At 39.5% G+C, this 57,671-nt stretch carries 50 protein-coding genes (1 of these 50 running past the window's edge); 28 read left to right on the top strand and 22 right to left on the bottom strand.

Features of this window, described 5'->3' with window-relative positions:
• On the top strand, nt 1-1,231 hold the end of the coding sequence (locus tag KME09_23800; protein ID MBW4536960.1) for an amino acid adenylation domain-containing protein. It extends 3,098 nt beyond the left edge of the window; 1,231 of the gene's 4,329 nt are visible here — the last part of the coding sequence; the start codon falls outside the window, past its left edge; it ends in the stop codon at nt 1,229-1,231.
• Between the two features lie 252 nt (nt 1,232-1,483).
• A complete protein-coding gene (locus tag KME09_23795) occupies nt 1,484-1,933 on the top strand; it encodes a hypothetical protein (protein MBW4536959.1) in 450 nt (149 codons plus the stop codon).
• A gap of 107 nt (nt 1,934-2,040) precedes the next feature.
• Here KME09_23795 and KME09_23790 read toward each other — a convergent pair whose 3' ends face one another.
• The 3 genes from KME09_23790 to KME09_23780 form a co-directional block, all read right to left on the bottom strand.
• The gene (locus KME09_23790) at nt 2,041-2,745 is read right to left on the bottom strand and encodes a Crp/Fnr family transcriptional regulator (protein ID MBW4536958.1); all 705 of its coding nucleotides are present in this window, start codon (nt 2,743-2,745) and stop codon (nt 2,041-2,043) included.
• 64 nt (nt 2,746-2,809) lie between these two features.
• Entirely contained in the window at nt 2,810-4,213 is a 1,404-nt protein-coding gene (locus KME09_23785; GenBank protein ID MBW4536957.1) for a cyclic nucleotide-binding domain-containing protein, read from the bottom strand.
• Between the two features lie 66 nt (nt 4,214-4,279).
• On the bottom strand, nt 4,280-5,692 hold the full coding sequence (locus KME09_23780; GenBank protein ID MBW4536956.1) for a UDP-N-acetylmuramoyl-L-alanine--D-glutamate ligase: 1,413 nt from the start codon (nt 5,690-5,692) through the stop codon (nt 4,280-4,282).
• Nucleotides 5,693-5,838: 146 nt separating this feature from the next.
• Here KME09_23780 and KME09_23775 point away from each other — a divergent pair, with 146 nt between their 5' ends.
• From KME09_23775 to KME09_23745, 7 genes are all read left to right on the top strand, one after another.
• Entirely contained in the window at nt 5,839-6,294 is a 456-nt protein-coding gene (locus KME09_23775) for a DUF1499 domain-containing protein (GenBank protein ID MBW4536955.1), read from the top strand.
• 209 nt (nt 6,295-6,503) lie between these two features.
• Nucleotides 6,504-6,983: a DUF4112 domain-containing protein gene (locus KME09_23770; GenBank protein MBW4536954.1), complete on the top strand. Its 480-nt coding sequence runs from the start codon at nt 6,504-6,506 to the stop codon at nt 6,981-6,983.
• Nucleotides 6,984-7,050: 67 nt separating this feature from the next.
• Nucleotides 7,051-7,968 carry an FTR1 family protein gene (locus KME09_23765; protein ID MBW4536953.1) on the top strand — a complete coding sequence of 306 codons (918 nt, stop codon included), beginning with the start codon at nt 7,051-7,053 and terminating at the stop codon, nt 7,966-7,968.
• A 334-nt stretch (nt 7,969-8,302) separates the two neighbouring features.
• On the top strand, nt 8,303-9,052 hold the full coding sequence (locus KME09_23760) for a DUF429 domain-containing protein (GenBank protein MBW4536952.1): 750 nt from the start codon (nt 8,303-8,305) through the stop codon (nt 9,050-9,052).
• A 196-nt stretch (nt 9,053-9,248) separates the two neighbouring features.
• Nucleotides 9,249-10,322 carry a magnesium chelatase ATPase subunit I gene (gene bchI, locus KME09_23755; GenBank protein ID MBW4536951.1) on the top strand — a complete coding sequence of 358 codons (1,074 nt, stop codon included), beginning with the start codon at nt 9,249-9,251 and terminating at the stop codon, nt 10,320-10,322.
• 30 nt (nt 10,323-10,352) lie between these two features.
• A complete protein-coding gene (locus tag KME09_23750; protein MBW4536950.1) occupies nt 10,353-11,174 on the top strand; it encodes an ABC transporter ATP-binding protein in 822 nt (273 codons plus the stop codon).
• Nucleotides 11,175-11,235: 61 nt separating this feature from the next.
• On the top strand, nt 11,236-12,411 hold the full coding sequence (locus KME09_23745; GenBank protein ID MBW4536949.1) for an MCE family protein: 1,176 nt from the start codon (nt 11,236-11,238) through the stop codon (nt 12,409-12,411).
• A 359-nt stretch (nt 12,412-12,770) separates the two neighbouring features.
• On the opposite strand, the gene KME09_23740 is transcribed toward KME09_23745, so the two are convergent.
• The gene (locus tag KME09_23740) at nt 12,771-14,507 is read right to left on the bottom strand and encodes a diflavin flavoprotein (protein MBW4536948.1); all 1,737 of its coding nucleotides are present in this window, start codon (nt 14,505-14,507) and stop codon (nt 12,771-12,773) included.
• Between the two features lie 246 nt (nt 14,508-14,753).
• Here KME09_23740 and gyrB point away from each other — a divergent pair, with 246 nt between their 5' ends.
• The 3 genes from gyrB (at nt 14,754) to rpmB (ending at nt 19,662) form a co-directional block, all read left to right on the top strand.
• Entirely contained in the window at nt 14,754-17,993 is a 3,240-nt protein-coding gene (gene gyrB / locus KME09_23735; protein MBW4536947.1) for a DNA topoisomerase (ATP-hydrolyzing) subunit B, read from the top strand.
• Nucleotides 17,994-18,316: 323 nt separating this feature from the next.
• Complete coding sequence (locus KME09_23730; protein MBW4536946.1) at nt 18,317-19,033, top strand: Crp/Fnr family transcriptional regulator; 717 nt, start codon at nt 18,317-18,319, stop codon at nt 19,031-19,033.
• 392 nt (nt 19,034-19,425) lie between these two features.
• On the top strand, nt 19,426-19,662 hold the full coding sequence (gene rpmB, locus KME09_23725; GenBank protein MBW4536945.1) for a 50S ribosomal protein L28: 237 nt from the start codon (nt 19,426-19,428) through the stop codon (nt 19,660-19,662).
• A gap of 212 nt (nt 19,663-19,874) precedes the next feature.
• On the opposite strand, the gene KME09_23720 is transcribed toward rpmB, so the two are convergent.
• The 6 genes from KME09_23720 to KME09_23695 form a co-directional block, all read right to left on the bottom strand.
• Nucleotides 19,875-20,543, bottom strand: coding sequence for a phosphoribosylglycinamide formyltransferase (locus KME09_23720; protein MBW4536944.1), 669 nt, complete (start codon nt 20,541-20,543; stop codon nt 19,875-19,877).
• A gap of 221 nt (nt 20,544-20,764) precedes the next feature.
• On the bottom strand, nt 20,765-20,938 hold the full coding sequence (locus tag KME09_23715) for a hypothetical protein (protein ID MBW4536943.1): 174 nt from the start codon (nt 20,936-20,938) through the stop codon (nt 20,765-20,767).
• A gap of 71 nt (nt 20,939-21,009) precedes the next feature.
• Nucleotides 21,010-21,426, bottom strand: a complete 417-nt coding sequence (gene queF / locus KME09_23710; GenBank protein MBW4536942.1) for a preQ(1) synthase — start codon at nt 21,424-21,426, stop codon at nt 21,010-21,012.
• Nucleotides 21,427-21,588: 162 nt separating this feature from the next.
• Nucleotides 21,589-22,365 carry a photosystem II S4 domain protein gene (locus tag KME09_23705; GenBank protein ID MBW4536941.1) on the bottom strand — a complete coding sequence of 259 codons (777 nt, stop codon included), beginning with the start codon at nt 22,363-22,365 and terminating at the stop codon, nt 21,589-21,591.
• A gap of 151 nt (nt 22,366-22,516) precedes the next feature.
• Nucleotides 22,517-22,741, bottom strand: a complete 225-nt coding sequence (locus KME09_23700) for a FeoC-like transcriptional regulator (protein MBW4536940.1) — start codon at nt 22,739-22,741, stop codon at nt 22,517-22,519.
• 192 nt (nt 22,742-22,933) lie between these two features.
• Nucleotides 22,934-23,365 (bottom strand): bacitracin resistance protein BacA, encoded by a 432-nt coding sequence (locus KME09_23695; protein MBW4536939.1) that lies wholly within the window; start codon nt 23,363-23,365, stop codon nt 22,934-22,936.
• A 256-nt stretch (nt 23,366-23,621) separates the two neighbouring features.
• On the opposite strand from KME09_23695, the gene KME09_23690 reads away from it, so the two are divergent.
• Entirely contained in the window at nt 23,622-24,029 is a 408-nt protein-coding gene (locus tag KME09_23690) for a hypothetical protein (GenBank protein ID MBW4536938.1), read from the top strand.
• A gap of 62 nt (nt 24,030-24,091) precedes the next feature.
• On the opposite strand, the gene KME09_23685 is transcribed toward KME09_23690, so the two are convergent.
• The 3 genes from KME09_23685 to KME09_23675 form a co-directional block, all read right to left on the bottom strand.
• Nucleotides 24,092-24,364, bottom strand: a complete 273-nt coding sequence (locus tag KME09_23685; GenBank protein ID MBW4536937.1) for a DUF433 domain-containing protein — start codon at nt 24,362-24,364, stop codon at nt 24,092-24,094.
• 169 nt (nt 24,365-24,533) lie between these two features.
• Nucleotides 24,534-24,764 carry a hypothetical protein gene (locus KME09_23680; protein MBW4536936.1) on the bottom strand — a complete coding sequence of 77 codons (231 nt, stop codon included), beginning with the start codon at nt 24,762-24,764 and terminating at the stop codon, nt 24,534-24,536.
• A 100-nt stretch (nt 24,765-24,864) separates the two neighbouring features.
• Nucleotides 24,865-26,364 carry a site-2 protease family protein gene (locus KME09_23675; GenBank protein MBW4536935.1) on the bottom strand — a complete coding sequence of 500 codons (1,500 nt, stop codon included), beginning with the start codon at nt 26,362-26,364 and terminating at the stop codon, nt 24,865-24,867.
• A 126-nt stretch (nt 26,365-26,490) separates the two neighbouring features.
• Here KME09_23675 and KME09_23670 point away from each other — a divergent pair, with 126 nt between their 5' ends.
• Complete coding sequence (locus KME09_23670; GenBank protein MBW4536934.1) at nt 26,491-27,186, top strand: MBL fold metallo-hydrolase; 696 nt, start codon at nt 26,491-26,493, stop codon at nt 27,184-27,186.
• 72 nt (nt 27,187-27,258) lie between these two features.
• On the opposite strand, the gene KME09_23665 is transcribed toward KME09_23670, so the two are convergent.
• From KME09_23665 to KME09_23650, 4 genes are all read right to left on the bottom strand, one after another.
• The gene (locus tag KME09_23665) at nt 27,259-28,596 is read right to left on the bottom strand and encodes a hypothetical protein (GenBank protein MBW4536933.1); all 1,338 of its coding nucleotides are present in this window, start codon (nt 28,594-28,596) and stop codon (nt 27,259-27,261) included.
• 41 nt (nt 28,597-28,637) lie between these two features.
• Nucleotides 28,638-28,880 carry a hypothetical protein gene (locus KME09_23660; GenBank protein MBW4536932.1) on the bottom strand — a complete coding sequence of 81 codons (243 nt, stop codon included), beginning with the start codon at nt 28,878-28,880 and terminating at the stop codon, nt 28,638-28,640.
• Nucleotides 28,881-28,949: 69 nt separating this feature from the next.
• Nucleotides 28,950-30,041, bottom strand: a complete 1,092-nt coding sequence (gene aroB / locus KME09_23655) for a 3-dehydroquinate synthase (protein ID MBW4536931.1) — start codon at nt 30,039-30,041, stop codon at nt 28,950-28,952.
• Between the two features lie 581 nt (nt 30,042-30,622).
• Nucleotides 30,623-32,965: a HAMP domain-containing protein gene (locus KME09_23650; GenBank protein MBW4536930.1), complete on the bottom strand. Its 2,343-nt coding sequence runs from the start codon at nt 32,963-32,965 to the stop codon at nt 30,623-30,625.
• Nucleotides 32,966-33,726: 761 nt separating this feature from the next.
• Here KME09_23650 and KME09_23645 point away from each other — a divergent pair.
• From KME09_23645 to KME09_23590, 12 genes are all read left to right on the top strand, one after another.
• Nucleotides 33,727-35,376: a hypothetical protein gene (locus tag KME09_23645; protein ID MBW4536929.1), complete on the top strand. Its 1,650-nt coding sequence runs from the start codon at nt 33,727-33,729 to the stop codon at nt 35,374-35,376.
• A 158-nt stretch (nt 35,377-35,534) separates the two neighbouring features.
• On the top strand, nt 35,535-36,953 hold the full coding sequence (locus KME09_23640) for an ABC transporter substrate-binding protein (GenBank protein MBW4536928.1): 1,419 nt from the start codon (nt 35,535-35,537) through the stop codon (nt 36,951-36,953).
• Between the two features lie 104 nt (nt 36,954-37,057).
• Complete coding sequence (locus tag KME09_23635) at nt 37,058-38,473, top strand: ABC transporter substrate-binding protein (protein ID MBW4536927.1); 1,416 nt, start codon at nt 37,058-37,060, stop codon at nt 38,471-38,473.
• A 388-nt stretch (nt 38,474-38,861) separates the two neighbouring features.
• Nucleotides 38,862-39,638, top strand: coding sequence for a hypothetical protein (locus KME09_23630; protein MBW4536926.1), 777 nt, complete (start codon nt 38,862-38,864; stop codon nt 39,636-39,638).
• A gap of 198 nt (nt 39,639-39,836) precedes the next feature.
• Nucleotides 39,837-40,571 (top strand): peptidylprolyl isomerase, encoded by a 735-nt coding sequence (locus KME09_23625; protein MBW4536925.1) that lies wholly within the window; start codon nt 39,837-39,839, stop codon nt 40,569-40,571.
• 26 nt (nt 40,572-40,597) lie between these two features.
• Complete coding sequence (locus tag KME09_23620; GenBank protein MBW4536924.1) at nt 40,598-42,100, top strand: response regulator; 1,503 nt, start codon at nt 40,598-40,600, stop codon at nt 42,098-42,100.
• Nucleotides 42,101-42,232: 132 nt separating this feature from the next.
• Complete coding sequence (locus KME09_23615; GenBank protein MBW4536923.1) at nt 42,233-42,547, top strand: type II toxin-antitoxin system Phd/YefM family antitoxin; 315 nt, start codon at nt 42,233-42,235, stop codon at nt 42,545-42,547.
• The gene (locus KME09_23610; GenBank protein ID MBW4536922.1) at nt 42,540-43,007 is read left to right on the top strand and encodes a hypothetical protein; all 468 of its coding nucleotides are present in this window, start codon (nt 42,540-42,542) and stop codon (nt 43,005-43,007) included. Before KME09_23615 ends, KME09_23610 begins: the two co-directional genes overlap by 8 nt.
• A gap of 124 nt (nt 43,008-43,131) precedes the next feature.
• Nucleotides 43,132-43,587: a hypothetical protein gene (locus tag KME09_23605; protein ID MBW4536921.1), complete on the top strand. Its 456-nt coding sequence runs from the start codon at nt 43,132-43,134 to the stop codon at nt 43,585-43,587.
• Nucleotides 43,588-43,816: 229 nt separating this feature from the next.
• Nucleotides 43,817-45,430, top strand: coding sequence for an ISL3 family transposase (locus KME09_23600; protein MBW4536920.1), 1,614 nt, complete (start codon nt 43,817-43,819; stop codon nt 45,428-45,430).
• Nucleotides 45,431-45,796: 366 nt separating this feature from the next.
• Complete coding sequence (locus tag KME09_23595; protein ID MBW4536919.1) at nt 45,797-46,171, top strand: response regulator; 375 nt, start codon at nt 45,797-45,799, stop codon at nt 46,169-46,171.
• Nucleotides 46,172-46,417: 246 nt separating this feature from the next.
• Nucleotides 46,418-48,196 (top strand): iron uptake porin, encoded by a 1,779-nt coding sequence (locus KME09_23590; protein MBW4536918.1) that lies wholly within the window; start codon nt 46,418-46,420, stop codon nt 48,194-48,196.
• 33 nt (nt 48,197-48,229) lie between these two features.
• On the opposite strand, the gene KME09_23585 is transcribed toward KME09_23590, so the two are convergent.
• Together KME09_23585 and pstS are read right to left on the bottom strand one after the other, a co-directional pair.
• Nucleotides 48,230-50,548 (bottom strand): response regulator, encoded by a 2,319-nt coding sequence (locus KME09_23585; protein MBW4536917.1) that lies wholly within the window; start codon nt 50,546-50,548, stop codon nt 48,230-48,232.
• Between the two features lie 442 nt (nt 50,549-50,990).
• Nucleotides 50,991-52,073: a phosphate ABC transporter substrate-binding protein PstS gene (gene pstS / locus KME09_23580; protein MBW4536916.1), complete on the bottom strand. Its 1,083-nt coding sequence runs from the start codon at nt 52,071-52,073 to the stop codon at nt 50,991-50,993.
• Between the two features lie 286 nt (nt 52,074-52,359).
• Between pstS and KME09_23575 the strand changes: the two genes are divergently transcribed.
• Entirely contained in the window at nt 52,360-52,608 is a 249-nt protein-coding gene (locus KME09_23575) for a hypothetical protein (GenBank protein MBW4536915.1), read from the top strand.
• A gap of 167 nt (nt 52,609-52,775) precedes the next feature.
• Here KME09_23575 and KME09_23570 read toward each other — a convergent pair whose 3' ends face one another.
• Nucleotides 52,776-54,095, bottom strand: coding sequence for an FHA domain-containing protein (locus tag KME09_23570; protein ID MBW4536914.1), 1,320 nt, complete (start codon nt 54,093-54,095; stop codon nt 52,776-52,778).
• A gap of 59 nt (nt 54,096-54,154) precedes the next feature.
• Nucleotides 54,155-56,086: an excinuclease ABC subunit UvrC gene (gene uvrC / locus KME09_23565; protein MBW4536913.1), complete on the bottom strand. Its 1,932-nt coding sequence runs from the start codon at nt 56,084-56,086 to the stop codon at nt 54,155-54,157.
• 134 nt (nt 56,087-56,220) lie between these two features.
• Here uvrC and KME09_23560 point away from each other — a divergent pair, with 134 nt between their 5' ends.
• On the top strand, nt 56,221-56,874 hold the full coding sequence (locus KME09_23560; GenBank protein MBW4536912.1) for a PD-(D/E)XK nuclease family protein: 654 nt from the start codon (nt 56,221-56,223) through the stop codon (nt 56,872-56,874).
• Nucleotides 56,875-57,282: 408 nt separating this feature from the next.
• On the opposite strand, the gene KME09_23555 is transcribed toward KME09_23560, so the two are convergent.
• The gene (locus tag KME09_23555) at nt 57,283-57,537 is read right to left on the bottom strand and encodes a hypothetical protein (protein MBW4536911.1); all 255 of its coding nucleotides are present in this window, start codon (nt 57,535-57,537) and stop codon (nt 57,283-57,285) included.
• Nucleotides 57,538-57,671: the final 134 nt, after the last annotated feature.

The raw sequence follows: 57,671 nt of genomic DNA, 5'->3' as shown, positions 1-57,671 counted from the left end.
TGACTATGCAGTTCCTACGGCATTTGTTTTTTTAGATGCCTTACCTTTAACTCCCAATGGTAAAGTAAACCGTCAAGCGCTACTCAAACTACCAATAAATCAGCCAGAAACAGAAAACGATTTTCTCCCACCCCAAGATCGATTGGAATGGCAGTTAAGTCAGATTTGGTCGCGAATTTTAAATGTTAAACCAATTGGTAGAGATGATAACTTTTTCGAGCTGGGGGGTAATTCTTTATTAGCATTACGCTTATTCGAGCAAATTCAAAGCACTTTTGGTAAAAATTTACCGTTAGCAACTCTTTTTCAAGCACCGACGATTGCTCAATTAGCACACTTGATGCTAGAGCGAGGATGGTCAGCTTCTTGGTCTTCTTTGGTTAGTATTCAACCCCACGGCAATCAGTCTCCTTTATTTTGTATCCATGCTGTTGGGGGAAATGTTTTGGGTTACCAAACGTTAGCAGCAGCGTTAGGAACAGAACGACCCATTTATGGTTTACAGGCAAGAGGTTTAGACGGTAAACAAACACCATTAACTTCAATTGAAGAAATGGCTAGTAGTTATCTGGAAGAAATTAAACTAATTCAACCACAAGGCCCGTATTTTCTGGCAGGATACTCTTTTGGGGGTTTTGTAGCTTTTGAAATGGCACAGCAACTGTCACGACAAGGACAAACCGTAGCTGTTCTGGCGTTATTTGATTGTTTTGGGCCTAACGGTTGCGATAAATCGACATTTCCACAACGCTTATCAATTCACCTTAATAATTTGAGCGAATTATCATTTAAAGAAAAATTGACCTATTTTACAGATCGATTTGAATATATTTTACAATCTAAAATACCTTGGTCTTGGCAACAGAAATATTTGAAACTAACCAATTTGCTCAGTTCGCCAGAGCAAAAGCTGATTTCACAGATTCAAAATATTAACTTTCAAGCAAATCAACGATATACACCAACTGTTTACGAGGGAAAATTAACTCTTTTCCGCGCTCGGGTTAGACAGGCTTATGGTTATTTTGATCCTTATGGCGGTTGGCAAGGATTCGCATTGGGAGGAATTGATGTTGATGAAGTTCCTGGCAGTCATACAAGCTTGTTACTTAAGTCAGAAAACTCTCAGATACTGGCAGAAAAACTGAAACCTATTCTGGCAAATTTTACAGAGCAACCTCAGTGCGATGAGTCAGCTAAAATTAGACAAGTTAAATTGAGACAGAATTAGCGCACAGGCAATAGGAAGTAAGAAATAGGAAGTAGGAAATAGGAAATTTTGTAATATTTAAGTAGTTGTGTTTAAATATCCTAACCTTTTTGCGTAGGGTTCTAATTGCCGAAATAATGTGTTGCTCTAGCTTGTTTAGCACATTTGGCTCTTGTTCTTGTATTTACTCTGACAGTGTGACAGAGGAAAGAGACCTAAAATGAAGAATAACTTTAAATCTTAGATTTAGTAAATTAAATAGTAGTATTTTATATGCTGACATATTCAGACGAATCTCTCAACGCTAAACCAATTGCTGCTGAAGAATTAAAAAAGCAAGAGCGGATGCGTGATGTTACCTTGCTGTTGCAGCAGATTGTCGAACGAGAAGAAGTAGCTTTAAAACTGATCATCGATAGTCTAATTGATGTGGGTTCAATTAACTATGCCAACAAAAAGTTGCACAACCCACCACTAAATAAGATTATGAAAGTACTGGTAGGTTATATCAAACCTGTTGCGCGTCTGGCTGCTTTATTTTGGCTCAAGCGCAATCTACCAAATTTACTTACTGCCTGGCTAGAAGCTAAAGTATCATTTGAACCCATTCCTATTAACGAAAAAGAAGCCTTAACAGGAGATCTTGAGACAGTACCCTCAACTGAAGCTCAAGCTCCAGATGAATCAGTAAATACTCTGCCTAATATGAGCAATTTGAGTTAATTATTACAAGCTAATTTTTGTTTAAACCACATCCACTCACCTCAAACCTAAAGTAGAAAAACTATGTGTTTCAACCTAGACGGGGTTTGGATCGATCGCTTTAAGCTTTAAATAATGCCAGTTGCCGCTGCTAATTGTTTCCAATCTTGAATAATAATTGTTCCGCCTCTTTTATAAATCACTGTTCCCTTCAGTTTTTTAAACAACCGCACGCATTCTTCATAGGTGATGCCAATACTGCGAGCGATTTGATAGTAAGGCAGTTTAATATTTAAACGATCGCCTTGGGCTACAGAATAAGTTCCATCGCGATCGCCATAATATTGAAGCAATCTAACTAAACGCACTATTGCTCGTTCGGAAATTAGTCCGTGTACGGTATTGTGAAGTTGTTGTAGACGTTGGTTAAATACTTCTAGTATTCGCAAGCTAATTTCTGGCGACTGAGAAATTACCTGTAATAAAGTTTCGCGGTCAATAGTTAATATTTGCGACTCTACTTGACAAATTACGGTTGCAGGGGAAATTCCGTTACCAAAAATGGCTGGCGCAGCAAAAAGTTCACCTGGCGGAATCAGGCGCACGATTGTTTCTTTACCGTTAGCGGCAGTTTTTTTTATTTCTAGTCTTCCTGTAATTAAACCATGCAGTTGTTGGGGGATGCGATCGCCTTCGTGCATTATTATTTCATCTTGCTGATATTCTTTAACGTAACTGCACCGAACGAGATTTTTTAATTGGGCGATCGCTAAATCTTGAAAAATTGAAAGCTGTTGTAATTGAGCTAGCGACGAGTAACCTTTAACTAACATTTATGGGAATAGCAGTTTTAGCTTATCTTTCAGTTTATAGTTCTTATCCTTTTTTTCGCTCCTATTAAAAATTACAGATATTAACTGGTAAACAGATTGCAAAACAAGTTCTGCCTGGTTCGGATTCCAGGGTAATTGAGCCACGATGACGATTTTCCACGATCCGTCGAACGTTATCTAAGCCTAAGCCTGAGCCTTCACCAACAGGTTTAGTCGTAAAGAAAGGTTCAAAGATACGAGACTGAATTGCAATGGGAATGCCCGTTCCTGAATCAATTATTTTGACCATGATGCGATCGCCTTTTCCCTTGGTGATAATTTCTAGGTTGCCCTTTGCTGTCATTGCTTGAATACTGTTATCAATGAGATTAGTCCAAACCTGATTTAATTCGCTGCCAAAAGCCAATATTTTTGGTAGACTGCGAGCGTAACTGCGTTTGATATTTACTCCCTGTTTAAGTTTGTGGGATAAAAGTTGCAGTGTATCTTCAATCCCCTGATGAACATCTACCTGCTGTTTAGCACCTCGATCTAAATAAGAATAAGATTTCATCGACTGTACTAGTGCGGAAACTCGTTCTGCTCCACGTAAGCCAGACTGAATCATGCTCATAACTTCAAAAGATAAAGCCAGCCACCGCAAACCCATATCCTTTAATTCGGTAGGATCATCGCGCCAATATTCTACCAGTGGCTCTAGTAACTGTGGCTCAATATTTCCTGCTGCTAATGGTGTAGCCAACTTCCAGGCTTCTGCTACTCCATAATTTTCTAACCAATCTTGCAATGCATCCTCGCGATCCATCATTGCCAAAGGATCACAGTCATGGTGAGCCATAAAATTGTAACCTTCATCTCTAAGCTTGAGCCATTGGCTAATATGCTTTTCGTCCACATTGCGCTGTCCATAGATGAGGTTCATTCGCTGTAACTCTAAGATCGCTGGGGCAAGATCCTTGAGCGATCGCACTACCGCAGCAGCAGGGTTATTAAGTTCATGCGCTAAACCTGCTGCCAAAGTTCCCAAAGCTGCCATTTTTTCGCGATTTTGGATAAATGACTGTAAACCTTGTACTCTTTGCTGAATTGTTCTAAAAACGGTTCTTTCAAAGTTACGACATTGATGAACGAGCTGCAAAAAATCTTCAGGCGTAATTTCATGAACTTGGCAGTCAGTCAAGGCTCTAAGAGTTACGGGAACTAGATCCCCTGTCATGATTGGGACTTCCCCAAAAAAAGCGGGTGCATCATGATGTCCAATGGGCATTTCCACCCCTTCACTGAAGCGAGTAATACCGATGCTGCCAGAGGTGAGAATCAAAAAGCCTTTATGGGTATCACCTTCCTTGACGAGAGTATCACCCTTAGCCAATTCCAACTGAGTAGCGCGATCGCAAACCCAGTCTAGGCGATCGCGTTCTAACTTTTGAAATAATTCTAGTTTTAGCAGTTCTTGAACACACAGCATGGTTTTTAGGTAGCAGGTAGTAGGTAGTAGATCATTTAGAATTGCAATATAACTAAATAGATTTGGTTACGGCTGATTTGAGGGCAATTCTCGACATAGCTGCCTAAAGTGTTCGCCCCGCGCTTCAAAACTCAAATACTGATCGAAACTGGCACAGGCGGGAGAAAGTAAGACAACTTTTGCCCGATACTGCTGCGCTAAGGAAATACTTTGATTTACGGCATTTTCCATGGTGTTAACAATTTGATAGTTATGATAATCGCGATCGCGTAATTTTTCGGCAAAAAGGTGCGCAGCTTCCCCAATCAATAAGACAAAGGCAGCATTAGCCTTAATACTATTAATCCAGGCAAGATCATCCCCTGTTTTATCCTGTCCTCCCGCAATCAAAATCACAGGTGCTTCGACGGAGTTTAAACCCACTTCCGCAGCATCATAATTAGTCGCTTTACTGTCGTTGATTAATTTAATGCCTTGATAAGTGCAGATATATTCCAGACGGTGTTCGACTCCAGGAAAAGAAGTTATCGTACTTGCGATCGCCTGTTTGTCTATTCCCGCTAATTTGGCTGCGGCGATCGCTAGCAAAAGATTTTGCAGATTATGCTCCCCTGGCATTTTAAACAACGCTACAGGGGCAATAAGTTCGTCAAAAGCAACAATCCAACCGTCTTCAATATATACGGCGACATGGCGATTATCTCTAAAACTATTTTTGCCTTTAATGCTTGTCCAGATTACGTCTGAACCAAATTCCACAGCAACAGTCTGTAAAAAGCGATCGTCTCCATTAATAATCTTGTGCCGACAGCGACGTATTAAAGAAGCTTTAATTTGATAGTAATTATCTAAAGAATAGTGGCGATTGAGATGATCGGGAGTAAGAGTTGTAAAAATACCAATTTGCGGTGCCAACTCTAACGAAGATTCAATCTGATAACTGCTCAATTCAGCAATAATCCAGTCAAAACTATGATCTGGGGCAGCAAAATTTTTAGCCAAATTTTTAATTGCTAATTCACAGGCAGCATTACCGATATTGCCACAGGCGGGAGCATTCAAACCTGCACTCTGAAAAATCGCAGCGATTAAAGCTGTGGTGGTAGTTTTACCATTAGTACCTGTAATACCCACCCAAGGAATCTGATTGAGGTAACGCCAAGCTAGTTCAATCTCCCCAATAGTTTCAATCTGCTGTTCCCTGGCGCTCTTCAGCGCTTGAATATCCCAAGGAACTCCTGGACTAACGACAATCAAATCAGGAGTATCTTCTGCTAAAATTTTACTGTCAAGCCTTACTGTGACTCCTTCTTGCTCCAACTCCATCTGAGATGCCTGCAACTGTTTGGCATTAGATCTTAATGCTACCTGTGCTGGTGTTGCCGAATCCACAATTGATACCTGCCAGCCATTTTTATTGAGTAATCTGGCAGCAGCAATTCCCGATCTTCCTAATCCAATAATTTCGCCAGTGGGCATAGAGTCTGTAAAGTAATAATTCCCATAGAATGTTAGCTTATTTTTTCACTCTAGAAAAAAAACAGCCCGATCTACCCGATCTAAAAGTCAAAATCAATTTATAGTAAAAGAGTATTTTGTCAAAAATTAAAATAAAGTAAAACATTGTGCCTCGTTTAATTTCAATTATTGTCGGTATTCTTATTGCTCTATCCAGCAGTCTCATCTTTTCTGCTCCTGCCTTTGCAGCGATTGGTTTAGATAATGGTCATTTGTCTGCTTGTCCTAGTTCACCTAACTGCGTTGTTAGTCAAGATGGCGATCTAGACCATATAATTGAGCCTATTGCTTATCAAGGCGATCGCACTACGGCAAAAGAAACTCTCTTGAAAGTACTGTCTGTTGTTCCTCGTACCAAAGTGATCGAAAATACTGATAACTATATTCACGCTGAGTCTACCAGTCGTATTTTTAAGTTTGTCGATGATGCTGAATTTTATTTTCCTGAAGATCAAAACATCATTCAGGTTAGATCTGCTGCGCGGGTAGGTGAATCAGACTTGGGCGTTAATCGCCGACGGATTGAGCAAATTCGCCTGGCAATGGAAGATTTGGGTAATTAATGATTACTAATTACTGATTACTGATTACTGATTACTGAATTACGGGGATTAATTTTTGGCATTGGTAAATAGAGGTAGGATTTTTAATTTGGCTGCAAGCTAGTTAAATCAAAAGAGCTAAAAGCTAATAGCTAATAGCTGAAAGCTGCGAACCGAGACACTTTGTAAATCATACATTCAATTACCAACGCCTAATTTTTTTGTAGCCGATGAAAACAGAACTTTCTCCCAAACAGATTAGTAAACTTACAAGGTTGCGTCGTGTTAGTAGAATCTTGGATAATGCGATCGCCATTCCTGGCACTAAGATCAGTTTTGGGTTAGATCCCATTTTAGGTTTAATTCCTGGAGGTGGTGATACCATCACAGGTGGCATTGCTGCCTATATTGTGGTTGAAGCTGCCAGAATGGGCGTTCCTCGCGAGATTTTGGGAAAAATGGTCGGCAATATTTTGATTGATTCTTTTGCTGGTACTGTCCCTGTGGTGGGGGATTTATTCGATTTAGGTTGGAAAGCTAACGTTAAAAATCTGGAATTATTAGAAAAGCATCTCGATCTGACAAAATCGAGTAAAAGCGATCGCTTATTTATTTTTGGCTTAATTCTTGTGCTTGCCTTAATCGTCGTGGGATTCGCCGTAATTACTTTTTTCACCGTCACTTGGTTTTGGCATCTGATAACTAACTAATTTAATTAATGTTCAGCAAGAAAATTTACTCTAAAGCTTTAAATCTTTAATATCCAAACTATTGAACATGGATTTTACTACTGTATTGCCTACTTTTATCGTTACACTGCGGGAAGGATTTGAGGCAGCCTTAGTCGTCGGTATCGTCATGGCTTGTTTGAAGAAAGCAAATCAAACGCAATTATATCGCTGGGTTTATTTAGGAATATTTGCGGGAATTATTGCCAGTATCGCCGTAGGCTTGCTCTTGACAGGGGTAATTTCGGGAGTCGAGACGGCGGGAGGGATTTATGCACCCGCAGTTAAGGAACTGTTAGAAGGGATCTTTGGGGTAGTGGCGATCGCCATGTTAAGTTGGATGCTGCTGTGGATGACTAAACAGGCAAAATCTCTCAAAGGAGAGGTTGAAGGGGCAATTACTTCAGCTTTAGGCAACGAAAATTCTGGTAAGGCTGTTTTTCTCTTAATTTTTATTGCGGTAGTCCGAGAAGGCTTTGAGACGGTGTTGTTTATCTTGGCAAAATTTCAGCAGGATTGGACTTTACCCACTCTTGGTGCGATCGCTGGTTTAACCGTAGCTGCGTTAATGGGAATTGCTCTATTTTCCTTGGGAGTAAGAATTAATATTCGCTTATTCTTTCAGGTGATGGGAGTATTTTTACTATTAATTGTTGGTGGTTTGGTCATGGGTGCGCTTAAGCACTTTGATGCTGCATTAGGGTTAATCTCTCAGCTATCGGCTCATAACTGGTGTTTAGGTGTTAATGATTCTTGCATTTTGGGCGCTCAGGTATGGGATGGCTCAAACATACTACCCGATCAAAAGTTTCCTGGAATTATTTTTAAAGCTTTATTTGGCTACCGACAGACTCTATATCTAGGGCAAATTGTTGCCTATTTTTCTTTCTTATTAGCCGTTGGAATAGCTTACTTTCAAAGTCTGGGAATTAAGTTATCACCTAACAAGCAATCTACTTCCGTTTAAAGTTATCAAAAAGCTATAAGCTAACGGTTTTCCCAGAATAAAAAAGTGCTATAGCAATACTAAACTTTAGGGCGTTTTTTAACTAAAGTCTATTTGCCCTAAAGGATTTACTAAAGTATTTGCGAAGCTTATCCTTTAGGACTAGCTACGCGTCGCCCTACGGTCACGAAGCTTATGCTAAAGCATGTTATACCCTTGTCTATCACGGATACACCTTCGGATATGGTACTAGCTACGCGTCGTCCTTTAGGACTACCTACTACCTACTACCTACTAACTACTACCTTCGAGCCGATTACTATTAATGTCCTAATCTAACTTTGTACGGCTATAGATGAAATTTATTGGGGTTGATTTTGGCTGGTCATCTGGTGCAAGCGGGTTATGCTGTCTAGAATGGCAACATAACACTTTAGAAATTCTCGATCTCACCACAATTTTAAACATTGAGGATATTTTGCACTGGATTGATTACCAGGCATTGGGGGAAATACCAGCTTTAATTGCTATTGATGCGCCGACAATCATCAATAATCATACAGGAATGAGATTAGCTGATAAGTTAACCCATAAATATTTTGGTCGCTATCATGCAGGCTGCTATCCCGCTAATCTAAATCTTAAATTTGCCCTGCGCACTACTGGTTTTAGTCAAAGTTTACTAGCTAAAAACTTTCAACACGCACCAACTATTGAGCCACAGCAGTTAGGCAGATACCAAATCGAAGTATTTCCCCATCCTGCCACAATTAATTTATTTGGGTTAGAAAAAATCTTAAAATACAAAAAGGGTAAATTAAGCGATCGCCGTAACGAGTTAATTAAATTACGAGGCTATATTACAAATATTTTGCCCAAGCTAGAACCTGCTCTTAGTCTATCTTCTTTAAATTATCTTCCTGCGATCGCCACCAAACAAACAGGCAAAGAATTAAAGGCGATCGAAGATCGCTTAGATAGCCTCCTCTGCGCCTATGTCGCTGCTCACTGGTGGTATTGGGGAGAAGCAAAAAATATCGTCTTGGGAAATATTGATACAGGCTTTATCGTCATTCCTCATCCTTCAATAGCTGAGCAACCCTGAAACATGGCACAATAAAATACGTTTAAAAATAAGCAATTATAGCCGTACGTAAAAACGTTAGGACATTTTTGAAATACTGCCTCTTACTACCTACTACCTACTACCTACTACCTACGAGTCGATCACCCTAATTGTCCTAATCTAACTTTGTACGACTATAACGGCAAGCTCACCTGTTTGATATACCAAGATTAATATGACTGCAACAATCCCCTCCCCTAAGAGAACTCGTCGCCAGGTTTTTCCCTTTACGGCTATTGTGGGACAAGAAGAGATGAAACTAGCTCTTTTGCTCAACGTAATCGATCCCAAAATTGGTGGGGTAATGATTATGGGCGATCGCGGTACAGGCAAATCCACCACTATTCGTGCTTTAGCCGATCTATTACCTGAAATTGATGTCGTAGCGGGCGATCCATTTAATAGCGATCCGCAAGATCCCGATCTCATGAGTGATGAAGTCAAGCAAAAGCTGGAACAGGGAGAAGCAATCGAGACTGTTAAGAAAAAAGTGCAGATGGTCGATTTACCCCTAGGTGCAACGGAGGATCGAGTATGTGGCACAATTGATATAGAAAAAGCGCTTGCTGAGGGAATTAAAGCCTTTGAACCTGGATTGCTCGCTAAAGCCAATCGTGGCATTCTGTATGTCGATGAGGTTAATCTTTTAGACGATCATCTAGTAGATGTACTGTTAGATTCCGCTGCTGGAGGCTGGAATACTGTAGAAAGGGAAGGAATTTCAATTCGTCACCCAGCACAATTTGTCATGGTTGGTTCGGGAAATCCAGAGGAAGGAGAATTACGTCCCCAGCTACTAGATCGCTTTGGTATGCACGCCGAGATCCGCACAGTAAAAGAACCAGATCTTAGAGTGCAAATTGTCGAACAAAGAAGCGACTTTGACGGTAATCCTGATGCTTTTAGTCAAAAGTATGATGCAGAACAATCAGCTTTACAAGCAAAAATCGTCCAGGCGCAGCAACTCTTACCTTCAGTGAAGCTGGATTATGATTTGCGGGTCAAAATTTCGGAGATCTGCTCAGAATTAGATGTAGATGGTTTGCGGGGTGATATTGTAACTAACCGTGCTGCTAAGGCGATCGCTGCTTTTGAAGGAAGGACTGAAGTTACAGTGGATGACATTCGCCGAGTGATTGTTTTATGTCTGCGCCATCGTTTACGTAAAGATCCCCTCGAATCAATTGATTCTGGTTATAAAGTGTCCAAATCTGTGGCTCGCGTATTCGGTCTAGAACTTGAAGAGTAAAATAAGCATAGTCGATTAAACTTTGAGCTTATGGCAGTAACCACAGAAAATCCAGGGGTAACTCAAATCGATCCGCAAGTTCCTTTAATTGAGCTTCGGGGAGTGAGCAAAGCATTTGGTAAGAATGTGATTCTCGATCGAGTGAATCTTAAAATTGCTCGACAAGAAGCATTAGTCATTATCGGCCCGTCTGGGACAGGAAAATCGACTATACTCCGCATGATTGCTGGGTTGATGCCAATTGACCAGGGAGCAATTTATATCAATGGTGAAAAACGCACAGGCTTAATTGAAGACCAAAGCGATCCCATTGGGATTAGTATGGTGTTTCAACAGGCTGCTTTATTTGATTCTCTGACTGTAGAGGAAAACGTTGGCTTTTTGCTTTACCAACACTCAAACCTGAATCGGCGTAGAATCAAAGAATTAGTTAATGAAAAGCTAGAAATGGTGGGTTTATCAGGCACTAATAACCGTTTTCCTGCTGAGTTATCAGGGGGGATGCGCAAGCGAGTTAGCTTTGCTCGTTCAATTATTTTTAACCCCGAAAATCCTCAAAGTAGACCAGAAATCGTGCTGTACGATGAACCCACCGCAGGTTTAGACCCGATCGCCTCGACTGTAATTGAAAATTTGGTGCGCGATTTACAATGTACAGTACGTGGCTGTGGCACCTACATTATGGTTAGTCATCAACACAGTACGATTCGTCGCACGGCAGATCGGATTGTTTTTCTCTACGATGGCAAAATACAATGGATTGGTACAGTCGAAGATATTGATACTACCGATAACCCCCTCGTAAGACAGTTTTTTAGCGGTAGCATAGATGGGCCCATTCACGTCACTTGATCGACGGTCTGACCAGGGCGATCTCTGACTACAATAGAATTAAATAATTAAGAGGAGTTGTATGCGATCGCGTACCTTAAGAGAGGGTTCAGTTGGGTTACTAATTATCTTGGGAATTTTGCTGTTTAGCGGATTAGCACTCTGGATTAGAGGTTTTTCATTCAGCAACAAAAGCTATCAAATTATTGCCGATTTTCCTGATGTCAACGGCATTAAAATTGGCGATGGTGTACGTTATAGAGGTTTACAGGTGGGTAGGATCGATGATATTCAGCCCAGTACCAATGGGGTGGATGTTGTGATTGAGATTAATTCTAACGAGCTGTTGATTCCTCGCGATGCAACCCTAGTAGCAAGAAGCTCAGGGCTAATTGGTAATACTTTTATTGACATTATTCCTCAATCCTCTTTAGCCGCCAATGTAGTTAATATGGATCCTGCTGGCTCAAATTGCGATTCTGACCAAATAATTTGTGATAATGCTCGGCTAAGGGGCGAAAAAGCCATTACCATAGACGATCTCTTGCCCTATACCTATCGTCTTAGTAGAGCTTACAGTACACCAGAATTTGTGGCGAAAGTAAACTCAACCGTAGAAAATACAGGGCTTGCTGCCTCAGAAGTTGCCAGTTTAACCAAAAACACGACGGCACTAGTCAATGAGCTACAGAAAGAGGTCAAGAATACTTCTCAAGAGTTGGTTACTACCGCTGAGGCTTTTCAAACCACTGCTAAACAAGTTAATCAATTAACTAAGGATGTCGAACAGCTAATTGCTCAAAATGAGTCTAATTTGACCAGTACTTTAGATAGTATTAGCACCACTAGCGATCGCCTTCAAACTTTAGTAGTTAAAATAGATAAAACAGTCGATGCTGCTGATACCAAAAAACTAGCGCGCAATCTCAACGAGTTGACTACGAACGCGGTAGTTGCTTCCAATAATCTCAAAAATATTACTGAAAGCTTTGGTAGCGATCGGGGTGTAGTTAGTCTACAGCAGACTTTAGATTCGGCTAGAGTAACTTTTGATAATGCGCAGAAAATTACCTCCGATCTGGAGTCGCTGACAGGAGATCCTGCCTTTCTCAAAAATGTTCGCGATCTGGTTAATGGCTTAGGTGGCTTAGTTTCCAGCACCGAACAGCTAGAGCAGCAAATTCAAACCAGCCAAGTAATTAAACCATTGCAGTCAGATAAATTTACCTCTGTTACTAAAAATCCTCCTAAAAAGTAGAAGAGTTTGCTTGTTCAAGTAAACTTAATAATTCTGATATTACGCACCTGCTAATTTACTCTATAGTTTTTACGTAGGGGTGTGGGGACTTGGGGCAATAATTATCTCCCCATCTCCCTATCTCCCTATCCAATACTTCTCGTTTAAGCTTTGTTATTGATTAGTTAAGTAGTAGGTAGTCCTAAAGGATAAGCTTCGCAAATAGGTAGTGAATAGTAGGTAGGGTTACTTGTTACTCGTTACTCGTTACTTTTCTAGCCTCATAGATTAATCCGCATTTGTTAAACGAGAAGTATTGTCTCCCTATCTCCCGACATAATTGTAATTACTAACTCTTCTATGGGTAACGTCAGTTAGCGTCAATAATGTGTTCCTGATTTACGATGATGAATCGCTGTAATACCATCAGGTTGTAGAACATTACCCTGTTGGGCGACAGCATAGAGCAACCAATGATCGCCACATTCTAAGCGGTTAGCTACCTGACATTCAACATAAGCCAAAGCATCCTTTAAGATCGGGCAACCATTACTAGCTTCCTCTGTAGCTACATCTGTAAAACGATCTTCTCCTGGAGCAAACGGCTTGAGAAAATGCTTCATCAAAGGAATATGTTTACCTTCGGGCAAAACATTAAGCACAAAGTTATTACCTTTAAATAAAAGAGATTCGATCGCTCTATCTTTCGCCACAGCCACAGTTAAACCAGGCGGATTAAAAGTAGCTTGGGATACCCAAGAAGCTAACATCGCCCCCGATACTTCCTCTTGTTTAGTGGTGACAATACACATTGAGCCTACCAGTCTACCAACAGCTTTAGCTGTACGATCTACATCAGAATCAATACCTTGAGCCTGTCTTACTTTTTGGCGATCGCGTCGAGCTTTTTTGAGGGCTTGGGCAAAGTCTGTACCCGCTTCCTCACAGGTTTTGAGTACCGCATCTGTAGGTGTGAACTTAATGCGGATCGGTTCAAACCCAAACTTATAACCTGCATTACGAAATTTATTTTCTAACAAGTCGACTGCTTCACCACTCCAGCCAAAAGAGCCAAATACCCCTGCTAGCTGAGTCTTAGCTGCATTTGCCAAAACAATCCCTAAAGCTGACTGAATCTGAGTTGGGGCATGTCCTCCCAGGGTAGGTGAACCCATAATAAAGCCCGCAGATTGCTCAATTGCCGTTTTGATTTCTTCTGGTTTGGCAGATTCAGCATTAATTGAATCTACCGCTACCCCTGCTTTGGTGATTCCTCTGGCGATCGCCTGAGCTATAGTGGCGGTGTTACCATAGGCAGAAGCATAAATTAAAGCCACCCGTGATTCAAGAGTATTCTGCTGTTGCGCCCAGGTGCGATAATCGGCTGTTAGCTCCATTAGGCTATATTTAACCAAAGAGCCGTGGCCTGTAGCGTAGACACGAGCAGGTTTAGCCGCCAGTTTATCCAGACTAATCATCATTTGTCGCGCGTGGGGGGCAATCAAACAATCAAAATAGTAGCGCCGATCTTCGCTGTCTACCGTCCAACCTTCATCAAAAACGCGATCGCCACACACATGACAACCAAATATTTTATCGGTATATAAAACTGCCGTTTGCGGATCGTAAGTACAAAGATGATCGGGGTAACGCGGGTTAGGAGTAGTCACAAACTCTAAAACATGACCTTGACCAAGATCGAGAGTATCTTCTCCCTTAATAATTTGCAGCTTTAATTCTGTATCAGGCAGAATTTTGGCTAGAGATATCGCACCAGGATTAGAACAAACAATGGTAATTTGGGGTGCAATGGCGAGTAAAGCTTTGAGAGTACCAGCGCGGTTAGGATTAATATGCCCTAACACGACATAATCAATCTGTTGCGGATCGATCCGAGCTTGCAGCGCATCCAGAAATATTTGCGTAAAAGATTCTCCTGGGGGGTCGAATAACGCTACCCGTTCTGCTTCAATTAAATAAGAATTAGCAGTAGTCCCTTTTTGGAGGGCGTATTCAATTTCAAATTTGAGTCGTGACCAAGTACGCGATCGCAACACGCGAGTATCAGCAGCGACGGGAAACACCTGGACATCCTGGGCTTTATTAGCAGAGGGCATAAATTTTATCGATTTTATCTTGACTATGCTTAAGTTTAAGTTTATCAAGAAGGCGCAACCCGAAGGACAAATAGCTCTATTGGAATGTCGATCATTATCTCGCCATAAATCAAGGGTACAATCCCACAGCCAAAGATCAATTTAGAAAGCTTTAAGGCGGTCAATAGACCTTTTGTGTTAGAATTTTTGAGTAATTTTTCATCACGCATCAATCACTAACGCTCTAAGGCTTTTTCGGAGAAATACATGACTACCACTTACGATGCCGATCAAATTCAGGTACTGGAGGGTTTAGAAGCAGTACGCAAACGTCCAGGGATGTATATTGGTTCAACAGGGCCCAAGGGACTGCATCACCTGGTATATGAGGTGGTGGACAACTCGATTGATGAGGCATTGGCTGGTTTTTGCACCCATATCGAAGTTGACATTAATCCCGATGGCTCAATCACGGTCACCGATGACGGACGGGGTATTCCCACAGGAATTCATTCTAAAACAGGCAAGTCTGCCCTGGAAACAGTAATGACAGTGCTGCACGCTGGAGGAAAATTTGGTGGTGACGGCAGTGGTTACAAGGTTTCTGGTGGTTTACATGGAGTCGGTGTATCGGTTGTTAATGCCCTGTCTAAATTAGTTGAGGTTACAGTCTGGCGCGACCAAAAGGTTCATCTGCAATCCTACCAACAGGGTAAACCTCAAGGTCAGTTAGAAGTGAAGCCGAACAAAGAACAGCCTAAACGCACGGGAACATCGGTTCATTTTATTCCTGATGATACCATCTTTACTGAAACCACTGTTTTTGAATATGATGTCTTGTCAAAACGGTTAAAAGAGTTAGCTTATCTCAATGCAGGGATTAAGATTACCTTCAGCGACAACCGTGGAGAAGAACAGCGTCAGGACACTTTTTGTTACGAGGGTGGGATCAAAGAGTATGTCGAATATATGAATCGCGACAAAGATGCTCTTCATGAGAATATTATTTATATCAACAAAGAGAAAAATGGCGTAACTGTAGAAGTAGCTTTGCAGTGGTGTATTGATGCCTATAGTGATAACCTGTTGGGCTTTGCTAACAACATCCGCACCATTGATGGTGGAACTCATCTAGAAGGATTGAAAACTGTCCTAACTAGAACCATGAATTCTTTTGCCCGTAAGCGCAACAAGCTGAAGGAAAGTGATTCTAACCTAGGGGGTGAAAATATCCGCGAGGGTTTAACGGGAGTTGTTTCGGTTAAAGTACCCGATCCTGAATTTGAAGGACAGACAAAAACCAAGCTAGGTAATACAGAAGTTCGCGGTATTGTTGATTCTCTGGTAGGAGAAGTCTTGAATGAATACCTAGAGTTTAATCTCAATGTAGGGGACTCGATTATTGAGAAGGCGGTGCAGTCTTTTAAAGCAGCCGAAGCCGCTCGTCATGCACGGGAATTAGTCCGCCGTAAATCTGTATTAGAATCTTCTCCTCTACCAGGAAAGCTCGCTGACTGTAGTTCTCGCGATCCTGAAGAGTCAGAGATCTTCCTGGTGGAAGGCGATTCAGCGGGGGGATGTTTTTCAGGAGATACAGAAGTAGCTTTAATAGATGGTCGCTCTCTCAGTTTTAAAGAGCTAGTAGCCGAGCAAGAAGCTGGTAAGCAAAATTTCTGCTACACAATTCGTCAAGATGGCAAAGTTGGGGTGGAAAAAATTATCAACGCTAGAGTTACCAAAAAAAATGCCGAGGTGATCAAAGTAACTCTTGATAATGGAGCAGAAATTATCTGTACTCCAGACCATCGTTTCTTATTACGCAACGGTACTTATAAAGCAGCAGCATCTTTGACAAGTAATGACTCTCTGATGCCACTGTATCGTAAACTTTCTGACATTCAGGAACCAGGTATCACCATTGATGGTTATGAAATGGTTTGGGATACTCGTTCTGATTCTTGGCTATTTACCCATACTATTGCTGATTGGTATAACCGTTGGCAGGGCGTTTATCAGCAAGAAGATGGTGAGCATTGTCATCATATTGATTTTAATAAGCTGAACAATAATCCTACTAATCTGCAAAGACTTTCTGCCTCAGAACATCTTGCCTTGCATCGAATTCAGATTGAAAAAACTCTTCATCGTCCTGAAGTAATCGAAAAGTGTCGACAAATTCGTCAAAGTGCCGAATTTCGTTCTAAAATGAGCGATCGCATGAAGCAGCCTAAAACCAGAGAATTGTTATCCCAACAGGCTAAAAAACAGTGGCAAGACGAAGCCTATAAAGCTTACATGATGCAAAAATGGCGAGAATTTTATGAAAGTAATGAAGCATATCGCCAACAAAATCGACAACACTTAGAACAAGCACAAAAAGAGTACTGGAGTGATGAAGCCAACAAATTAGCTCAAGCTGCCAGAACTAGTAAATATTTTGCTAATCACCCAGAAGCCAAACAAGAACTATCAGAAATTGCGCAAAAACAATGGCAAAATCAAGAGTTGTTAGCTTGGCGTCAAGCAAAAACCAAAGAACAGTGGACGGATGAGTTTCGTCAAAAACGTCGTGAAGCTTTAAATAAGACTTATTACCTTAAAACCCTTGAAGCCTTAAAACAGATTGAAATAGAACAAGGTAGTCTAGATTTAGAGACTTACCGTCAACATCGTCTTCAGACTAAGGATAAATCCTTGTTGAAATTCGATACTTTTACTACTCGCTACTTTGCTGGAGATCGAGAACAGGCTTATGAAGCAGTTGCCAACTATAACCACAGAGTTGTCAAAATCGAGCCTGTTACAGAAAGATATGATGTTTATGATATTGAAGTTCCCCATACTCATAACTTTGCTTTAGCTAGTGGTGTATTTGTTCATAACAGTGCTAAACAAGGACGCGATCGCCGTTTTCAAGCAATTTTGCCCCTAAGAGGTAAAATTATCAACATTGAAAAGACTGATGACAGCAAAATCTATAAGAACAATGAGATTCAGTCGATGATTACCGCCTTGGGGTTAGGTATCAAAGGAGATGAGTTCGATCCTTCCCAATTACGCTATCACCGCATTGTGATTATGACGGATGCTGACGTTGATGGAGCGCACATTAGAACTTTAATCTTAACCTTCTTCTTCCGTTATCAAAGGGCTTTAGTCGATCAGGGTTATATTTATATTGCCTGTCCCCCACTATATAAATTAGAACGGGGACGCAACCATCAATATTGCTATAGCGATCGCGAATTACAACAGCGCATTGCTGAATTTCCTGATAATGCCAACTATACGATCCAGCGATTCAAAGGTTTAGGTGAAATGATGCCCCAACAGCTTTGGGATACCACCATGAATCCTGCAACCCGTGCGATGAAACAGGTAGAGATCGATGATGCAGCTGAAGCCGATCGCATTTTTACTGTGTTGATGGGCGATCGCGTTGCTCCCAGAAGAGAATTTATTGAGACTCACGCACCCAACTTAAATCTCGATGATCTAGATATTTAACATTTCTAACGCAGGCGATTAGCTGCGTGCAGCCATAATTAGCTTTACTTAATAAAATGCTTAATCCCACAAATGCGATTAAGTGTTTTTTTATTGCGAAATGTAAACTTATGTACAATAACGGACTGATCGCGTCATTTTTGTTCTGTATAATTTTTGACGAATCAGATTATTATCGGCAATTGTGCTAAATAATAGTCTAATTTTATGACCCTGAAGCCTATACTAGAGCGCCATGACAGAAGATTTAGAAGATTTATCTGATTGAAGCATAGACCTTAGTATACTCTGCTTCGATTTAATTAATCTAAATTGACAAAATAATGAGCGATCATGCAGATCTCCCAATCAATCAAATATTGGCAGCTTTGCCCCCAGCTGAATATCGCCGTCTCGCTTCGCATCTAAAACAAGTTAATCTCATCAGTGGAGAAATTCTTTTAGAACCCAACGAACCGATTCGCAAAATTTATTTTCCCCAACGAGCCATGATCTCTCTCGTGTCTATTATGGTGGATGGTTCAACTACGGAGATCGGTTTAATTGGCAATGAAGGTATGATTGGTCTAACGGCCATTTTAGGTGGCTATTCCACCACCAGTAGAACCATAGTACAGATTTCTGGTTCAGCACTGGAAGTTCCAGCAGAAGTGGTGCTTGAAGAGTTTCAGCGAGGAGAAAAACTACAAAAGCTACTTTTGCTCTATACTCAAGCGTTGTTAACTCAGGTATCTCAAAGTGCTGCTTGCAATCGTCAGCATAATATTGAGGAAAGACTGGCGCGCTGGCTGCTTTCAGTTCAAGACTGCATCTTAAAAGATGAATTGCCATTAACTCAAGAATTTATTGCCAATATGTTAGGTACGCGCCGTTCTGGAGTTACCGTTGCCGCAGGTATTTTACAGCAAGCGGGCATAATTCGCTATAGCAGGGGTAAAATCACGATTCTCAGTCAACAGGCGTTAGAAGAAACAGCTTGTGAATGTTATCATCTGGTACAAAATGAATTTATTCGCCTGTTAGGTTCTCGTAGAGGTTAAACATTAGTACAATAACGTACTGACAACAAATATATTATTATGCATTAAATAAGTTAGATTAATATTATTATTCAGAAAAAGCTATCAAAGACAAACAGGAATCGTTAAAATCTTGCATACTTAAAGGTCGCTGCCCCCATTGCTTATCTAAAAAAATTGAGTATCGAGAATTTCTGACTAATCAAAGATTTGGGTTTAAGTGTCAAAACTGTAGTTGGCAGGACGAATTTTCGGTTGAAGAGTTAATGCTGTTTGCTCATCGTTGGGGTTAGCTACTTTATGCCAAATGCCTAGAACCTATAGCTTATAGCTTGAAGCTTTTGAATAAAATAATAATCTAGGTCTAAGTTTGACTATAATGATAGATTGTGAAACGTATTTTAAGGTAAATCATGGGTCGTAAGTGTACAATAACGGGCAAAAAAGCCAATAACGCGATGGCAGTGTCTCACTCGCACCGTCGGATCAAAAAATTGCAGGGTGTTAATCTGCAATGGAAAAGAGTATGGTGGGCGGAAGGTAATCGCTGGGTAAGATTACGTCTATCAACTAAAGCCATTAAGACTCTAGAAAAAAGAGGCATCGGTGCAATGGCGAAAGAAGCTGGGATTAATCTTAATCAATACTAAACCAACTTTGATTACAGTTAAAAAAACTGAATATAGCAAGTTTTAGCAGCCTCTTGACTAATGAGCGATCGCAAAGCGTATACCCATTCGGGTACGACGCGAAGGACGCGAAGCTAATCCTTTAGGACTAGTCCTTTAGGGCAAGGGCTTGGAGCCTAATCGCGATTATGGTCTTTTGGCTGCAATTTTATTACTAATGTTTTGACGATAAGCTAGCTTGATTGAGATGCAGCAATGGCGATCGCTTGAGGCAAAATCTGATGTTCCTGCACCTGTATCCTGGCATGAAGAGTATCTAGAGTATCATCCCTCAAGACTGGCACGGCAGCCTGCATGATAATCTCACCACTATCTACTTCTAGGCTGACTAAATGCACCGTACAGCCAGTGATCTTAACTTTTGCCTGCAACGCTTGTTCAATTGCTTTAATTCCCTTAAAACTAGGCAATAGACTAGGATGAATATTGATCACGCGGTTAGGATAGCCATCGAGCAAAACCTGAGTTGTAATTCTCATCCAGCCTGCCATGATTACCCAATCTACACCATAGGCTTTGAAAACAGCTACAATTTCGCGATCTAAATCTTCTCGGTTTTGATAAGCGCGATGATCGAGCAGTACAGTGGGAATATGATATTCTTCGGCTCGTTCCTTTACCTTGGCACAGGGTTTATTGTAAATCAAGACTTTGATCTCTGCGTTGAGTTTGCCATCAGCGATCGCTTTTGCCACTGCTGCAAAATTAGTTCCACTCCCAGAAGCCATTACCCCTAACTGAAGAGGAGATTTGACCTGAGATGAAGTTGAAAGATGGGGAGAAATTAACACTGCACCAGATTCGCAATTATTCTGGTTATTTTGTGTAACTGATTCGCTCATTAGTTTTAGCTTGACAGCCTATATTGGCTAAAGTTGTCGTTTTAGTCACTAATACTCTTAGCATGATTTAATCAGTAACTTCTCCAATTCCTCATCTTTCGATCTGCATTCTCCAAATTTACCAAAAAAAACTTTTAGGCTTCGGGCTTTAGCCTTTAGCTTTTAGCGGATTTAGATTACTTAACTAAATAGCTTATGGCTTATAGCTAGGGCAAAGCCCTTTACTGTAAACCCAACCAAGCCAGTAAACCTTTGCCTGTAGTGTATTCAATAATCAAAATTGCTGCAAAACCAATCATCGCTGCACGAGAGTTGAGGCGTTCGGCATAAGAGTTAAAACCGAACTTAGGATCTTCAAGATCGGGAGTTTGACTTGGTTTTATTTCGCTTTTCATGACTAAATCCTCTAGTTAAATTACATTTACAAATCTTTACTGATTTATTGTAATCGATTACTAGAGTTAAATTAATTAGACTCTGATTTCTGGTGATGTACTTCAATTACTGTATGCACATTGCCTCTGGGGGTAAAGTCGCCTTTTACCGTCGCTGACAAAGGATCGCAAGCTGCCACAAAATCATCGAGAATTTGATTGACTACTTCTTCATGGGGAATATAGCGATCGCGGTAGCTATTAATATACAGCTTTAAGCCTTTAAGCTCGACTACGGTTTGATCGGGGCAATAGGTAATATAGATCGTCGCAAAGTCAGGATAGCCCGAAAAAGGACATTTACAGGTAAATTCAGGCAGGGTAATACTAATATCGTATTTACGACCAATTCTGGGGTTGGGAAAGGTAATTAATTCCCCTTCGGCGATCGCTCTTTCGCCATATTTTAGCTCGTCGTCAGTTGTTGGTGATTGAGGAGTTGTAGTCATTTTAGGTTTAAGTAATGGTTGAGATTATAAGGAATTATCTCGCGCAAAGACGGACGCGAAGCTAATCCTTTAGGACAAAGACGCAAAGGGGTTAACATGTTTCCTCCATGGGATTATTATAGTGATGCGACTCGAACTGTTTTGGCTGATAGCCGATCGCTTTTACTTATAGCGTACTAGGTTAACGCGATAGCGCTCTTTCTTGGTTACAGATACCTCGCCGATTTCTAATCTACCTTTCCCCCGTACGGCAATTAAATCCCCTGCTTTGACGTTGTAGCTAGATTGGGTAATTTCTTTCCAGTTGACACGGACATCTTTATGAGAGATAGCGTCTGCCATTTTACTACGAGATATGCCAAAACCTGCTGAAGCGATCGCATCTAAACGCATTGAGGCTTCTACAGTAGTCATTTCTTTTTTTTGTGGTGGGCGAATTTTTAACTCGCTAAAGTCGATCTGTTGAGTTTTCACCGCTACAGATCTTACTTGCGTTAAGGAAGAGGTTAAAAAGTCTACCATTTCGGGAACAACTATCGCCTGTGCGCCTCTTTCACCCAAAACAATGATATCTCCTACCTTATCTCGGACAATACCTGTACCTAACAGCGAACCTAAAAAGTCTCTATGGGTAGCAGGATCGAATAGGAAGTTACCCGCAATATCCAAAGCAGCTAGGGGAATTTGAGATTCATCTAGAGGAAGATCGGGGCGAGATAAGGCAATTCGCTGTCTTTCTGCTTGAGGATAGCCACCCCAAGGTAAAGCTTCAATTTCGGTGAGATTTTGCAAAAGTGACTCTACTTCTGCCAGTACGGGGGGAGATAAAAAATCAGTAACGACTACCTCCCAATTTTTAATTGCTTGCTCGGCTCGATCGATTACGCGGGAAATCTCTGCTTTATTTTCTACACGCTTTAATAATTCTTCTCGCTTCATTGTCGATCTAATTTCCTTAATTAATCTGTAGAACCATCTAGTAGCATAACTAGTTGTCCTGCCAATAATTAATTAATTTAACAAACTTAGGCGATGGATCGAGATCCATTTTTGGCGATCGCTACTTCACTGTCAATTAAATCTTTAAGTACTAAATACTTTCAACCCATTCATAAAATTCAATTTCCTCCGCCTCACACTTTTGACAGGTTTTGCACTCTTCTGTCGTTGGCGATTTTTGCACTAAACCCTGAGTAATTAACCCGTTAAGCATCGCGCTAAGAGTTTCTCCATCAACTTGTAGATAAAGCTTCATTTCTGCTAAGGATACGCGACGAAAATCATAAACAAAATCTTGTAGTTCCTTTAAATTCATGTTAAAACCTCAATTAAAACTTTACTTAAAAATTACCAAGTAATTTCAGGTTGAAATTATCGCTACAATTCTAAATTTTGTTTTAATATTTGAGGTAGAAATTATCGATCCTTTTACATTGTGATACGTTTCTTAATCAAGGCTACAAAAATTGCAATTAACTTTTGCTGATTATTTAGTTGATTAATAATTTCAAACATTTTGATAAATTTGTTGTTCTCGGTTGATAAATATTTCCGCCAAAGCTTGATAGGCTTCGCTCCAGGCAGTCATAACTTCTGGCGTTGCTGCATCTCCCAAGACATCTTGAATTGCTTGTAATAAACACTCCCCGACGACGGGATATTGTTCTGGTAAAACTTGGGTAGCTACATGACGATGAGCAATTTTATCCACTGCTGTTTTTAAGGCTCCGAGATTGTCGATTTGAGTTGCGTAGGCATAGACTGCGGTTGCCAGTTTAGCTGGTTGAGTACCATTAGCCTGTGCCGACATATCAAACTGCGCTTTAACTTCGGGGTGATTCTCAAACATGATTTCATACATCCGAGAGGTAATAGTTTTACCATGTTCTTTAATAATAGGAGCGGTAGATTTAACAATATCAATCGTGTGCTGACTGATTGCCTGAGTCATAAGAATTTACTTTGAGAAAGTGAGGGTGAATACTAGCTACTAATTTTAATACCGTATCTCCTGGCTAAAATTTAGTCTCAGTAAAGAGTTGTTATGATTTAGAGTAGCGATCGCGTATACACTCGTAAACATGATTGGGTTAAGCGCTCGCAATTCTCGATCTGCCTGAGCTGAAAAATATAGCTTTTTGTATTTAATTTGTATTTAAACTAAAATTGTCTTGGTTTTCTAGGAGTAAGATTGAATGAGCGATCGCCTTGGAATGATCTGTGGTTTCTTAGGTGGCACAATTGTTGCTGTTGATTCAGGGTATAAAATTTTCCCGCACCCAAAACCAGAGAAAATCTATAACCGATTGAGTGACGCTAAGTGGTTTCTGGCATTGAGATGGTGCGATAGTCTTAACGTTCCCGCAAGTATTATTAACAACACTGGCGAGCTGGCTTTTTTGAATCAGATTGTGCTGGAAATGGGAGAAGAAAACTTTATTCCGCAGCAATATAGATTAGAGATTTTTGCCTTGTGTTTATCTCTACAACCCAATGAAACGATAACCTATAAAGCACCTTTTAATCATCACACTTTAGAGATCCAGGCTTTAGAAATAGATCCTCGCTATGGAAAAGTAGCTCTAGTTAGAGAAATTGCTTAATTTTACGTTTTGGATGTTCCTGGTTAGATAAGTCAGATTTTGGCAGATCTGGCGATCGCATTTTAAATAAATTCAACTTTGCCCAACATATTAGGTTGAACTAGAGAAGAAGTGTTTGCTCGTAACTTTTTAATATATTCTTCGTCTTCTTTAATATGTTGTCTAATTTCTTCAAGATGATCGTGATAATAAGCTAAGGCAGCATACACATCAGACAAGTTAATAGTAGAGTAGCTGGAAACGATTTCATCTGGTGACATACCCATTTTTTCATGCCAGATGACAATATCTTGCACCTTAATGCGATGTCCCGCAATACAGGTTTTCCTCCACAAGTATCAGGAGTTATTTCAATATGTTCTGTAATTACGGGTAACTGAGGCATTAAATTGTAGGGTATTAAATATTTTTCATTTTAGTACAGGCAATGTTTTCTATACTTCAATTATTCTCTGAAGTTAGACAAAAACAAAGGGATACTCAGATAGAGCGATCGCCTTGTAATTAGATTTCAATTTGAGATTTAGCTAATTTAATCAACAGTCTCAATGCTTCGTTGACTGATTGAGCGTTAGGGAATGCTTGAGCAACATCAGGTTCTAACAAGATCGAGTTTGTTCCTTGACGATAACGTTCTGTATATTTACCTTTAACTCCTCTTGGAAGTTGAGCTAAATCGTATTCGGGACGTAATTCATCGTCCATTTCTTTATTATTATCCCACTCGAATTCCATACATTTAAAATAACAAATTGCGATTACACTCTAGTAAAAAGCGATCGCTTTGAATATTTTCAAGTAGAGCGATCTTTTTGTAATTAGATCTCAAATTGAACTAGATATTAAGCCAATTGCCGATCGCACTAGGAAGAGGCAAGATAATGACAATCAATAAAGCTAAAGCAAATAAGCCCAGTAAATCGCGTTTATTGTCTAGTTCAGTTACATCATTTAAGGCAGGTTGATCGACTAGGGGAATTAGCCACATGATAATTGTCCAAACCCAAAAATAAGGATGAATTAGAGCAAAAAGTAAGGCGAGGATACGCGCAATTTGACCAACGGCGATCGCCATCTTTTGACCAAAAACCGCGTGCATAATATGACCTCCATCTAACTGTCCAATCGGCATCAAATTGATAGCGGTAATAAATAAACCGACACATCCCGCCATTGCTAAAGGATGTAGCCGAATACCCATTTCGGGTATTAAAGCTGAACCCAAAGCTAGTTTTGCCAACAGGCTGAGCAAAAAGGAGAGGCGCGGATCTTGAGCCTGAATATCAAACGCCGATGATTCTTTGAGGGGAACAACTTCTGAGAGGGATAATCCCCAGAGCAATACAGGAACAATTACCACTAGACTTGATAAACAACTTATAATTGCCGTATCAAATAGAGCTTTACGATTAGGCATCGGCGATCGCCTTTGCAAAATTGCCCCTAAAGTGCCTAAAGAAAAGCTATCTAGTAAAAAGGGAAACGGAATAAAATAGGGCAGAGTTGTGCGAATTTTATAGTGAAGCGCCATAAAATAGTGGCTAAACTTTTGAATGGCAATAATTAACAGCAAAGGTAAACTATAGCTCAGTCCCCGAACTAAAGATTGAGGATTCGACCAAATATCTTCAGCGGATGAACCATCAATTGTGACCCCCGCAACTGTAGTTGTTAACAAAGTGATCAAAAATAGCAACAGGGCAAATCCCAGGCGTACATCATTCTGCACCATTCCTTGTTCGCTCGCTTTGGCTTCAGGATTGGGAACTAGGGCAAAAAAGGGCTTACCTTTAAAGCTTTCTTGAAAAATCAGGAAAAAGCGATCGCCAAAAGCCTGCTCAACATTGTCTTTAATCTCGTCGTAGGCTTTGTCGGGAATAGTTTTGAGGGTGCCACGACAAAAGATTGCTTGGGGGCGATAATCGATGTTTTGGAGATAATAAATATTCCAGGGAAAACAGTTACGTAAAGTTGTTTCTTCCTGACTATTAATTGGACGGGGTGGGATTGTCGGCAACACTTCTTCCATGATCGGGGTTTTTTGCTCTTGAGGATCGGCTGATGTTTTATTTTTATTACTCATATCCTCGATCTTGCCTCGCTGAACTAACCAACCATATAGCACAGGACAGACAATCAAAGGCACCAGGTAAACTAGAAAAGGCAAAGGCTGTGATTCACCAAAAATATAAGTCCAAGCAGTCCAAATAAAGGATGGCATCATAATTACCAACCAACATAACCAAACAGGAGTAGTGGTTTTATGCTTGATGCTGCGATCGACTATCAAGTAGGCGATGGGGCTTAAAAGAATTAAAACTAACCAGAGTTTCATAAACAAACATTCCGAATCTGTTTTGAGGATTCTTGCTCAATTATTATTTTGGACTGTAGATTGAGTATAAGAATATAAAATACAAGTGCAATTAAACAATTATTTAAATTACCTTTAGTTGATAGAATGCCCCAAAACTTGACAGAAATAACCGCTAGTCCTGGTAACACTAAAATTCCCCGCCTCATTGTGCCAGGAATATTTGCGTTTACACCTAATCGAGATACTTTAGGTGCTACATCTTATTTAATTGTAGATAAAATTGGCAATATTCTCTTCGATTGTCCTGCTTGGAATGAAGTCAATCAGGAATTTATCCAGTCTCAGGGAGGAATTCAGGCGTTAATTATTAGTCATCGAGGAGGCATTGGTAAGCATGTTCTACAAATGCAGCAGTCTTGGGGTTGCCAAGTAATTGTTCAAGAGCAAGAAGCTTACCTTTTGCCAGAGGTGGAGGTAACATCCTTTGCTGGGAGTTTGACTATTAGCCCAGATTTAGAATTAATTTGGACTCCTGGACATTCTCCTGGCTCTAGCTGCCTTTACTATCGACAACAGGGCGGAATATTATTTACAGGAAGACATTTACTACCCAAATCTCCAGCGGAAATTGTTCCCTTACGAACTGCCAAAACTTTCCACTGGAGGCGACAGTTAAATAGTATTGCTGATTTACGCGATCGCTTTGACTCTAAAACCCTTAAATATATTATGCCTGGGGCAAACACAGGCTACCTGCGCGGACAAGGCTATCTAGACAACGCCTATGAACAATTGTCTCAATTAGATTTAATGGCATTACGCTCTACAGAAGCAATTTAAACTAATTACTGATTATTAATTACTGATTGCTGATCGCTCATTGTTCGCTGCTCATTGTTCACTGTTCATTGCTCATTGTTCACTGCTAAGTGCTGATTTAACAATGGAAACATCGATTTTGCCAAAATAGATGCTAAAAGCAATTAATAAATGTTCTAAACTTTTGAGCAACCAAGGATTTTGTTGAATAGTTTGATGTTGATAGTACGTGGCAATCAGACAGATTTTTTTCTCTAAGTCGGCTTTTGATTCAGGGCAAATCAGCGTAATTTTAATTAAGATCATCATTGCTTGTGCTGTACCTAAATTAGCTAACAACTCAGCAAATTGATCGCGATTATTATTTAATCTAGGATCGGGAATCAAAAAGCTAAACAATTGCCGACAAGTTTGGAGAATCTGAGTCTGATTGAGGGGTTTTTCGTTAGCTTGGGGGAAAATATCAACTAATTTTTGTTCTAGCAGGCGAGAAAACTGATAGGTACTATTTCTCGGCTTGATATTATTGGCTAAGAAATGGTGCAAATCTTGTTTGAAGACTTGGTAAGTGGGACGATATTGGTTTTCAGCGACAAAGCGTTGCGATCGCTCTAAGAGAGTACTGTTTTGCTCGATTTTACCAACGTACTGTTGTAAAGCAATTTGAAAGGCTTTTTCGGATAGTAAACTAGGATTATTAACTTTGGTGATCATTTTTCCAGCACTTGTTGCCATCATCTTCATTTTGGCAAGCTGCTTGAGTCGAAAGCGATAAATAATGTGTCTGGATAAGAGAATTTCAAAGTCTTGTTGACGATGCTTCTGTAGTTGCTCGATCTGCTCCATCAGATGCTGTATTTTGAGATCTTGAGGCAAAAAATATGGATATAAATAGGTATAGCGGATTAAATAAGTGTTAATGATTGAGGTTAACGGACTATTGCTGTTACCTGTTGACTCGTTAGTGACTAGAGAGTTATCTAAATTTTTAGCGATCGCCGATCCTGGGTAAATTAGAGCAACGAGCAACTTTAGCTGTTGATAAGATTCTGACTGCTGATAGTTTTTAATTAGTTGAATTAACTGTTTTCGACTGCGATTATAAGAGCTGGATTGGCAGACGATATCTAAAGTATTTAGCAGTTGACCAACATAAACTCTTGACTCTGGCTGATTTAGCCAGTCAGCTAAAATTGTATAAAAACATTGGCTGAGAAACGAATCAAATTGTGACTCTTGAGCAAAGATTATCTTCTCTAGTGCTTTAGATACTTGAGGCTCATCGTTTTTAGCTTGTTGCAACAACTGCTGAAACTTTTGAATCAACTCTGGAGGCGTTTGGCTAGTAGCACCTTGGCGCAGATATTCATAGACGAGATTGTGTTGTTGAATAATTGTCTGCCGAGCCGAACTATCTATGTCTCTAATCACTGCGAGAAATCAAATATATAAACTCTCGTCACATCTTAACCTTAGATATTTTGAATTACCGAAACTTGAGGTTGATTTGAGGGCGATTCTGGCTTTAATTGCCATAAAATCCAGTTAATTAACCCTGAGATGAACGGTAGAGCAAAACAAATAATTAAAGCGATCGCCACCCAACGAAAAATCGCTGGTCTTTTATTTCCTTTAGTGGGATAGCCACAGCTTAAACAAATTTCTGTTCCTTCGGCATTAAGAACACCGCAAACATTACAAGGTTCTAAAGACATGGTTCTAAAGACATTTTTTGAGTAAGCAGTAAACAGTGAACAGTAGGTAGTTGATTAAAAACTTAGAGCTTAAAGCTTAGAGCTTAGAGCTTGCTCAATAATTTCTGGTGTAACTTGGTCTGTAATAATAACTTTGCCGATCGCCGTTGGCAAGATAAAGCGTACTTTTCCTGCGCTTACTTTTTTGTCGCTTTTAATTGTTTCTAAGATATCGGCGATCGCTAACTGCTGAGGAATTTCTGTCGGTAATCCTGCCTTAATTATTAAAGCATTTTGACGATCTGCTTCTGCCTGTCTCCACAAGTTCATCTCTACGGCAATTTTTCCAGCTGCAACCATGCCAATTGCTACGGCTTCCCCATGCACAAACTGTTGATAGTGAGTTAGGCTTTCTACCGCATGACCAATGGTATGTCCATAGTTGAGAATTGCCCGTAATCCTGCTTCTTTTTCATCTTGACCGACTACTTCAGCTTTTGCCTGACAAGAGCGCGTCACAATGGTTTCTAGTAGGTTACTCCCTACATGCTCTAGTGAATCGAGTCGATCGTGTTGCTCTAGTTTAGTGAATAGATCTGCGTCCCAAATCACGCCATATTTAATCACCTCTGCCATTCCTGCACGAAATTCTTGAAGAGGTAGGGTTTGTAATAAATTTGGGTCGATCGCCACTAGTTTTGGCTGATAAAAAGCACCGATGAGGTTTTTTCCCTGGGGATGATTAACCCCTGTCTTTCCGCCGACAGAAGCATCGACAATTGACAGCAAAGAAGTAGGCACCTGAACAAAATTAACTCCTCTCAACCAAGTTGCTGCGGCAAATCCCGTCATATCGCCAATCACTCCCCCACCTAAAGCTACAAAGGTAGAAGATCGTTCTAAATGGTTAGCCTGAGCAACATCATACACTGCTTGAATTGACTGAAGATGTTTATGTGATTCTCCCGCAGGTATCAAATGAGTATAGGTATCAAAACCAGCTTCTTTAAGTGAGTTAAGACAGGTTTCGCCATAATGAGCAAAGATCTCTGGGTTAGAGATTACTAATACTTTATTGCCCAAATTTATTTGTTTCATCTGACTACCCAACTGCTTGAGACTATCAGGCGCGATCGCGATCGCATAAGAATCTTGGGGTAAATTAACAGTTATGTTGGGCATTTTGGGAACTGCTGAATTAGATACTAAAGTCTACTACATTTTAAGGATCTCATATTTTATGAGCGCAGCATCTTTTGTTTTTGGCTAGGGCTGTTTCGTTCTAACTGTAGTGAACCAAGAAATTTATTTCTGGGCTGAAAATTAAAGTCCGTTTAAACGGACTTAATGTACTTAGACAGAGAATTTATTCTCTGGATATATGAGAATGAAATAGCCCTGTGTTTTTGGCAAATACATTCAACAATGAGCAATAAACAATTTATCAGTCTTGAATAATTACTAACTATTGTTGATTAAATCAAAAGCTTTTTCCAGCACTTGATTATGATCGAACAAAACAATTAGATCGCTAGAGTCATACGTGCGAAACTCACTACTGGATTGAACTAATCATAGATAATGAACTTGCACCTAAATCAAAATTTAATTCTTTATTAGAAGAGATAAAAATATTAGTTTCAATTACCAAAAAATTAAAAGCTAAAGAAAATTAACCCACTACCCACTACTTACTACCTACTACCTAGTCTTAGCAGATTAATTTATTTCTTAGGAGTTAGTAATAAAGGCGATCGCCTTCATTAAACCCAGCTTCTTTCAATCAATTCAACCATCTCGTCGTATTCAAAGTTTTTGAGCATTTTAATCAATCCCGCTGCTAAATCAGGTTCAGTAGGTGGAATTTGTTTAATCAGTTGGGAGATGAGATCGCTATCAATGGCGATCGCTGCTTGATGTAATTGCCTAATCCATTCCGTTGGCATATTGGTCAAGTCGAATGTAGCTAATTTTCGCTCTTGTTCTGGAGAGAAGTTAAAGTTTTTAACTGGTTGTTGAATAGTCAAAGTAGCTTGAGGTTCTACAACTGTAATCGGAATTTGAAACTTAAAGAGCGAGCCTTGTCCTATTGTGCTGCTAACGGTAATTTCTCCCCCTAATAAGCGTGCAAACTGCTGACAGATAGCTAGTCCTAGACCTGTACCCTGTTGCTCAGACTGTTTGGTTTGCATAAAGGGAACAAAGATTGATTCCAAGTGTGAGGGTAAAATACCCTGTCCAGTATCTATAATTGCAAAGGCAAGCATTGTCTGATTAGATTCTGTTAGTAATTTGAGGTTGAGGGTAACTCCTCCGCGATCGGTAAATTTAATCCCGTTGTCAATTAGATTAATGAGAATTTGCTTGAGTTTAACGGGATCGGTTTCAATATTTTGAGGAAGATTATTAGGTAGATTAAAAGTTAGTCTAATATTTTTTTCTAAAGCTCTCAGTTTGAACATTTTGGCTAAGTTAGCCAATAACTGATGCAGATCGAAGGGTTGAAAGGTGATTGAAAGAGAACCTGCTTCTATTTTGGACATTTCTAAGATGTCATTAATTAAAGTTAGTAAATGTTCACCACTACGTTTGACAGTTAAGAGGTTTTCTTTTTGCTGAAATTGTAAAGAGGTATCTTGTAAGGCTACTTGGGTAAACCCCAATATGGCATGGAGGGGTGTGCGTAGTTCATGGCTCATGTTTGCCAAAAATTGGCTTTTGGTGCGATTAGCAGCATCGGCAGCTTCTTTAGCTGTCATTAGAGCTTTTGTCCTTTGTCTAACGCGATTTTCCAAGCTGGTATTAGAAATTTCCAGCTCTCTAAATGCTGCTTTTAATTGAATTACCATTTCATTAAAAGATTTTGCTAAAGACTGTAATTCTCTAACGCTGTTAACTTGAATTACAGGATACAAGCTGGTACTAGCATTTTTGGCTTTGGCACTTTCAGCAATGGCGCTAGTTACTTCACTAAGATTAGCAATGGGTTTGGCAATGCGACGAGAGGTGTAAATTCCTAAAACAGTGGCGATCGCACTAGCAATCAAACATAACCAGATAGTATTAAGAGTATTAGCTTGGATTTGGGTCATGAAATCGGCTTTTGGCATCACCAACACAATTAACCAATCTAGACCAAGTTCGTCTTGATAAGGTACAACTTGGACTAATTGAGTGTGGTTTTTGAGTTTAAATTCCAGTTGTTCTGAGTGTTTGACATTGTATAAACTACGAAAATGCTTAGTAATATGTGCGGTTGTTTCTTTAACTAATAAACTTTCACTATCAATAGCTGCCAATCGTTTTTCTTGGTGAGCAACAGCATCGTAAGTAAATGGTTTTTCTTGAGTAGAAGTAGCAACTAAATAACCATTTCGTTCGAGAATAAAAACCTGTCCTTTTTTACTAATTTCTATATTTTCCAGAAAGCGATCGATACCACTTAAGATTAAGTCAACACCAACTATACCCTGGACATTTCCTTGACTATCTTTTAACAAACCTGCTGTAGTGATGCCTAATTCTCCCTCTGTAAAAGTATAAATATTACTCCAATTATTTTTTTGTGTTCTTAAAGTATTAATATACCAAGGACGTAAGCGAGGATTATATTCATCTACTTTAATCAGTTTTTGTTTCTGACCTAAATTATCCAAAAGATAGGTTTTGCGCTGGGTAATTTCTCTTACTTCTTGACTATAAAACTTATCTTTTTCTCGCTTAATATATCTAAACTTTCCTGTCTCATCCCCAATATAAATCGCGCGGACAGTATCAAACAAATGAATGCTCAACCAAAAATCTTGTTGTATGGTCGAAAAATCGTTAAGATCTAATTGCCCTGTGGGAATACTATTTTGTTTTAAATTAACTATTAAATGAGGTGTTTTCAAATAGTTTTCTAAATGCTTTTCTACTCTAGCTGTTACCTCACTTCTAAGTTGACTAGTTACATTGTTAACTGCTTGCTCTCCATTGCGCCAAGAAAAGTATCCTACTAAGCTTACTGTGACAAATATCTGAAGTAAGAAAGGTAAAGTAATAATATTTTGTAGAGATAAATTGCGATAAGACTTAGTTAGCTTATGCAAGAGCCTGAGTGACATAAAAAATAGGAAATTGTTTTTTTTACTTGATTAAATTATCCTACAAGAGAACTTTCTGATTGTATTGTAACCTTTGAAATTAATAAAAATTCGCTGTAGTCGGCAAGTTTATCTATATTGATTAAATTAAAGACAAACTCTAGTACCAACCAAAAAAAGATTTTCATAATTAATTTTTGCCAATTAATTTTCATGACCTTTATCCTCTTTTACCAAACTGAATAATAGCTAGAAGCTTGTTACTCCTTTACTTATTCAAAATTATTGTAAAAACCAATCGAGAAAATATAGAGATGATTCTCAGTCGGTAGTAAAAAACGACTCAGCAATTTATTTATCAGAGGATTAACCGTCTTCTCTAGTTAATCTCGATTTATTTTTATACCTGTACGTATCACAGAGTTGTTCGCCTGATTGCATATAAGCACTTTTAAGCAAATTCGAGCAAAAACGTGTAGTCAATCGACAGCTAATTATTTCAGGAGAAGTGTCGTGTCAAATAGAAGAAAAATTACCCTCAGAATTTGTCGTCGTGCAGCTTATTTAATGTTTACCAATTTTGCGAAATCGAGCAAAGTATTAAATGAAAGAGAATTAATTAACCGTTGTTATTACAATAGTTAAAACTACCTGAAAGCCTTTTACACGATAGAAATTAGGAAATAGGAAATAAAAAGCCGTATCATTTTCATTACTTTTTGGTTCAAAGTTTAAAGCTCTTTATCAAACAATTTAATTATTGATTTAGACGGGAGGATATTATGAAACGCCTACAAATATTTATTTTGAGTTTTTTATTTACAGTTAGCTTAGGTTGGTTTAGTTCCGTATCAAGTAAAGCTATACAGCCGACTGCACCTTTACTTACTGGCATGGGAACTCATCATCATACGATTAAGACAAAATCACCTCTAGCTCAACGCTATTTTGACCAAGGATTAGTCTTAGCTTATGGTTTCAATCATGCAGAAGCTGCCCGCTCTTTCCGTCAAGCAATTAAATTAGATCCTAATTGTGCCATGTGCAACTGGGGTTTAGCTTATGTTTTGGGGCCCAATATCAACGCGAAGATGGAAGATGATGCCGTGCCAGAATCTTATGCAGCGCTCAAACGCGCTGTTCAGTTAGCAGGTAATAGTACTGAATCGGAACAAGCATATATCAATGCGTTGGCTCAACGCTATACAGACAAGCCATTAGAAGATCGTAGTGAGTTGGATTTAGCTTATGCAGAGGCAATGAAACAAGTAACTCAGCAACTTCCTAACGATTTGGATGCAGCCACTATCTATGCCGAAGCACTGATGGATACAATGCCCTGGGACTATTGGACACAAAAGGGAGAACCAAAACCAGAAGCCCAGAAAGTTTTAGATACTTTAGAATCAATCTTAAAACAATCACCCGATCATCCAGGAGCAAATCACCTTTACATCCACGCAGTAGAAGCCGTCAAACCACAACAGGCTATATCAGCAGCAGATCGCTTGGGTAAGCTAGTTCCAGGTTCGGGACATTTGGTTCATATGCCATCTCATATATATATTCGGGTAGGTAGGTATCACGATGCAGCCGTTGCCAATCAAAAAGCGATCGCCGTAGACAATAATTACATTGCTCAATGTCACGCTCAAGGAATCTATCCCTTGGCTTATATGCCTCACAATCATCATTTTCTTTGGTTTGCTGCCACAATGGAAGGAAATCGTAAGCTGGCGACAGAAGCAGCTAAAAACGTTGCTGCCATGGTCGATCCGCAGATGATGCGTGAACCTGGGATGGGAACACTACAACATTTTTCGGTTGTTCCTTTCTTGACGATGATTCGCTTTGGTCAGTGGGACGAAATCTTAGCTACACCCCAGCCAGAAGCAGACTTAAAATATCCGACAGGTGTATGGCACTATGCCAGAGGTTTGGCTTTCAATGCCCAAGGTGAAATAGTCAAGGCACAGCAAGAGTTAGAAGCGTTGGATTTACTAGCAGATGATCCTGAATTAGAAAAAGTTACTATTTGGGATCTCAATACCACTCCAGAGATACTTAGGATTGCTGATAAAGTATTAACAGGAGAAATAGCAGCACAAGAAGGAAAAAATCTTAGAGCGATCGCTCATCTACGTCAGGCAGTAAACTTAGAAGATGCTTTAAATTATAATGAACCTGCTGATTGGTCTATTCCCGTCAGACAATATCTCGGTGCCGCTTTACTAAAAGCAAAACATTACGATGCAGCAGAAAAAGTATATCGTGAAGATTTGGCGATTTATCCCGATAATGGCTGGTCATTATATGGTTTGAGTAAAAGTCTGCAAGCACAGAATAAGAATGTCGAAGCCAAAGATGTGCAGCAGAAATTTGAATTTGCTTGGCAATATGCTGATGTGCAATTAACTGCGTCTAAGTTTTAGTTTTAGCTAATCTGAGATGAGTTTTAAGCTGAAATTTATGAGTTTTATAGGTATTTTATCGCGGTAAGATTAGGCATTAGATAGCAAAACTGACATCCTCCCGACTAATGTTTTGTAGGGACTGTCGTTAATTAATCGTTAATGCAGTTCAAGAAATCATGATTAAAAAACTATTACGTTATTGTGTTGTAGCGATCGCTATCTTTATGCTAGTTATCGCCTGTAATTCTGACACCCAATTAAATAATACTCAGATTGACAAGTCGCGATCGCATAGCGGAGATTTTGCCTCATCGCCAAGGTCAAACAAAGTTCTCCAAATCTGGTGGGATAAGGGATATAGTCCCGAAGAAGATGCAGCTTTACAAAAGCTAGTCAAAAAGTGGTCACAAAAGACTGGTCACAAGGTAGAAATTGATTTTTATACCTTAGATCAACGTTCAGCAAAACCACAAAGATATCTTCAAGGTGGGGAAACACCCGATATCTTTATGAGCTTTAAAGCAGAAAGCACTCTAAATCCAAGATTGGCGTGGGAAGGTAAACTAGTTGATTTGACTAGTATTGTCGAGCCAGTTAAATCAATATATGAGCCTGGAGCTTTAGCAACGGCTTACTACTATAATAATGTTGAACAAAAGTATGGTTACTATGCTGTTCCTATTCATAGAGCAGCACTGCACATTTATTATTGGCAAGATTTAGTCGAAAAAACTGGTCGTACCGCAGCAGATATTCCTCAAGATTGGGATGGGTTTTGGCAATTTTGGCTAGATGTGGCAAAAGATTTAAAAAATCAACATCAACAAGATATTTTGCCGATTGGTTTGCCGATGTCTGTAGAAGCGGGGGATACTTATCAGGCTTTTGAGTATATTTTAGAGGCTTATAATGTCAAATTAGTAGACGAAAAGGGAAATTTATTAGTAGACGATCCCCAAGTGCGTCAAGGTATTATTCAATGCCTAGATTGGTATACACAGTTCTATTTGCAAGGATATATCCCCAAAGATGCAGTAGATTGGAATAATGCTGCTAATAACCATCAACTGCTAAATCGCGAAATTCTCACAACTACTAATGCTACCCTTTCAATTCCAGCTGCCTTACGTCAAGACAGTAATGCTTATCATCATCAATTGGGTATTGTAGAATTACCCAACAAACCCAATGGCGAACCAATGCGTCATATATTTTTGGTAGAGCAAGCAGTTGTTTTTGATGATGCAAAACATGCCGATTTAGCCAAAGACTTTTTAGCATATTTAATCCAACCACAAGTACTTAACACTTTTCTTAAAGAGTCAGGCAGACACTCTCCAGCACATATTTCACTTTACGATGATCCTTATTGGACTAACCCTGAAGATCCTCATACTTCCACAGTCACTAAAACATTAACTAAAAGTAAAATTCGTCCTATTTATCCTGCTAATAGTCCTGCCTACAGCATTGTACTTCAAGAAAATATATGGGGTCAGAGTTTGGAAAAAATTGTCTTAAATAATATTACCGCTGAACAAGCAGCGGATGAAGCGATCGCCAGAATTAAAGAAATTTTTGCCGAATGGAAATAATGATCCACTACTAAAAATTCTTCCCTAGTTCTTCTCGATGTAAGTTTAGTCTGAACTGAGGTGCAATTTACTTTTGCTAAAAGTTAGTTTTACTAAGGGTTGGTATGGATAGAAGCTGGCGTAATTGTCTGAGAGCTAGATCAATTAAGATTGTACTGGCGATCGCAATTACTTTGATCTCAATAGCCTGCTCAAATCTTTTCCCACCCGATCCTCAAATAACTAACGAGTCAGTATCTAAACCAAGGGAACTCACTATTTGGTGGGAACAGGGTTACAATCTCGAAGAAGATCGAGCACTTCAGACTGTGGTTAACAACTGGCAAAAGCAAACTGGTTACAAAGCCAAGTTATCTTTTTTTACCAATGATGAGTTGATTCCCAAGGCTGAAAGAGCAGTTGAAGCAAACCAGCTTCCAGACTTGATGATGAGTTCCAAAGGCAATCAAATACTTTATCCTCGTCTAGCTTGGCAAGATCGACTAGAAGACGTTGCCGATCTGATTAAACCAATTCAAGCTGATTATTCACAGAAAACTCTTCAAGCAATTACCTACAGTAATAACCAGCAAGGGAAACGCAGCTATTATGGAGTACCTATTCATCAAACTACTATCTTTATTTTCTACTGGCAACAACTATTAGCTTCAATAGGCTTGCAGTCAAGTGATATTCCCCAAAATTGGGATGATTTCTGGCAGTTTTGGCAACAAGCGCAAGTTAAACTCAAACAACAGAACTTAGACATTTATAGTTTAGGATTTCCTCTGGCTGGAGATAAAAGAGCAGACGATACTCATTACCTATTTGAACAAATTCTCGAAGCAAATAATATCAATCTACTCAACGATCGAGGTGAACTAGAAATCGATCGCCCTAAAATACGACAGGGGATTATTAAATGCTTAAACTGGTATGCTCAACTATATCAGCAGGGGTATATTCCACCTAATGCGGTTAACTGGTCGAATACTGATAATAATCTTAATTTACTCAATCGCCTGGTTTTAATGACTCCCAATCCCACACTGTCAATTCCAGCAACTGTGCGTCAAGATGCAGATACTTATTACAATCAGCTAGGTATTGCGGAACTTCCTCATAAACCTAGTGGTGAATCTATGCGCTACCTGCTATCCATTAGACAAGCGGTAATCTTTAAAAACTCCCTGCATAAATCCTTAGCCAAAAAATTTATCCGTTATTTTATCCAGCCTCAAGTCACAATTGACTATCTCAAAGCCACTAATGGTAGGGGTCAGCCAGTCCGTAAGTCTGTCTGGTCAGATCCTTTTTGGCAAAACAGCCAAGATCCTTATATTGCTACTGTTACCAAGATTCTCACCCAGAGACAAACGCGCCTTTCTTATGAAGTCAAATATCCTGCCTACAGCCAGGTTTTAGCTGAAAATGTTTGGGGTCAAGCTCTTACTCAAGTAACTGCCGAGCAAGTTAAACCAGAACAAGCAGCAAAAAAAGCGATCGCCAGAATTAAAGATATTTTTGCCGAATGGAATTGACAATTAACAGACAGTAGGGTGGGCAAACGAGCAAATTATACATGTGTATTTTCAACATTCTTTATGTCCACCTAAGAGGATGTCTGAGAACTCAATTCTGTTATACTTAGACCCTATCAGATCCCCCCTAGCCCCCCTTAACAAGGGGGGAATCGGAATCAAAGTCCCCCTTAACAAGGGGGGAATCGGAATCAAAGTCCCCCTTAACAAGGGGGATTTAGGGGGATCTACCCACTGAAAACGTAGCAATTAGACTTTTCAGATATCCTCTAATCAGTAATTATTTCTCTTTTATTTCTCGGTTTAATCTCTAGCTCTTCCCGATTGCTTCATAAAGTATAAACAGTCAAACATCTGACTAATATTTACTACATGGAGAAAACAAATTATGTCAACTGATTACAGCCAACCCAATAAAACATACGAAGCTCCCAAAGCGGAAGTTGAAAAATACGAATATCAAAAATATGAGCCTGTAGAAGACTACTATTATGAAGCTCCTGCTAAAAAAGAAGCGTATGTAGATTCTTATTGGACACCTTCCTATGAATATGTACAAGAAAAATATTCTGACGAAAAGTATCCAAAAAAAGAATATATGCCAGAGAAAACTGTAGAAGATTACGGTACCAAAAAAGCAGATTATTTAATTGCTAACGAGTATGATAACGTTGTCAAAACCTACGGACAAAACGATGTTATAGAAGCTGGTTATGGCAGCGATAAAATTGATGCTGGTAAAGGTGATGACTGTCTTTGGGGTATTAATAAAGAGCATAATGCTGAGGATCAAAAATATAGTCAAGAGAAGTATAAGGAGGTAGATTGGCTGACTAGTGGTGGGGGTAAAGATATTTATGCTCTTGGAACTGAAAAATATGCTCACTACGCAACCAATGGAGAAAAAGACTATGCAGTAATTACTGACTACACAGCAGGAAAAGATGCTGTCATGTTACATGGTGCTTCAAATAACTATGTTGTAGGAGAAAGCACACCTATAGAAAAAGATGAAGCTATGGGTGATAAAGCAGCATCTCTCTATTGGGATCAAGACAAAAATGGTTCTTATTCTCAAGGAGATGATATGGTGGCTGTTTTTGAAGGCTATACTCCTGACGCAATTATGGCTGCTAAAGATAGCTTTGTTTATGTAGCAGCTTAAACTTTTAGCTTTTAGCCGTTAGCTTTTAGCTTGAGATAAACTGTAAAAACCTGTAAACAAATAATTACATAAGAATAAGCCAGGGTAATTTTTACCTTGGCTTTTTGTTGCATAAATAATTGCTTTTCAGTCGAGACTTCTCTAGATATTCCCGATCGCTTTATATTTTAAAACTATTAAAGCCGATCAATTAAAACTATGACTACTGCTTTACAAATAAAAGACTTCACTATTACCGCAGCAGAAATTATTCCTTTATTAGATAATTATCGTCTGTTACCACAGTTTTTACGGGAAGTAATTATCGATCGCGCTATTGCTAATATTGAATATACCGCAGCAGAATTTAATCATGTCTATCAAGAGTTTACGCAACAATATCAGTTAGATTCAGTAGCAAAAGTAGAGGCTTGGCTCAACAAAATGAATATGACCAAAACTCAGTTAGAGACTCGAATGATTAGAAATATTAAGCTTGATAAATTTAAACAAGAGCAATGGGGACATCAGCTAGAATCTTATTTTTTAGAGCGTAAATTGGCTTTTGAAAAAGCGATTTTTTCTTTAATTAGAGTTAAATCACCAGGAATGGCAACAGAACTATATCATCGTATTCAAGAAGGGGAAAATTCTTTTGCTGAACTAGCCAAATTATATTCTCTGGGGGAAGAAGCTAATAAGAATGGTTTAGTCGGTTTGGTGAAGCTGATCGATCTCCATCATGTTTTGGCTCAAATGCTTCATCGTAGCCAACCAGGACAACTATTACCCCCCAGACAAATTGAAGATCATTGGGTAATTGTACGTCTAGAACAATATTTTCCAGCGAGACTAGATCGAGCAATGCGCGAACGGCTATTAAACGAATTATGCGATCGCTGGCTAGAAAAGCAATTAGTCACCATTGATAGTAGTAAAATTCAAGCAGTGTAGTTCTTTATTCCTGATTCCCCAATTTAATGCCCAAAGAACGCAACCATAAACCCAAAGCTGATATCTTAGCGATCGATGACACTCCAGAAAACTTGGCTTTGTTGTCTCAAATGTTGACGGAAAAGGGTTATAAAGTTCGTAGCGTCACTAAGGGTTCTACTGCGATTAGAGGGGCAAAAGCTGTACCTCCAGACTTAATTTTGCTAGATGTGAAAATGCCAGAAATGAATGGCTATGAGGTATGTCAACAACTTAAAGCAGACGATCGCACTCGTGATATTCCCATTATTTTTATTAGTGCGTTAGGAGATGTATTTGATAAGGTCAAAGCGTTTCAGGTGGGTGGAGTAGACTATATTACCAAGCCGTTTCAAGTGGAGGAAGTCTTAGCCAGATTAAACACTCATTTAACTATTCACAATCTACAGATTAAGCTTGAACTGCAAAATAGCCAATTACAGCAGCAAATCGCCGAAAAAAACGCAGCAGAAGACAAGTTTGCTAAAGCCTTTCGTGCTTGTCCCAATCCGATTGCGATCGCTACTTACGACTCAGGACAAATACTAGAAATTAATCAAAGTTTTTTGCACATGAGTGGTTATAACGCAGGAGAACTAATTAACCAGAAAATTGAACAGATTTACTCCAGTTCGGCTTTAGCAGTATACCAGCAAGCATTACAAAAGTCCGATTCCCAGGGGTTTATTCACAACCTAGAATTAGAATTTCCGACAAAATCGGGTCAAGTAAAAACAGTATTACTTTCAATGGAGTTAATTGAACTAGATGGAACTAAATGCACCCTCCAAATTTTGAACGATATTACCGAACGCAAACGCCTAGAAAATGAATTTATCTCCTTAGTCAGTCATGAACTACGAACTCCCATGACTTCGACGATTGGCGCGTTAGATTTATTAAATTCTGGTCAATTAGGTACATTAAGCGATCGCGGTAAGCAAATCCTCCAGGTAGCCATACGCAATAGCGAACGTTTAATCCGCTTGGTTAACGATATCCTCGATCTAGAACGAATGAAATCAGGCAAAATTGCGATCGAATTAACACGGTGCAACCTACAATCATTACTGATTCAAGCTACAGAAACTATGCAAGCAATGGCAGAAAAAGCTCAAGTTCAGTTGATCCTAGAAGAACCTTGTGATGTCGTTCTACACCTAGATTCAGACCGCATATTGCAAACATTAACCAACTTACTCAGTAATGCAATTAAATTTACCAAACCTGGCGGTAGAGTTAACTTAAAAGCTAGCGTTCAACAAGATTTCTGTCAAATAATTATTCAAGATACAGGTAGAGGTATCCCTAAAGATAAACTAGAGTCGATATTTGAACGTTTCCAACAGGTAGATGCTTCAGATTCTCGTAGTAAAGGAGGAACAGGCTTGGGACTAGCGATCTGTCGTCATATTGTTGAAGGACATAACGGCAAGATTTGGGTCGAGAGTAGATTAGGTGAAGGGAGTAGGTTTTATATTAGTTTGCCTTTAATAGGAAATAGGAAATAGGAAATAGGAAGTAGGAAATAAGAAATAGGAAGTAGGAAGTAGGAAATAAGAAATAAAAAGTATAGTCATTCTAAAAATGTTAGGAGCTTAAGGTAACATTAAATTAAATGCAAATCTAGTGTTAATAAGCTGATGATTAATCTTAGTCGAGATATTCAATCTCTTTCTACTTTTAAACGCAACACCAATGAAATTATCAAACAAATGAAAGCGACGGGTAGTCCCTTGGTATTAACAGTCAACGGAAAGGCAGAGTTAGTGGTGCAAGACGCTGAAGCTTATCAAAAATTGTTGGATAAAATTGACCGCCTAGAAACTCTTGTTGGTAAACGAAAAGAATTAACAGAAGATACATCATCTTCAAATTTACTAGATCTTTATAGTGCCGCTGCTGATATTGAATTTGCGGTTGACGATCGCGGAATTTGTGATGAGATGAATGAGTAGTAAAACACTTGACGATTTATTTTCATCTCTTAAATTAATCGAACAAAATCCCAATAATTTTAATTATTTTGAAGATTTTGAAAATGTTGTTGGTCAAATCGGAGCGTTAAAAGATTCTGATTGCATTCCTCTTCTTATACAATTTCTAAACGATAAGTCTGGAGAATGGGATTTGATGTACGGAATTATTCATACAATTGAAATATTCGACATCAAAACATATATCGAAAAGATATTAATATCGTCTCCGCATCTTTATAGAAATTCTCCTGAATGGGGTTCTATGATTTTCATGAGAATTCTCAATTCCGATGAATACAAAGTTGAGTTAATTAGACAGTTAAGAGAAGCTTCTATGATTATTAAAGAATCTGTAAAAAATATTATGGAAGAAATCAATAAAGAAAGTCCAGAATTTTTAGCAAAAACGGTTTCTGTAACTGTAGCTGCTACAGTGTAAAATCTATTTTGCAACTAAGAGCGATCGCTCATGGAAATATCATTTTTAAATAAAGTTCTCAGATATTAAAATACAAAAGGACTTTACTAGAGGACAAAACAAAATATCTTGATTTTTTAATATTATGAGCAAAAAACTGGAAGGAGAGCTACTTACTTTTTCAGGAATGAGCTATGAAGATGTAGTCTCAAATGACTTGTTTAACAGTTTATTCCAATCAAAACAGCTTGAACAAATAGAAGATAGATACTATCTAGATTCACCAACAAAAGGCATATCTTTAATTTTGTTTTCTAATCTGAAGATAAAAACTTTTCACTTATATGCTGAAGGGATTCAAGGATACAAGCAATATACAAATGATGATATATTTAAAGTCTCATTCAATATGCCACAAGAGCAAGTACACAAAATTTTTGGTCAACCTGACAAAAGTGGAAAAGCGGAAAGAATTCCCATATTAGGACAAAGTTTTCCCTGGGAAATATATGAATTTGAGAACGCTAAGTTACATTTTGAATATTCTAACGATTTTCAAAAGATACGTCTAATAACAGTTAGCTGTAGCGACCCAAAATAAGAATCACTTCGACCTGAAATAATGGCGTTTTTGAGACCAGATTAAGGGTCTTGCACACTTTTGGTGATCCAAGAAAAAAGGCGATCGCTACAACCAAAAATGGTAATAAAGAAAGATTTTATGAGTAAATAGAATGAGAGCTAAAAAAGCGGTTATTTATGTCAGAAAATTACCCTCTCAATAATTCTCGCCTACTACAACATCTATTACCTGATTTTTTTGTCTTCAAATAATTTCTTGGTCAATCAGTGAAACAGACAATAGACTAACGATACAAGTCAAAACACAGAACATACAAGCAGTTTGTCCAATTTGTAATTCAACAAGCGATCGTGTTCATAGTAATTATCAGCGATCGCTACTAGATGTAGCTTGGGGTAATTATCAAGTCTGCTTAAAGCTTTCAACTCAGAAATTCTTCTGCTCAAACTCGAATTGTGAGCGTCGAATTTTTACGATTAGATTGCCCGAAATAGCTGCACCTTGGGCAAGAAGAACACAACGATTAAATATTCAACTGACCAAAGTAGCCCTGGCTCAAGGAGGATTACCAGGCTCGCGTTTAACTCAGCACTTGTCCGTTAAAATTAGTCGTCAAACCTTACTCAGATTAGTGATGAAGATGCCACTACCATCCTATGCTGTACCAAAAGTTCTAGGAGTCGATGATTGGGCTTATCGTAAACGCCACACCTACGGTACTATTTTGGTAGATTTGTCAACTCGCCAACCAATAGATTTACTGTCAGACCGTACAGCTTCGACTTTAGCTGAGTGGTTAAAAGAACATCCTGGAGTAGAAATTATTTCCAGAGATCGAGCGAAAGCTTATAAAGAAGGAGCATCAAGAGGATGTCCAGAAGCCATTCAGGTAGCAGACCGCTTTCATCTACTACAAAATTTAGCCCAAATGTTAGAAGTAGTGTTAAACCAACATCGAACATTACTGAAAAATGTGGAAGACGAGACTAATAATTGTCCGATTGTTGAATCTGAAAAAGTTATAGCTCAACCTATACAACCACCTCCTAATCCTATAGATGCTATTAAACTTGCCGCAGTACGGCGCGAACCAAGAAAGGAAAAATATGACCAAGTATGGGCTTTACACAAAAAAGGTTATAAGGGAAAAGCCATTGCTCGTCATTTAGAAATTGGGAAAAGCACGGTTTTTCGGTATCTACGTAGCCCAGTTTTTCCTGAGAGAAAAGGCAGAAGTGATAAAGGACGTGGCAAGGTTACTCCTTACAATAAATATCTTCAGTCACGATGGAATTCTGGTTGTCATGATACTCAAAAACTTTATGCTGAAATTAAAGAACAAGGCTATCAAGGTAGTTATGTTACTTTAGCCAGATATACTCGTCGTCTGCGTCAAGCACAGGGATTGAAACCAAGAGAAAAGCCCAACAAGGCATTGCCTCTTGTGTTTGAACCAAAGAAATCAATGATGACTGTGCGCCAGGCAGTATGGCTAATTTTACGCCCAACTACAAAACACAGTGAAGCTGAAAAATTAGCAATTGAATTATTAAAGAAGCAACACCCAGACCTAAATACAGCAATTTCTCTAGCTGTAGACTTTGCAGATTTAGTTCGTCGAAGACAACCAGATCGATTAGATAAATGGTTGAAAAATGCAGAGGGAAGTCAAATAAAAGCCATTACTGGTTTTGTCACTAAATTGAAAGATGATTTAGATGCAGTTAGGAATGGAGTGACTCTTAAATGGAGTAATGGACAAGTAGAAGGACAGGTTAACCGTCTTAAAATGCTCAAGAGACAAATGTATGGGCGTGCCAGTCATGAACTGTTGAAGAAACGATATTTATGTCCTATTTAGCGATCGCCATTTTTCTCAGCTCACCAAAATTGTGCAAGACCCCACATTAAATGAGAATAGACCCAGATTATTTTGAGACTGATCCGAAATAACATCCCTTGACCCACATTAAGGGGCAGATCTGGCAAAGCTGTCACAAAGTGTGTCTAGCTCAAAACCCTTGCTATGTAAGGATTTAAAGCCATTGTTTTTACAATTTAGCGATCGCTAGATTATAGTAGTTTTTGCAGCCTTTGACTAATATCTGCAAAAGGTGAACTAAATGTAAATAATTACACAAAAAATCGCCGTAAATTCTCTAAATATTCCCGATCGCAGTTTAGATTAATTAAATTAAATTGAATTTAATTATGGCAGCCAAACAACATGAGCAAAAGCATTTTAATTATTGATGACGAAGAAGATGTCAAAGACATCGCCCAGATGGGATTAGAACTGGTAACAGATTGGCAGGTGATTACAGCCAGTACAGGCAAAGAAGGATTAGATTTAGCCACCAGTAGCCAACCAGAGGTAATTTTATTAGATTTAATGATGCCTGAATGGGATGGAATAGAAACCCTTAAACATCTCAAAGCCAATCAAAGTACAGCCGCTATTCCTGTGATTCTGATGACTGCTAAAACCCAATCAGCGATCGCTCCTGAACTGGCTGAATTAGATTTAGCTGGAGTAATCACCAAACCATTTCGTCCTTTAGAGTTACCAGAACAAATAAATCAGATTTTGAGTAATTATTGATAAAAACATTAAAAAGATTAATAAGTTTTGTCGATCGCCGATCGCTCTTTGCTAAGAATTCAGGCGATCGCTATGGTAATACAATAGATTAAACTTTTTGTTATTTATTAACTATTGATATTTTCAAATAAAATACATTGATATATTTAGATGTATTTAATATATTGTAACTTTAATACTTAAACCATTCAAAGTAAAATATTCATGACAATTAAATAAGAATAATTTTGGGTGTAAGGTTTATAAATGAAAAAGTCAGGCGCTTTATTTATCATGGGAATTTCTGTTTTTCTGCTGGATACGCCTCAAGTTACAGCACAAGTAGTTGAATCTGACAATAAGTTTATAGAGAATTATAAAGCTAATAATACTAATAGCGATCGCGATCGAATTGACCGACAAAATAACTCGGACAATGATCTAGGTCAAATAGTAAACGTAGAGAGTTTGCGGGATGTTGCCCCTACAGATTGGGCTTATGCAGCCCTCACCAGCCTAGTAAATCGCTATGGCTGTATTGCAGGTTTTCCCGATCGCACATTTAGAGGTAGCCAACCCTTGACTCGTTATGAATTTGCTGCTGGTTTAAACAGCTGTTTAAATCAAATTGAACGTTTAATCGCTAGCAATAAAAGTGTTAGCCCAGAAGATTTAGCAACCATTCAAAGTTTGCAACAGAAGTTTAGCACAGAATTAGAGTCTCTCAGCAATAGAGTAGATAATCTTAGTGAGAGAACGGCTTTACTGGAAGACAACCAATTTTCTACTACCACCAAATTAACTGGTGAAGCTATTTTCTCCTTAGCTGGTGCAACTGGGGGAAATCCAGAAGCGGGAGACGATCCTCAAATTGTTTTTAACGATCGCCTCCGTCTGACTTTGAATACCAGCTTCTCTGGTAAAGACTTATTAATTACGGGTATACAGGCTAATAATTTTGGCGGTGCCATAGATGGTTCTGGTAGCATTCAAAATAGCTTGTTTCCTACAGAATCTTTCCTAAGTGCTGGCTCGACCAAACTTAGTTTTGAACCTCAGTTTCCTCGCTTCAATCCGCAGGATATCTCCGAAGAGAAAGACAAGAATTCGGTCGATCTTTACAAACTACTTTACATTTTTCCTTCGGGTTTAGATAAAGTTACTTTGTTCGCAGGAACGGCAGCCGAAGCTTCCGATGCTTTCCCCACTATTATTCCTTTTGCCGACGAAGGACAGGGAGCCGTTTCTCGATTTGCTGCTTTAAATCCAGTGCTACGGGTATCGGGAGGAACTTCCCAAACTGGATTAGCCTCGGCAACGGGATTTATTTGGAATATCTCCGATCAAATAGACTGGCGAGCTTTATACGCTAGCGTTAACGCTGCTATTCCCGAAAAAGGAGATAACAATGTTTTAGGTGCAGGGCTATTTAGTGGCAGTATGTTAGCTTCAACTCAATTGACCCTGAAGCCGAGAGAGAATATCGATTTAGGTTTGAACTATGCTTATAGCTATCATGAAATAGACATATTAGCCACAGGACTAAATAGTTCTTCGGAAACTCCTTTAGCAATTCCTAATCGAACTGTTAATCCAGATGGAACTGTCGATGTCGGCGGTATTTTGGATACGCCCGTACATATTCATTCCCTCGGAACTTCTTTTAACTGGAATATTTTGCCTGATTTGGCTTTGACAGGATATGGATCTTACTTTTTTGTTGATTCTGTATCTGGCCCAGAGGCTTCTTCAGAATTGCTCAGTTGGATGACAGGTGTTTCTGTTAAAGATTTATTGCAGGAAGGAAATACCGCAGGACTCATTTTTGGACAACCCTTAAACCGAGTTAATGCTGGTGGTGCAGCACAACTAACAGAACCCGATGTCGAGCGAGGAATACCTTATCACTTAGAAGTTTTCTATAATTATAAAGTTAACGATAATTTAAGTCTGACCCCTGGGTTGTTTGTTTTGTTTAATCCAGAAGGTAATAAGAATAACGATACTACTACGGTAGGTGTTTTGCGAACTACTTTCGCCTTTTAAGTTTTTATCGCTTTTTGATCATCTTCGCTCAATTTAAGATGCGTTTTCCCTGGATCTAATGCAGCTTTGATATAAAGAATGTAAGGTTGTACCATCTTGGCTAAATTCAGCTATGGCACAGTCAAAAGCAATTTGAAAACGTTCTGGCTGAGGACTTTGGGCTTGTTCGGCAACCTCTAGGCTTTCTGGTGCAGTAAATATTTGTTTTCTTAAAACACTGAGCAGTTCGCTTAAATGTTCTTTAGCCTGGGTTGTGTCTAAATTAGGCATCCCAATCACAAAATCTCCACTGTCCCAATAGCCTGTAATTTCATCATTACGACAAGTGGCTCGAATGATTTTACCCCATTGCGCCAAAATGCGATCGCCTATTCCATGACCATATTGGAAGTTGATTTGCTCTAGTTCAGTTATTTTAAGTACTGCTAAACAAAATGGTTGATGAAGATTTTGAGCTTGCTGTAACAAACTTTCGATTTCTCGACTGCTTTGAGTACGATTTTTTAATCTTGTTAGGGGATCTTGGGTAGCAAGATTATGTAACAAACGGCTGCGATCTAATCGGTTATTAATCCTGGCGATTAATGCTGCGCCAACTGTGGGTTTAGAAATATAGTCATCCCCCCCGATCTCAAATATTTGTTGAATAGTTTTGGCATCCTGTCGTGCAGTGAGAAATAATACAGGTAGTTCTTGCCAGTCTGGATCGCTACGAAGTACTTGACACAGTTCAATCCCATCGATTTGAGGCATTTCTATATCGAGAATTACTAGATCGGGTTGGGTTGCTTCTAATACCTCCCAAAAGTGTAAAGGTTCTGCTAAAGTGCTGACTTTAATTCCCCAAGGTTCCAGGATGGAGCGCAAGGTGTCTAGGAAGACATCATCATCATCGACGATTAAGATAGATGCGATCGCTGATTGATTCTGTTCGATTAACCTAGAAGTAGTTTGCCAAATTTTTCCTGGAGTAACGGGTTTGGCTAAAAAGCTACTTGCACCCATACGAGTAGCCGTAAGGCGATCGCTTAAACTACTAGTAGAAGATAAAACTATTGTTGGTATTAAAGGAGTATGAGAATTTAATTGACTGATTAAAGCTAAATATTCTGCTCGATTAGTAGTTGCTTCAGTATCTATTACTACTACATAAGCAAAATTATTGGCTAACCAAATCTCGGCTTGGGTAATATTATCTACTTGATGCCAAGCTAACCCTTGAGTCATACTTAGCTGCTGTAATTTTTGCTTTAACTGAGTATCAGTAGAAATTAACAATAAATTTGTCTCGGTAATAGTTTTGCTAGTTAAGGTTTCATCCAGTGCTAATAAACTATCTAAATCTGTTACTAAAGCAATAAATTGTTCTCGTTGTTGAGTATCTAAAACCGAATTATTTTGCAGCAAAGTTTCGATCTCACGGGCAATATTTGTGCCTACATCTCTAGAGAACATGCCTAAAACTCCCGCTAGTTTATGGGCTGATTGTTGGGCATCTTGTTGCAATTGGGGGGATAAATTAGCTTGTTTAACTCTAGATACAGCTTGTTGAAGTACTTTCAGGCGCTCAGACATCTTATTTTGATACTTAAGCCACATTTGTTCCATCTTCAGATTAAACTGTTGCTCGACAGAAGCAGAACTAGGAGAAATATTCTTATCAGCTTGCTCAGATTCAGCAACTTTTGGATTAAGACGATAGCCAATACCGTAAACATTCTCAATCCAATCAACCACCCCTGCTTGTTTGAGTTTTTTGCGTAATCCTTTGATATGTGCCTTGACGCTTTCTTCCAATGGTGGATCGTCAAATGTCCAGATTTTATCTAAAATTTGCGATCGACTAAATACCTGTGCAGGGTTGCGCAAAAATATTTCTAATAAACTATATTCTTTAGCTGTAAGTTTAATTGACTGTTGTTGATAACTAACCTCGCAACTATTAGGATCCAAAATAAGTCCATTAACATTTAAAACACTAGTAGTAGCGACTTCTCCCCTACGGGATAATGCTCTTACTCTGGCGTTTAATTCTCCTAAGTCCAAGGGTTTGATTAAATAATCATCCGCCCCCGCATCCAAGCCCAAGATCCGATCCTGACTAGCATTCTTAGCTGTCATCAACAGAATGGGGGTTTTATAACCTGCCGATCGCATTTTTTCGCAGAGGCTAACTCCATCCAAACCTGGCAAATTAACATCGAGCAAAACCAGTTCATACTCTCCAGTTTGGACATACTCCCAACCCATCTGTCCATCTTCTGCAACTTCGACTACATGACGTTGGCTAGAGAGAGAACGTTTAAGTACTTCTATTAAGATGCTGTCATCGTCAACTACTAAAATTCTCATAAGATTAATAAGTCTAATGTGAATTAAAGAAAAGTGAGGAAAAGACTGAAGCTAAAAGTTATCAAGCTTCTCATCAAAGATCTTTTCTCATCAATAGCATAAACTTTGAAAGTCTTATAATAATTTTCTTTCTTCTAATAATTAGAGAATTGTTCCTTGAAGTGACAATTTGCGATCGCAGTTAGAAGAGTATTTAGGAATGAGGCGAAAGGTTTTATAGTCGTACACAGTTAGATTAGGACGATTAGAGTGATCGACTCGTAGGTAGTAGGTAGTAGGTAGTAGGTAGTAGTAAAGAACGTCCTAAAGGATATGCTCTAAAGGATTCCGCTTCGCATATAGCTTCGCGTCGGGGATTTGAAGCAACAATCATCTTTCTACTCCCCTATTTCCTATTGCCTATTTCCTATTTCCTATTTCCTACTTCCTACTCCCCTATTTCCTATTTTTTAGTCACAACTGATTGTTCAACTGTCTGTAAAACACGCGCTTCGAGTTCTTGAGGTAAAGGAATATAGCCTAGCTCTGTAGAATATTGGTCACCACTGCTTAAAGCCCAGTTAACAAATCCCTGGAGTGCTTGGGCAGTAGTTGGTTCTTCGTATTCTGGATACAGCAGCAACCAGGTCATCCCAGCAATAGGATAGGCTTGGGGATTAGCAGGATCGGCAACTGTCAAAGCAAAATCTTCAGGAACTGTTTCTCCTTCAAAGACTAATGATGCTGTTTCAGGAGAAGGTGCAATTATATTACCAGCTTTGTTTTCGATCGCCGCTGCGGTCATGCCATTTTCGTTAGCGTAGGCATACTCTACATAACCTATACCGCCTTCAGTCTGAGCTACTTGAGCCGCGATACCTTCGTTCCCCTTAGCCCCAACACCACCAGGCCATTCTACAGTTTTATCTGCACCACCCTGCCAATTAGGACAAGCTGCTTGTAGGTGACTGGTAAATAAGAAAGTTGTCCCACTACCATCAGAGCGATGAATCCAAGAAATAGGTGTATCGGGTAAAGTTGCGTTGGGATTAGCTTGAGCGATCGCTGGATCGTTCCATTGAGTGATTTCGCCGTTGGCAATGCCACAATAAGTAGTGCGGGGCAACTCTAAATTATCTACCCCAGGCAAGTTATAGGCAAAAACCACACTCCCAGCAGTCATCGGCACTTGAATTGGCGCTTGACCGAAAGTTGATTCAAAAGTGGCACGCTCTTCTTCGGTTAGAGGTACATCAGAAGCACCAAAGTCTACTGTACCTTGGAGATATTGCTCGACACCAGCGCCACTACCGACAGACTGATAGCTAATTTCAATTCCAGGGTTTAGCTTGTTATATTCGGAAAACCAACGTTGATAAAGAGGAGCAGGGAAAGATGCTCCAGCACCAGTTAAACTAGCTTCAATTCCAGCATCCTGAGCATTGGCTGGTGAATTATTAGTTAGATCGATACTTTGGGTAAGTAATATTAAAGATAAAGCGGAAACTGTAGTTAAACAGAATCTTCGAGTAATTTTAAATGTCATTTAATCTAGAGATTTTTTGAGGTTCGTTTTCTCAATATCAAAGAATATGCTATCTAGGTAAAGGGAAATTTAAGCTTTGGTTATAATTTACCTAAGAACCTCAAAGTTTTATTGCTTTTCTGAAAGTTTGCAACTTATCCTCATTTTTAACACAAGTAATCAATAAAATCGATAACTTTATCGCAATTTGTTTCAAAATCGTAACTTTAGATCGGCTCAAACTAAAATTATTCTTTAGTTTTTAGTTGTACGAGTTAAAATTAATAAAATAATCCCCGAAAATAATATGTTGCCTATCGTTCGGAATCTACTAGTAGTCGGCGAATCGATTAATTTTAATACAGCAACTAACGAGGAATTAGTATCAGCCTATAGTGAAATTTTGCCGCCTAATGCTCAAGAATTAATGGGATTGAGAAAAAAACTGCAAAGGATTACGTCTACTCTCTCTAAAACCCCTAATATGGGTTGGTCTCAATTTGGTAGCTTGATTGGTCGGGAATTTCAAGAATCTCTTTATAAATCGGAAAGATAAGTAGGTGGGTGTAATTAAATTGAAAATGAGGTTAGGGAGTAACAAGTAACGAGTAACGAGTAACAAATAGCTCTAAGGGCAGGGATTTGATCAATTATTTTGCCTACCTACTTAATTAGTGCGATTTTTAGCGAGAAATTTGGGTATTTTGTGGCTATTTACCCGATTTAATTCAAATTAGAACAAATTTGCCATAGTCGAATAATTCCCGACTCGTCACAACCGCCGATTGTTTGACCATCAGGGGCAAAGGCGATCGCTCCTGTTTGCCAATGAGGAGTAGAAATAGCAGCGATTTCCACCTTAGTTGCCACACCCCAAAGTCGAATAGTTTGGTCGATGCTGCCACTGGCTAGGGTATTACCATCAGGACTAAAAGCGATCGCCCTAATGCCCTGTTTATGCCCCGTTAAAGTAGCTATTTCGGTTTGAGTCCTAACCCGCCATAGCTTAATGGTTTGATCTTGGCTACCGCTAGCCAGAATTTGACCGTCGGGACTAAAACTTAAAGATTCAATGGCTAACTGATGGGCGGGAAAAGTAGCTATTTCGGCTTGAGTTTCAACTTGCCAGAGTCGAATCAATTTGTCTGCGCCACCAGTAGCCAGGATTTTACCGTCGGGACTAAATGCTAAAGCATTAATAGCTAAATTATGGGCGGGGAAAATAGCTATTTCGGCTTGAGTTTCAACTTGCCAGAGTTTAATCGTTTTGTCTGCGCCACTACTAGCCATCTTGCCATCGACACTAAATACTAGAGCATTGGTTGCTAGCTTGTGTCCGATAAAAGCAGCAATTTCTGTCTGGGTCGATCTGTCCCACAGTTTAATAGTTTTATCTTGAGCTGCGCTGGCGAGAATTTGTCCGTCGGGACTAAATGCCAAGGCTAAAACTGGTGCAGAATGTCCAGGAAATTGCGATCGCTCGGTAGCAGCAACTAAATTCCAAAGGGTTTTAGGGGAAATTTTGGCGGAAACTGCGGGAGAAGCAGTCGGTTTCTGGAGAACAGTTGCTTTAAAGTCAATTTTGGTCGAGGCTGGGGGCGGATTAGTTTTGGCTGTCAGCGTATTTATTTGAGGCTTAGCAGAATGAGCAGTTTTGTTTTTGTCTACAGTTTCAACATTTATGGTCGAGGGAGTGGGCATTACGCTTTTATAGGGTAAACATTTAAACGTAAATTCAGGGCCCTCAGTACCCAAGATAATGCGATCGCCTGACTGTAATTTTTGCCGACCTTTAATTGTTAAATCATTAACTAAAGTGCCGTTAGTAGCACCAAGATCCTCGATTTCCCAGTGAGAACCTACTCGCTTAATCTGTGCGTGGCGACGAGATACGGTAATAAATTTAAACGGATCTAGAACAATCTGACAATCTGGAGAACGACCAATGACTATTATGCCCGTAAGAGGTAGAGAATATTGTTTGGTTACATCAGCATCTCCTTTAAAAATTAGTGATGCACAATTTCTTGGCTGATGACTCATAATTTCCTCTCCCTCAACGTCATATACTAATTCTATTTCTATTTAGAACTTCACTTGGTTCAACTAGAGCTATCACTGACTTGATTGGGATGAAAATAATTATAGATTTCCTGTGCCAAACCTGGCCCAATCCCAGGCGCTTCCGTCAGTTTGGCTACCGTCGCCTCGCGGATATAGTCAATAGAGTGAAAATGACCCAGGAGTTGCTTTTGACGCTGAAAGCCCAAGCCAGAAATGTCGGCTAAACGCGATCGCCTGCTGCTGGTTAGTCTTTGTTGACGGTGAAAGCTAACGGCAAAGCGGTGGGATTCGTCACGAACTCTTCTTAGTAGTTGTACTCCTGGCTGTTCTGCTTCTGTTTCCAAGGGTATGGACTCTCCTGGTAAAAAGATTTCTTCTCTTTTCTTAGCTAAACTTACCACCTTGACTACATCTAGTAAATCTAAATCTTGTAAAATCGTGACGACAGAAGATAGTTGTCCTTTACCACCGTCAATCATGATTAAATCGGGGAAGTCTTGCTGTTCGCCCACTTGGTGTTTGAACTCCAACCAAGGAATATTCTGTTCGGCTGCGCTACGCTGATACTTGCGAAAACGACGACCAATTACTTCTGCCATGCTGGCAAAATCATCGGAATGCCCAATTTGGACATCAGGATTTTTAATTTTGTAATGGCGATAATGTTGTTTGGCAGGAACACCATCGACAAACACTACCTGAGAAGCCACGGCATTAGAACCCTGAATATGGGAAATGTCGTATCCTTCAATCCGCTTGGGCAGTTCGGGCAGATCGAGAATAGTCGCTAAATCTTGTAATGCCTGAGTATTGCGATCGCTCACCCGTTGGGTACGCTCCAATTCAAAGTTGGCGTTGCGTTCCACCATTTCAATCAGTTCTGCCTTCGTCTGTCTTTGAGGATTAATTAAGCTTACCTTGCGCGCCTTGGTGGTACTCAACCAGTCGGTAAGAATCTCAGGTTCGGGTAATTCATGCTGCACTAAGATCTCGGTGGGAATTTCGACAGCTTCAACGGTAGTGTAATGTTCTTCTAATACCCGTTGTAAAATTGCTCCTGGCGTACCAGAACGAGCATCGGCAAAAAAGCCCAAACGACCTACCAACTTACCTGCACGGATTTGAAATAGCTGAATACAGCAGTGTTTATCGTCCGCAGCCAGAGCGATCGCATCACGGGAAACGGTATCATCGGGGAGGGCAACTTTTTGCTCGGCATTAAGACTATGTAAAGCTTTGATCTGATCGCGATATTGCGCTGCTTTTTCAAAGTCTAGTCGTTCTACCGCCTTGTCCATCTTGGCTTGCAGACTAGCTACTAGTTCATCACTTCTACCCTGAAATACCATCGCTACTTTCTGGACGATCTTTTTATAATCTTCAGGGGTGATCAACGACTGGCATACCCCTGGGCATCTACCCAGGTCATAATTGAGACAGGGACGATCTTTAAACAAAGGTTGACGACGCTGACGCAGGGGGAAAACTCGCTTGATGATATGCAGGGTATAGCGCAGCAGGCGAGTATCTACATAAGGGCCATAATAGCGATCGCGTTTTTGAGTCGCTCGACGTTTACGGGTAATAAAAATGCGGGGATAATCTTCTGACCAAGTGATGCAGACATAAGGATATTTCTTATCATCCTTGAGCAGGACGTTATAGTGTGGTTGATGCTGCTTAATTAAATTGGCTTCTAGGGCTAAGGCTTCAGCTTCCGTATCGGTGACAATAAATTCAATTTCCGCCACCTGACGCACCATCATCGCAATGCGATCGCTTAATTTTTGGGCCTGACGAAAATAAGAACGAACCCGCGCACGTAATTTCTTGGATTTACCAATATATAAAATATCGCCATTACTACTGCGCATGAAGTAGACTCCTGGTTCTGGGGGAATCTCTTGCAGACGGGCTTCTAGAAGTTCTGGCTGCTTTAATAAAGATTTAATTTCGATCGCTACACTCATAGGTTTAAATTACTTCCTATTAGTGATCATAGATTCCTCAGCCCCATTCGAGTCATATCTGCTCAAAAAATTTTACCGATAAGGGAGCTATAAGCTATAAGCTATAAGCTATAAGCCTTTTGTCTAGGTAATTTATGATATTTACTCATATTCCTGCTCAATATAAAACTGTTGACCGCAAACGCCAATTAGTCTTTGATGGGCAAGCTTATCCTTCTGTCAGCACAATTTTGGCAGCAACTAAACCTGAAGCAGATCGCCTTGCTTTGCAGAGATGGCGTAAACGGGTGGGATATGCACAAGCACAGCAAATTAGTACTCAAGCCTGTCGTCGTGGTACTTCACTTCATACGGCAATCAACTACTTTCTGATGGGGCAAGATTTACCCGCTGATGTGCCAGATAATCTTTATTGGCATTCAATCAAACCTGTTTTAGAATCTGTCTTGGAAGTTCACCTCTTAGAATCGGCGGTTTATCATGTCGAACAGGGTTATGCTGGGCGTTTAGACTGTTTGGGAACGTGGCAAGGGGAATTATGTGTATTTGACTGGAAAACTGCTTCTAAACCAAAAAAACTAGACTGGATTACTGATTATTGTCTCCAGGTTACCGCCTATACCGCTGCTGTCAATCACCTCTACAATGTCCAGATTGAGCGCGCTTTAATTGCGATCGCTCTTGAGGATCGAGCAGCCCAAATTTTCTTGCTCAATGCTGCTGATTTAAGTCATTATTGGCAAGAGTTTCTGGTGCGGTTGCGATTATGGCAGCAACAACAAGCCTAGTACCGCTACGCGGAAGTCAAAAGTCAAAAGTCAAAAGTACATATCCGAAGGTGTATTCTTTAGGACAAGGGTATAACATCAAAAATTTTTAATCTTAAAGCTTTCAAGATTTTTAAATAGCTGCTGCACTAGCTAAAAATTGCTTTTTGCGCCGACTTGCTAATAAAAAAGCTAATCCTTTAGAGTATCCGTGATAGACAAGCCTTAGCTTAGAGCTTAGAGCTACCCCTGTTAAGGTGAACGTTTGTACTGACTTTTCTAGCGTAAAAGGCGGGAGGTAGAGACATGAGGGTGTTTAGGATCATAAGTCGGTTTGGGTTTGGGTTTTTTCTGACCTCTGGGAGAAGAAGAAAAGCGTTTGAGATTCACAAAGCCTGCCCATTGTTTAAGAGTTTGGACCCTAAAGGACTAGCTTCGCGTCGCAAATTCAACCGTATTCATCTCAACCAAAGAAGACCAAAAAGGAGTTGGCAATGCGATCGCCATTCCTCTAAATGTTCCTTGAACTTCTTCGACCAAGTAATAGTCGGATAAACCTGCTTCGATTTTTCCGACTCCGTGAACAGATTTTAATGCTGCCTTGACGGTGGAGAGAATGTTGAAAGCCACTATTGCCAAACAAAAAACAAACAGAGTAGCTTTGGGATAGCCTAAAGTGTTCAATTCACAGTTATCCCTCTTATGTCACTCTCCGAGAATTAAAATAAAAGAATCAAAACTATAAGTAGCTAAAAGCCAGATAGAGCAATGGATGTAGAATTACAAATTCTCAAACATTTAAAGAGAGATGCTCAACC

The organism is Pleurocapsa minor HA4230-MV1, from assembly GCA_019359095.1.
Lineage (GTDB): Bacteria > Cyanobacteriota > Cyanobacteriia > Cyanobacteriales > Xenococcaceae > Waterburya > Waterburya minor.
Note: the sequence above shows the minus strand (reverse complement) of the source record. Positions and strands in the feature narration are given on the sequence as shown.

Excerpts from the sequence above, each read along its gene's own strand:
- KME09_23795 (MBW4536959.1), top strand. The coding sequence starts at position 1,484 with ATGCTGACATATTCAGACGAATCTCTCAACGCTAAACCAATTGCTGCT.
- KME09_23790 (MBW4536958.1), bottom strand. The coding sequence starts at position 2,745 with ATGTTAGTTAAAGGTTACTCGTCGCTAGCTCAATTACAACAGCTTTCA.
- KME09_23785 (MBW4536957.1), bottom strand. The coding sequence starts at position 4,213 with ATGCTGTGTGTTCAAGAACTGCTAAAACTAGAATTATTTCAAAAGTTA.
- KME09_23780 (MBW4536956.1), bottom strand. The coding sequence starts at position 5,692 with ATGCCCACTGGCGAAATTATTGGATTAGGAAGATCGGGAATTGCTGCT.
- KME09_23770 (MBW4536954.1), top strand. The coding sequence starts at position 6,504 with ATGAAAACAGAACTTTCTCCCAAACAGATTAGTAAACTTACAAGGTTG.
- KME09_23765 (MBW4536953.1), top strand. The coding sequence starts at position 7,051 with ATGGATTTTACTACTGTATTGCCTACTTTTATCGTTACACTGCGGGAA.
- KME09_23760 (MBW4536952.1), top strand. The coding sequence starts at position 8,303 with ATGAAATTTATTGGGGTTGATTTTGGCTGGTCATCTGGTGCAAGCGGG.
- bchI (MBW4536951.1), top strand. The coding sequence starts at position 9,249 with ATGACTGCAACAATCCCCTCCCCTAAGAGAACTCGTCGCCAGGTTTTT.
- KME09_23750 (MBW4536950.1), top strand. The coding sequence starts at position 10,353 with ATGGCAGTAACCACAGAAAATCCAGGGGTAACTCAAATCGATCCGCAA.
- KME09_23745 (MBW4536949.1), top strand. The coding sequence starts at position 11,236 with ATGCGATCGCGTACCTTAAGAGAGGGTTCAGTTGGGTTACTAATTATC.
- KME09_23740 (MBW4536948.1), bottom strand. The coding sequence starts at position 14,507 with ATGCCCTCTGCTAATAAAGCCCAGGATGTCCAGGTGTTTCCCGTCGCT.
- gyrB (MBW4536947.1), top strand. The coding sequence starts at position 14,754 with ATGACTACCACTTACGATGCCGATCAAATTCAGGTACTGGAGGGTTTA.
- KME09_23730 (MBW4536946.1), top strand. The coding sequence starts at position 18,317 with ATGAGCGATCATGCAGATCTCCCAATCAATCAAATATTGGCAGCTTTG.
- rpmB (MBW4536945.1), top strand. The coding sequence starts at position 19,426 with ATGGGTCGTAAGTGTACAATAACGGGCAAAAAAGCCAATAACGCGATG.
- KME09_23720 (MBW4536944.1), bottom strand. The coding sequence starts at position 20,543 with ATGAGCGAATCAGTTACACAAAATAACCAGAATAATTGCGAATCTGGT.
- KME09_23715 (MBW4536943.1), bottom strand. The coding sequence starts at position 20,938 with ATGAAAAGCGAAATAAAACCAAGTCAAACTCCCGATCTTGAAGATCCT.
- queF (MBW4536942.1), bottom strand. The coding sequence starts at position 21,426 with ATGACTACAACTCCTCAATCACCAACAACTGACGACGAGCTAAAATAT.
- KME09_23705 (MBW4536941.1), bottom strand. The coding sequence starts at position 22,365 with ATGAAGCGAGAAGAATTATTAAAGCGTGTAGAAAATAAAGCAGAGATT.
- KME09_23700 (MBW4536940.1), bottom strand. The coding sequence starts at position 22,741 with ATGAATTTAAAGGAACTACAAGATTTTGTTTATGATTTTCGTCGCGTA.
- KME09_23690 (MBW4536938.1), top strand. The coding sequence starts at position 23,622 with ATGAGCGATCGCCTTGGAATGATCTGTGGTTTCTTAGGTGGCACAATT.
- KME09_23680 (MBW4536936.1), bottom strand. The coding sequence starts at position 24,764 with ATGGAATTCGAGTGGGATAATAATAAAGAAATGGACGATGAATTACGT.
- KME09_23675 (MBW4536935.1), bottom strand. The coding sequence starts at position 26,364 with ATGAAACTCTGGTTAGTTTTAATTCTTTTAAGCCCCATCGCCTACTTG.
- KME09_23670 (MBW4536934.1), top strand. The coding sequence starts at position 26,491 with ATGCCCCAAAACTTGACAGAAATAACCGCTAGTCCTGGTAACACTAAA.
- KME09_23660 (MBW4536932.1), bottom strand. The coding sequence starts at position 28,880 with ATGTCTTTAGAACCTTGTAATGTTTGCGGTGTTCTTAATGCCGAAGGA.
- aroB (MBW4536931.1), bottom strand. The coding sequence starts at position 30,041 with ATGCCCAACATAACTGTTAATTTACCCCAAGATTCTTATGCGATCGCG.
- KME09_23650 (MBW4536930.1), bottom strand. The coding sequence starts at position 32,965 with ATGTCACTCAGGCTCTTGCATAAGCTAACTAAGTCTTATCGCAATTTA.
- KME09_23645 (MBW4536929.1), top strand. The coding sequence starts at position 33,727 with ATGAAACGCCTACAAATATTTATTTTGAGTTTTTTATTTACAGTTAGC.
- KME09_23640 (MBW4536928.1), top strand. The coding sequence starts at position 35,535 with ATGATTAAAAAACTATTACGTTATTGTGTTGTAGCGATCGCTATCTTT.
- KME09_23635 (MBW4536927.1), top strand. The coding sequence starts at position 37,058 with ATGGATAGAAGCTGGCGTAATTGTCTGAGAGCTAGATCAATTAAGATT.
- KME09_23630 (MBW4536926.1), top strand. The coding sequence starts at position 38,862 with ATGTCAACTGATTACAGCCAACCCAATAAAACATACGAAGCTCCCAAA.
- KME09_23625 (MBW4536925.1), top strand. The coding sequence starts at position 39,837 with ATGACTACTGCTTTACAAATAAAAGACTTCACTATTACCGCAGCAGAA.
- KME09_23620 (MBW4536924.1), top strand. The coding sequence starts at position 40,598 with ATGCCCAAAGAACGCAACCATAAACCCAAAGCTGATATCTTAGCGATC.
- KME09_23615 (MBW4536923.1), top strand. The coding sequence starts at position 42,233 with ATGATTAATCTTAGTCGAGATATTCAATCTCTTTCTACTTTTAAACGC.
- KME09_23610 (MBW4536922.1), top strand. The coding sequence starts at position 42,540 with ATGAGTAGTAAAACACTTGACGATTTATTTTCATCTCTTAAATTAATC.
- KME09_23605 (MBW4536921.1), top strand. The coding sequence starts at position 43,132 with ATGAGCAAAAAACTGGAAGGAGAGCTACTTACTTTTTCAGGAATGAGC.
- KME09_23595 (MBW4536919.1), top strand. The coding sequence starts at position 45,797 with ATGAGCAAAAGCATTTTAATTATTGATGACGAAGAAGATGTCAAAGAC.
- KME09_23590 (MBW4536918.1), top strand. The coding sequence starts at position 46,418 with ATGAAAAAGTCAGGCGCTTTATTTATCATGGGAATTTCTGTTTTTCTG.
- KME09_23585 (MBW4536917.1), bottom strand. The coding sequence starts at position 50,548 with ATGAGAATTTTAGTAGTTGACGATGACAGCATCTTAATAGAAGTACTT.
- pstS (MBW4536916.1), bottom strand. The coding sequence starts at position 52,073 with ATGACATTTAAAATTACTCGAAGATTCTGTTTAACTACAGTTTCCGCT.
- KME09_23575 (MBW4536915.1), top strand. The coding sequence starts at position 52,360 with ATGTTGCCTATCGTTCGGAATCTACTAGTAGTCGGCGAATCGATTAAT.
- KME09_23570 (MBW4536914.1), bottom strand. The coding sequence starts at position 54,095 with ATGAGTCATCAGCCAAGAAATTGTGCATCACTAATTTTTAAAGGAGAT.
- uvrC (MBW4536913.1), bottom strand. The coding sequence starts at position 56,086 with ATGAGTGTAGCGATCGAAATTAAATCTTTATTAAAGCAGCCAGAACTT.
- KME09_23560 (MBW4536912.1), top strand. The coding sequence starts at position 56,221 with ATGATATTTACTCATATTCCTGCTCAATATAAAACTGTTGACCGCAAA.